Origin of the sequence: Aestuariibius sp. HNIBRBA575, assembly GCF_040932005.1 — a bacterium.
In the GTDB taxonomy this organism is placed as follows: Bacteria; Pseudomonadota; Alphaproteobacteria; order Rhodobacterales; family Rhodobacteraceae; genus CANLNM01.
The window spans coordinates 2102990-2159705 of the sequence record NZ_CP162414.1 but is presented as its reverse complement, the minus strand read 5'-3'; the positions used below and the strand labels follow the sequence as shown (position 1 = coordinate 2159705).

General features: G+C 54.7%; 55 protein-coding genes and 3 tRNA genes (2 of these 58 cut by a window edge). 33 read left to right on the top strand and 25 right to left on the bottom strand.

Going from position 1 to position 56716, the window contains the following annotated elements:
- From AB1F12_RS10910 to AB1F12_RS10900, 3 genes are all read left to right on the top strand, one after another.
- Positions 1-1730: the 3' portion of an ATP-binding cassette domain-containing protein gene (locus AB1F12_RS10910; RefSeq protein ID WP_368184272.1), read on the top strand. Its footprint begins 496 nt before the window's first position; 1730 of the gene's 2226 nt are visible here — the last part of the coding sequence; its start codon lies off the left edge, out of view; the stop codon is at positions 1728-1730.
- A gap of 7 nt (positions 1731-1737) precedes the next feature.
- Complete coding sequence (locus tag AB1F12_RS10905) at positions 1738-2904, top strand: HlyD family efflux transporter periplasmic adaptor subunit (RefSeq protein ID WP_368184270.1); 1167 nt, start codon at positions 1738-1740, stop codon at positions 2902-2904.
- A 266-nt stretch (positions 2905-3170) separates the two neighbouring features.
- Positions 3171-3746: a hypothetical protein gene (locus tag AB1F12_RS10900; RefSeq protein WP_368184268.1), complete on the top strand. Its 576-nt coding sequence runs from the start codon at positions 3171-3173 to the stop codon at positions 3744-3746.
- Positions 3747-3850: 104 nt separating this feature from the next.
- Here AB1F12_RS10900 and AB1F12_RS10895 read toward each other — a convergent pair whose 3' ends face one another.
- Positions 3851-4327 carry an SRPBCC domain-containing protein gene (locus AB1F12_RS10895; RefSeq protein ID WP_368184265.1) on the bottom strand — a complete coding sequence of 159 codons (477 nt, stop codon included), beginning with the start codon at positions 4325-4327 and terminating at the stop codon, positions 3851-3853.
- Complete coding sequence (locus AB1F12_RS10890) at positions 4327-4686, bottom strand: ArsR/SmtB family transcription factor (RefSeq protein WP_368184263.1); 360 nt, start codon at positions 4684-4686, stop codon at positions 4327-4329. The genes AB1F12_RS10895 and AB1F12_RS10890 overlap by 1 nt, the downstream gene beginning before the upstream one ends.
- A gap of 136 nt (positions 4687-4822) precedes the next feature.
- Between AB1F12_RS10890 and AB1F12_RS10885 the strand changes: the two genes are divergently transcribed.
- The 6 genes from AB1F12_RS10885 to AB1F12_RS10860 all read left to right on the top strand — a co-directional run bounded on the left by AB1F12_RS10885 (position 4823) and on the right by AB1F12_RS10860 (position 8551).
- Positions 4823-5452, top strand: coding sequence for an ATP-dependent Clp protease proteolytic subunit (locus AB1F12_RS10885; protein WP_368184261.1), 630 nt, complete (start codon positions 4823-4825; stop codon positions 5450-5452).
- Between the two features lie 110 nt (positions 5453-5562).
- Positions 5563-6825 carry an ATP-dependent Clp protease ATP-binding subunit ClpX gene (gene clpX, locus AB1F12_RS10880; protein ID WP_368184260.1) on the top strand — a complete coding sequence of 421 codons (1263 nt, stop codon included), beginning with the start codon at positions 5563-5565 and terminating at the stop codon, positions 6823-6825.
- A gap of 62 nt (positions 6826-6887) precedes the next feature.
- Positions 6888-7271, top strand: coding sequence for a RidA family protein (locus AB1F12_RS10875; RefSeq protein ID WP_368184258.1), 384 nt, complete (start codon positions 6888-6890; stop codon positions 7269-7271).
- A 75-nt stretch (positions 7272-7346) separates the two neighbouring features.
- Positions 7347-7730 (top strand): NADH:ubiquinone oxidoreductase subunit NDUFA12, encoded by a 384-nt coding sequence (locus AB1F12_RS10870; protein ID WP_368184256.1) that lies wholly within the window; start codon positions 7347-7349, stop codon positions 7728-7730.
- Between the two features lie 12 nt (positions 7731-7742).
- Positions 7743-8195 (top strand): outer membrane lipid asymmetry maintenance protein MlaD, encoded by a 453-nt coding sequence (gene mlaD, locus AB1F12_RS10865; protein ID WP_368184254.1) that lies wholly within the window; start codon positions 7743-7745, stop codon positions 8193-8195.
- Positions 8192-8551, top strand: a complete 360-nt coding sequence (locus AB1F12_RS10860) for a DUF2155 domain-containing protein (protein WP_368184252.1) — start codon at positions 8192-8194, stop codon at positions 8549-8551. The genes mlaD and AB1F12_RS10860 overlap by 4 nt, the downstream gene beginning before the upstream one ends.
- Here the strand turns inward: AB1F12_RS10860 and aat are convergent.
- The 9 genes from aat to AB1F12_RS10815 all read right to left on the bottom strand — a co-directional run bounded on the left by aat (position 8515) and on the right by AB1F12_RS10815 (position 17257).
- Positions 8515-9156: a leucyl/phenylalanyl-tRNA--protein transferase gene (gene aat, locus AB1F12_RS10855; protein WP_368184251.1), complete on the bottom strand. Its 642-nt coding sequence runs from the start codon at positions 9154-9156 to the stop codon at positions 8515-8517. The genes AB1F12_RS10860 and aat overlap by 37 nt on opposite strands.
- Before the next feature lie 16 nt (positions 9157-9172).
- The gene (accC, locus tag AB1F12_RS10850; RefSeq protein WP_368184250.1) at positions 9173-10516 is read right to left on the bottom strand and encodes an acetyl-CoA carboxylase biotin carboxylase subunit; all 1344 of its coding nucleotides are present in this window, start codon (positions 10514-10516) and stop codon (positions 9173-9175) included.
- Positions 10517-10526: 10 nt separating this feature from the next.
- Positions 10527-11018 carry an acetyl-CoA carboxylase biotin carboxyl carrier protein gene (gene accB, locus AB1F12_RS10845; protein ID WP_368184248.1) on the bottom strand — a complete coding sequence of 164 codons (492 nt, stop codon included), beginning with the start codon at positions 11016-11018 and terminating at the stop codon, positions 10527-10529.
- 145 nt (positions 11019-11163) lie between these two features.
- On the bottom strand, positions 11164-11688 hold the full coding sequence (locus AB1F12_RS10840) for a hypothetical protein (protein WP_368184246.1): 525 nt from the start codon (positions 11686-11688) through the stop codon (positions 11164-11166).
- A 193-nt stretch (positions 11689-11881) separates the two neighbouring features.
- The gene (locus AB1F12_RS10835) at positions 11882-12637 is read right to left on the bottom strand and encodes an ABC transporter ATP-binding protein (protein WP_368184245.1); all 756 of its coding nucleotides are present in this window, start codon (positions 12635-12637) and stop codon (positions 11882-11884) included.
- A gap of 11 nt (positions 12638-12648) precedes the next feature.
- Positions 12649-13407, bottom strand: coding sequence for an ABC transporter ATP-binding protein (locus AB1F12_RS10830; RefSeq protein WP_368184243.1), 759 nt, complete (start codon positions 13405-13407; stop codon positions 12649-12651).
- A 12-nt stretch (positions 13408-13419) separates the two neighbouring features.
- Positions 13420-14619, bottom strand: coding sequence for a branched-chain amino acid ABC transporter permease (locus tag AB1F12_RS10825; RefSeq protein ID WP_368184241.1), 1200 nt, complete (start codon positions 14617-14619; stop codon positions 13420-13422).
- Positions 14620-14622: 3 nt separating this feature from the next.
- A complete protein-coding gene (locus AB1F12_RS10820) occupies positions 14623-15744 on the bottom strand; it encodes a branched-chain amino acid ABC transporter permease (protein WP_368184238.1) in 1122 nt (373 codons plus the stop codon).
- A 166-nt stretch (positions 15745-15910) separates the two neighbouring features.
- Entirely contained in the window at positions 15911-17257 is a 1347-nt protein-coding gene (locus AB1F12_RS10815) for a substrate-binding protein (protein WP_368184237.1), read from the bottom strand.
- A 225-nt stretch (positions 17258-17482) separates the two neighbouring features.
- Here AB1F12_RS10815 and AB1F12_RS10810 point away from each other — a divergent pair, with 225 nt between their 5' ends.
- From AB1F12_RS10810 to AB1F12_RS10790, 5 genes are all read left to right on the top strand, one after another.
- Entirely contained in the window at positions 17483-18829 is a 1347-nt protein-coding gene (locus AB1F12_RS10810; protein WP_368184235.1) for a short-chain fatty acyl-CoA regulator family protein, read from the top strand.
- A gap of 142 nt (positions 18830-18971) precedes the next feature.
- A complete protein-coding gene (locus AB1F12_RS10805) occupies positions 18972-19349 on the top strand; it encodes a response regulator transcription factor (RefSeq protein WP_368188354.1) in 378 nt (125 codons plus the stop codon).
- Positions 19346-19657 carry a hypothetical protein gene (locus tag AB1F12_RS10800; protein WP_368184234.1) on the top strand — a complete coding sequence of 104 codons (312 nt, stop codon included), beginning with the start codon at positions 19346-19348 and terminating at the stop codon, positions 19655-19657. Before AB1F12_RS10805 ends, AB1F12_RS10800 begins: the two co-directional genes overlap by 4 nt.
- Positions 19658-22321 carry an ATP-binding protein gene (locus tag AB1F12_RS10795; RefSeq protein ID WP_368184233.1) on the top strand — a complete coding sequence of 888 codons (2664 nt, stop codon included), beginning with the start codon at positions 19658-19660 and terminating at the stop codon, positions 22319-22321.
- Positions 22322-22447: 126 nt separating this feature from the next.
- Positions 22448-23632 (top strand): FliM/FliN family flagellar motor switch protein, encoded by a 1185-nt coding sequence (locus AB1F12_RS10790; RefSeq protein ID WP_368184232.1) that lies wholly within the window; start codon positions 22448-22450, stop codon positions 23630-23632.
- A 22-nt stretch (positions 23633-23654) separates the two neighbouring features.
- On the opposite strand, the gene AB1F12_RS10785 is transcribed toward AB1F12_RS10790, so the two are convergent.
- The 4 genes from AB1F12_RS10785 to AB1F12_RS10770 all read right to left on the bottom strand — a co-directional run bounded on the left by AB1F12_RS10785 (position 23655) and on the right by AB1F12_RS10770 (position 25915).
- Positions 23655-24101 (bottom strand): TIGR01244 family sulfur transferase, encoded by a 447-nt coding sequence (locus AB1F12_RS10785; RefSeq protein WP_368184229.1) that lies wholly within the window; start codon positions 24099-24101, stop codon positions 23655-23657.
- Between the two features lie 14 nt (positions 24102-24115).
- The gene (locus AB1F12_RS10780; protein WP_368184226.1) at positions 24116-24547 is read right to left on the bottom strand and encodes a DUF6691 family protein; all 432 of its coding nucleotides are present in this window, start codon (positions 24545-24547) and stop codon (positions 24116-24118) included.
- Entirely contained in the window at positions 24547-24972 is a 426-nt protein-coding gene (locus AB1F12_RS10775; RefSeq protein ID WP_368184225.1) for a YeeE/YedE family protein, read from the bottom strand. The genes AB1F12_RS10780 and AB1F12_RS10775 overlap by 1 nt, the downstream gene beginning before the upstream one ends.
- Positions 24973-25051: 79 nt before the next feature.
- Complete coding sequence (locus AB1F12_RS10770) at positions 25052-25915, bottom strand: MBL fold metallo-hydrolase (RefSeq protein WP_368184222.1); 864 nt, start codon at positions 25913-25915, stop codon at positions 25052-25054.
- Positions 25916-26013: 98 nt separating this feature from the next.
- Between AB1F12_RS10770 and AB1F12_RS10765 the strand changes: the two genes are divergently transcribed.
- Both AB1F12_RS10765 and AB1F12_RS10760 read left to right on the top strand, forming a co-directional pair.
- Positions 26014-26343 (top strand): ArsR/SmtB family transcription factor, encoded by a 330-nt coding sequence (locus AB1F12_RS10765; protein ID WP_368184221.1) that lies wholly within the window; start codon positions 26014-26016, stop codon positions 26341-26343.
- A gap of 32 nt (positions 26344-26375) precedes the next feature.
- A complete protein-coding gene (locus AB1F12_RS10760) occupies positions 26376-27746 on the top strand; it encodes an enoyl-CoA hydratase/isomerase family protein (RefSeq protein WP_368184220.1) in 1371 nt (456 codons plus the stop codon).
- On the opposite strand, the gene AB1F12_RS10755 is transcribed toward AB1F12_RS10760, so the two are convergent.
- Entirely contained in the window at positions 27739-27954 is a 216-nt protein-coding gene (locus AB1F12_RS10755) for a hypothetical protein (protein WP_368184217.1), read from the bottom strand. The two genes, AB1F12_RS10760 and AB1F12_RS10755, sit on opposite strands and share 8 nt — an antisense overlap.
- A 192-nt stretch (positions 27955-28146) precedes the next feature.
- On the opposite strand from AB1F12_RS10755, the gene AB1F12_RS10750 reads away from it, so the two are divergent.
- Positions 28147-28404: a DUF2312 domain-containing protein gene (locus tag AB1F12_RS10750; RefSeq protein ID WP_368184215.1), complete on the top strand. Its 258-nt coding sequence runs from the start codon at positions 28147-28149 to the stop codon at positions 28402-28404.
- A 1-nt stretch (position 28405) separates the two neighbouring features.
- Here the strand turns inward: AB1F12_RS10750 and AB1F12_RS10745 are convergent, their stop codons facing one another.
- Entirely contained in the window at positions 28406-29596 is a 1191-nt protein-coding gene (locus tag AB1F12_RS10745; RefSeq protein WP_368184213.1) for a class I SAM-dependent methyltransferase, read from the bottom strand.
- Positions 29597-29599: 3 nt separating this feature from the next.
- Complete coding sequence (locus tag AB1F12_RS10740; protein WP_368184212.1) at positions 29600-30475, bottom strand: hypothetical protein; 876 nt, start codon at positions 30473-30475, stop codon at positions 29600-29602.
- A gap of 113 nt (positions 30476-30588) precedes the next feature.
- Between AB1F12_RS10740 and AB1F12_RS10735 the strand changes: the two genes are divergently transcribed.
- From AB1F12_RS10735 to AB1F12_RS10725, 3 genes are all read left to right on the top strand, one after another.
- On the top strand, positions 30589-32223 hold the full coding sequence (locus tag AB1F12_RS10735) for an ABC transporter permease (protein WP_368184210.1): 1635 nt from the start codon (positions 30589-30591) through the stop codon (positions 32221-32223).
- 42 nt (positions 32224-32265) lie between these two features.
- Positions 32266-32341: transfer RNA gene (locus tag AB1F12_RS10730), tRNA-Thr, on the top strand.
- Between the two features lie 382 nt (positions 32342-32723).
- Positions 32724-34973: a methyl-accepting chemotaxis protein gene (locus tag AB1F12_RS10725; protein ID WP_368184208.1), complete on the top strand. Its 2250-nt coding sequence runs from the start codon at positions 32724-32726 to the stop codon at positions 34971-34973.
- A 152-nt stretch (positions 34974-35125) separates the two neighbouring features.
- On the opposite strand, the gene AB1F12_RS10720 is transcribed toward AB1F12_RS10725, so the two are convergent.
- The 4 genes from AB1F12_RS10720 to AB1F12_RS10705 form a co-directional block, all read right to left on the bottom strand.
- A tRNA-Gly gene (locus tag AB1F12_RS10720) sits at positions 35126-35200 on the bottom strand.
- Between the two features lie 20 nt (positions 35201-35220).
- Positions 35221-35295: transfer RNA gene (locus AB1F12_RS10715), tRNA-Gly, on the bottom strand.
- A gap of 143 nt (positions 35296-35438) precedes the next feature.
- Positions 35439-38882: a pyruvate carboxylase gene (locus AB1F12_RS10710; protein ID WP_368184206.1), complete on the bottom strand. Its 3444-nt coding sequence runs from the start codon at positions 38880-38882 to the stop codon at positions 35439-35441.
- A 147-nt stretch (positions 38883-39029) separates the two neighbouring features.
- A complete protein-coding gene (locus tag AB1F12_RS10705) occupies positions 39030-40814 on the bottom strand; it encodes a diguanylate cyclase (RefSeq protein ID WP_368184205.1) in 1785 nt (594 codons plus the stop codon).
- A 137-nt stretch (positions 40815-40951) separates the two neighbouring features.
- On the opposite strand from AB1F12_RS10705, the gene AB1F12_RS10700 reads away from it, so the two are divergent.
- The gene (locus AB1F12_RS10700) at positions 40952-43309 is read left to right on the top strand and encodes an ATP-dependent helicase (protein ID WP_368184204.1); all 2358 of its coding nucleotides are present in this window, start codon (positions 40952-40954) and stop codon (positions 43307-43309) included.
- Here the strand turns inward: AB1F12_RS10700 and AB1F12_RS10695 are convergent.
- Positions 43306-43923 carry a LysE family translocator gene (locus AB1F12_RS10695; protein WP_368184202.1) on the bottom strand — a complete coding sequence of 206 codons (618 nt, stop codon included), beginning with the start codon at positions 43921-43923 and terminating at the stop codon, positions 43306-43308. The two genes, AB1F12_RS10700 and AB1F12_RS10695, sit on opposite strands and share 4 nt — an antisense overlap.
- Before the next feature lie 73 nt (positions 43924-43996).
- Between AB1F12_RS10695 and AB1F12_RS10690 the strand changes: the two genes are divergently transcribed.
- The 3 genes from AB1F12_RS10690 (at position 43997) to AB1F12_RS10680 (ending at position 45311) form a co-directional block, all read left to right on the top strand.
- Positions 43997-44449, top strand: coding sequence for an Lrp/AsnC family transcriptional regulator (locus AB1F12_RS10690; protein WP_368184200.1), 453 nt, complete (start codon positions 43997-43999; stop codon positions 44447-44449).
- An 81-nt stretch (positions 44450-44530) separates the two neighbouring features.
- The gene (locus AB1F12_RS10685) at positions 44531-44911 is read left to right on the top strand and encodes an ArsR/SmtB family transcription factor (RefSeq protein WP_368184198.1); all 381 of its coding nucleotides are present in this window, start codon (positions 44531-44533) and stop codon (positions 44909-44911) included.
- Positions 44904-45311: an SRPBCC domain-containing protein gene (locus AB1F12_RS10680; RefSeq protein WP_368184196.1), complete on the top strand. Its 408-nt coding sequence runs from the start codon at positions 44904-44906 to the stop codon at positions 45309-45311. The genes AB1F12_RS10685 and AB1F12_RS10680 overlap by 8 nt, the downstream gene beginning before the upstream one ends.
- A gap of 249 nt (positions 45312-45560) precedes the next feature.
- On the opposite strand, the gene AB1F12_RS10675 is transcribed toward AB1F12_RS10680, so the two are convergent.
- Positions 45561-45776: a DUF1127 domain-containing protein gene (locus AB1F12_RS10675; RefSeq protein ID WP_368184194.1), complete on the bottom strand. Its 216-nt coding sequence runs from the start codon at positions 45774-45776 to the stop codon at positions 45561-45563.
- 262 nt (positions 45777-46038) lie between these two features.
- Here AB1F12_RS10675 and AB1F12_RS10670 point away from each other — a divergent pair, with 262 nt between their 5' ends.
- The gene (locus AB1F12_RS10670) at positions 46039-47139 is read left to right on the top strand and encodes a P-loop NTPase (RefSeq protein WP_368184191.1); all 1101 of its coding nucleotides are present in this window, start codon (positions 46039-46041) and stop codon (positions 47137-47139) included.
- A gap of 3 nt (positions 47140-47142) precedes the next feature.
- Here the strand turns inward: AB1F12_RS10670 and AB1F12_RS10665 are convergent, their stop codons facing one another.
- Positions 47143-47952 carry a DUF4253 domain-containing protein gene (locus AB1F12_RS10665; RefSeq protein WP_368184189.1) on the bottom strand — a complete coding sequence of 270 codons (810 nt, stop codon included), beginning with the start codon at positions 47950-47952 and terminating at the stop codon, positions 47143-47145.
- Positions 47953-48611: 659 nt separating this feature from the next.
- Between AB1F12_RS10665 and mraZ the strand changes: the two genes are divergently transcribed.
- The 8 genes from mraZ to AB1F12_RS10625 all read left to right on the top strand — a co-directional run.
- Positions 48612-49112, top strand: coding sequence for a division/cell wall cluster transcriptional repressor MraZ (gene mraZ / locus AB1F12_RS10660; protein ID WP_368184187.1), 501 nt, complete (start codon positions 48612-48614; stop codon positions 49110-49112).
- 3 nt (positions 49113-49115) lie between these two features.
- Positions 49116-50108 carry a 16S rRNA (cytosine(1402)-N(4))-methyltransferase RsmH gene (gene rsmH, locus AB1F12_RS10655; protein ID WP_368184185.1) on the top strand — a complete coding sequence of 331 codons (993 nt, stop codon included), beginning with the start codon at positions 49116-49118 and terminating at the stop codon, positions 50106-50108.
- Positions 50108-50461, top strand: a complete 354-nt coding sequence (locus AB1F12_RS10650; protein ID WP_368184182.1) for a cell division protein FtsL — start codon at positions 50108-50110, stop codon at positions 50459-50461. The genes rsmH and AB1F12_RS10650 overlap by 1 nt, the downstream gene beginning before the upstream one ends.
- Positions 50458-52242: a peptidoglycan D,D-transpeptidase FtsI family protein gene (locus tag AB1F12_RS10645; protein ID WP_368184179.1), complete on the top strand. Its 1785-nt coding sequence runs from the start codon at positions 50458-50460 to the stop codon at positions 52240-52242. Before AB1F12_RS10650 ends, AB1F12_RS10645 begins: the two co-directional genes overlap by 4 nt.
- An 11-nt stretch (positions 52243-52253) precedes the next feature.
- Positions 52254-53750, top strand: a complete 1497-nt coding sequence (locus tag AB1F12_RS10640) for a UDP-N-acetylmuramoyl-L-alanyl-D-glutamate--2,6-diaminopimelate ligase (protein ID WP_368184177.1) — start codon at positions 52254-52256, stop codon at positions 53748-53750.
- Positions 53751-53755: 5 nt separating this feature from the next.
- Complete coding sequence (gene murF, locus AB1F12_RS10635; RefSeq protein WP_368188353.1) at positions 53756-55162, top strand: UDP-N-acetylmuramoyl-tripeptide--D-alanyl-D-alanine ligase; 1407 nt, start codon at positions 53756-53758, stop codon at positions 55160-55162.
- A gap of 4 nt (positions 55163-55166) precedes the next feature.
- Positions 55167-56249, top strand: a complete 1083-nt coding sequence (mraY, locus tag AB1F12_RS10630) for a phospho-N-acetylmuramoyl-pentapeptide-transferase (RefSeq protein WP_368184175.1) — start codon at positions 55167-55169, stop codon at positions 56247-56249.
- 82 nt (positions 56250-56331) lie between these two features.
- A protein-coding gene (locus tag AB1F12_RS10625) for a leishmanolysin-related zinc metalloendopeptidase (protein WP_368184173.1) crosses the window boundary here: on the top strand, positions 56332-56716 show its 5' portion. It continues 407 nt past the right edge of the window; the window shows 385 of its 792 coding nt (coding positions 1-385); the start codon lies at positions 56332-56334; its stop codon lies beyond the right edge, outside the window.

The following is a 56716-nucleotide window of genomic DNA, read 5'->3' as shown; positions in this document are numbered from 1 at the left end:
AAGTCGAAGAGCTTAGCCGTCGTCATGCCAAAAAAGGCAAGAAATCCCACTGGTTCTGGGGGGAATTGGCGAAATTCAAACGTCACTTTATCGAAGTGGCGCTGGGGTCGTTTGTGGCCAACCTGTTGGCGGTCGCCGTGGCGCTGTTCAGTTTGCAGGTCTATGACCGTGTGATCCCGCATCAATCCGTGGCCACGTTATGGGTGCTGTCAATCGGCGCAGGCATGGCGATGTTGCTAGAGGCGTTTTTGCGCATCGCGCGGGCCCGTTTGATGGATGGCGCTGGCCGTAAAATGGAAATTCAGGTGCAAAGCCTGTTGATGGATCGCATTCTGGGCATGCGGCGCGGCACACCGGGGCAAACGCCTTCGGGGCTGTTTTCCGCCGTGCGTGAATTTGGATCCGTGCGTGAATTTTTCACCGCATCCACCATCGGGACGTTGACCGATTTGCCGTTTATCGTGCTGTTTCTGGCGTTGGTTGCCTCTATCGGGGGCAATGTGGTCTGGGTGTTGTTTATTGGCGGTATCCTCATGGTTTTGCCCAGCTTTTTCCTGCAGAAAAAGATGATCAAACTGACGCAGGAAACCCAAGGCGCGTCGGCGAAATCCAACCGGTTGCTGCACGAAGTCATCTATGAAGCCGACACAATCAAAGCCCAACGCGGCGAGGATCGGTTCCGCCGGGTTTGGGGTGAATTGAACGCGCTGTCATCCATGGCGACGTCCGAACAGCGCAAATTGGCATCCACCCTGACATTCTGGTCCCAAGGCGTGCAACAGGCGACCTATATCGCCGCCGTTGTGACCGGGACATTCATGGTGTTCACCGGGGATTTCACCGTCGGGACCATCATCGCTGTGGGTATTTTGACATCTCGTACCTTGGGTCCATTGACCCAGCTGGCCGCCACATTGGCGCGCTGGTCAAACGTGCGCGCCGCGCTGGATGCGCTGGATCAGGTGGCTGATGCGCCCCAGGATATGGACGAGGACCGTCAATATCTGCGCCGCGAAGACATCAAAGGCGCGTTTGAGCTGCGCGAGATTGCGTTCTGTTACGACGAAGAAAGCGGCCAGACGTTGGATATTCCGGCGATGAATATCAAACCCGGTCAACATATCGCTGTTCTGGGGGCCAACGGGTCGGGCAAATCAACGCTGCTGAAATTGCTGTCGGGCATTTATGCGCCCACCAAAGGCCGGGTTTTGATTGACGGCGTTGATATGGGGCAGGTGATGCCGCGCGATCTGCGACGCTCGATCGGGTATCTGAGCCAAGAAGTGCGCCTATTTGCCGGTACTTTGCGGGAAAACCTGAACCTGACATTGCTTGAACGCGACGATGAACGGCTTCTTTCGGCGCTAGATTTTGCCGGGCTGGGACCGTTTGTGCGCAACCACCCCAAAGGGCTGGATCTGGAAATCCGCGACGGCGGCGAAGGTCTGTCGATTGGCCAACGTCAATCCATCGGCTGGGCACGACTGTGGCTTCAGGATCCGGCGGTTTGCCTGCTGGACGAACCCACCGCAGCATTGGACCAAACGCTAGAGGCCACCATCGTGTCACGGCTACAGCACTGGCTGAAGGGCCGCACCGCGATCATTGCCACGCACCGTGTGCCGATCCTGTCGCTGACTCAGCGCACGATGATTTTGCAAAATGGCCGCTTGACGGTGGATGGTCCACGCGAAGAAGTGTTGGCACATCTTAAGACACGAAAAGGGTAGACCGGCTGTGTCCGTCAGTGAGCATCTAGAAGAAAAGACCCGCGGCGCCAGCGTCATCATTTATTTGATCGGCGCGACGGTTTTGGTTTTTCTGATCTGGGCCAAATTCGCGCCCATTGATGAAATTGTCCGCGCCGAAGGTGAAATGGTGTCGTCATCGCGCCCGCAGATTATTCAGAACCTCGAAGGCGGGATTCTGGCGGAATTGCTGGTGCATGAAGGGTCCATCGTTGAACCCGGCGATGTGTTGGCACGCCTGCGGGGTACTCAGTTTTCGACCAATGTGGATGATCTAGAAGAACAGATTATCGCCGCTGATATTCGCCGCTTGCGGCTTGAGGCGGAAATCGCCGGTCAGTTCGATTTTGTTGTGCCTGAGGAATACCAAGCCCGCAGCCCGGCCATGGTGGCATCTGAACGGGCGCTGCTGAATGCGCGCCAATCCGACTATGTGGGCCGCACCGAAGGCGCGCGTCGTGTGATGCAGGAAACCCAGCGTGAATTGGACGTGATGGAGGATTTGCTAAACCGCAATATCGTCGCCTTGATCGAGGTGACCGATGCACGCAAATCCCATCAGGACGCGGAAAACCGGTATAATGAATTGATCACCAGTGCGGAACTGGACCGGGCCAATTCGTTTTCCGAAACGCTGTCAGAGCTGGCCACGTTGCGCCAAAATCTGCGTCTGTCTCAGGATCAATTGCAGCGCACCGTGATTACATCGCCAATGCGGGGCATTGTGAATTCGGTTGGGGTCAACACGATCGGCGGCGTGCTGCGCCCCGGAGAAGAGATTTTTACGATTATCCCACTGGACGATGAGCTGTTCGTTGAGGCTCAGGTCAAACCCGAAGACATTGCCAATGTGATCCCCGGCCAACAGGCAACGATCAAGCTAACCGCCTATGATTACACCATTTATGGATCGCTGACGGGCGAAGTGATGATGGTGTCTGCGGATACATTCAAAGACGAACGCCGCCCCGAAAGCGACGCCCATTACCGGGTGACCATTTCCGTGGACCTGACCAATCTGGACGACCGCCAACAGCGCATCGAAACCCGCCCGGGGATGCAGGCGCAGGTCGAATTGCACACTGGGTCCAAAACCGTGCTGCAATACCTGACCAAACCGCTCTACCGGTCCCGCGAGGCCCTGCACGAGCCTTAGATGAGTGTAGTGGGAACGGCGGGCAAGCGTTGTTAGGTTTTGGGCCTTAAATAACGGGCAACTTGGGGAATGTCAGCTCTGAGCCCGAACAACCAATTGCTGTTGGATCGCGAATTTCAGCTTACGCCAGTTTGCCAAAATCTTGCTTCCAAGGGTTTGCGTGTTTTTGATCCATTGCGTTGGAGTCGGTGAGGTTATCTGCGATTTCAATCCAGCTCTTGAGAAAGGTTTCAAACTATCGCAGTGTCCACCTTTTAGGAGAAATCATGGGACTACACGTCACCTCAGTTGCGCAAATTACCTCTAGCGCACCTCACCTCCAAGGTATCGAGTATTTTGTCTACGTTCTTGACTACTATAATATCGGCAATGAGGTCATGGATGCGCTTATTGCGGAACTTCCAAACCTCGAACGCCATTTTGCTAAACTTGGAAACGCTGTTGCAGTTTCCTCGGTACGAAACATAGATTTCGCGGATGACGTGCTTTCTTGGCATAACTGTTTTGGAAAAGATGCTTCCGAGATATGCCCAGCTCTTCTCATTTGTAGCCTGCCGCCGCAATACTTTCTTGAGAACGAAGGAGAAGAAAAAGGTCAAAATCCTTGGTTGCTTCTCCAGCTCGGGGAACTTTGTAGCAGTGCTGACGAACTCAAAAAACTACTGCAGCAAGTCACCCGAGATATCACGCAAGGCAAACCACTAGCCGACTTCGAGGTGGCTGGGGTAATGGATCATCAAAACCGCCCGATTATTAGCGGCAAGCTCAAATATATGGGCGTTGAACTTGATCACAAATCTCTATTCAAAAAGATTGGCGGTACCTTCAAGCGTCAAAAATAGAGCTGCATGGTCTGGATTTCGTTTCTCAACGATGCGCATCCCCAAACCAGACATCGACATGGGAAAAACCATTGTCAGTTTTGACCCGCAAAGTCGTTTTACGGCTACAATATCATGTTATGTAGTAAAGGCCGCGAAGTGGCGCGATCCAAATAACACTGGCCCAGCACAAAATCCCAGCCTGTTTGGTATCCGGCATGGGTTGCGATGGCGTTGGTGGTAAGGTTTTCGAACCCCGAATGGGTCAGTTCGATCCGTGTGCCGGCCTCTACCTGTGAAAACACCACCAACACTTGGGTGGCCTGATCGGCGGGGCGGCCTACGTGCCAGTCCATACCAAAGGCGCGCGCGGGGTCCCAGCGGGTGACGCGGCCCCAGGGGGCTTTGGTGCCGTCGGGTTTGGTTTCGGTGATTTTGCCGCCTGTTTTGGGCTCAATGTCAATTTTCTGCGGCAGATCGCCGTCATTGGCAGATAGGGAATGGCTGTCTTTGGGCCACCACGTGTCGATACCGTGGGTGAACAGGTGAAAGGCGTCCGCTGGGGGCAGGGGGATCGTCAGGGTTTTACGGATCGGGTCCATCAGCTGTCCTTTGATTTGTTTGTCATCGGTGTGGCCGTTGAATTGGCCTGTGCAATCGCCGCTTGTTCAAACGATGCCAGCGCATCATTCCACATCACATCCAGATAACGCCGCAATGGCGCAACCCCGTCCGGGGCCAATTGATACAGGCGTTTGGTGCCACATTGGGTGACCGTCAACAGCCCGGCATCGGTCAGAATGCGCAAATGTTGCGACACAGCGGGGCGGCTGACCGGCAGGCCATCGGCCAATTGCCCAACCGCGGATGCGCCCCGCGACAGGGACGACACAATCGCCCGCCGGGTCGGGTCGGCCAAGGCGTGGATGATCTTTTCTGGGGTTGCGATTGCGTAAGTCATGACTTACCGTAAGTTGTGGCTTACATTCTGTCAAATTATTTGATGCCCTTGAAGCCCCCCTGAAGGGTCACTAAGACTCTTGAAAGGACTTATCCATTAGGACGGTAGTCGTCCAATATAGTGAGGCAGCAGAACGATGCGTGATCCGGTAGAAACATATATGAACTTGGTTCCCATGGTGGTTGAGCAGACCAGCCGTGGTGAACGCGCCTATGATATTTTTTCGCGTCTGCTGAAAGAGCGGATTATTTTCCTGAACGGTCCTGTGCATGATGGCATGTCATCGCTGATCGTGGCCCAGCTTTTGCACCTGGAGGCTGAAAACCCATCCAAAGAAATTTCGATGTATATCAACAGCCCCGGCGGCGTTGTGACATCGGGTTTGTCGATCTACGACACGATGCAATATATCAAACCCAAAGTGTCCACTTTGGTGATCGGTCAGGCCGCATCTATGGGGTCGCTGTTGTTGACGGCTGGCGAAAAAGGCATGCGGTTTTCCCTGCCAAATAGCCGCGTGATGGTGCACCAGCCATCCGGTGGGTATCAGGGGCAGGCCACGGATATCATGATCCACGCCGAGGAAACCCTGAAACTGAAACGCCGGTTGAACGAAATTTACGTAAAACACACCGGTCGCAGCTATGAAGAAGTAGAGCAGGGTCTGGAACGTGATAATTTCATGTCGCCAGAGGATGCCAAAGAATGGGGGTTGATCGATGAGATCGTTGAATCCCGTAGCAAAGGTGACGACGACGACGCGTAACAAATTCGCGACGATTTTGCCGTTGTGGACCGGAACGGGCTGGCCTAGGATTAGGTCAGTTCGACCGTCCAGAACGGACACAAGGGCCTTAGGCCGAAGGGTTAAGTTATATGACGAATTCGTCAGGCAGTGACAGCAAGAACACGCTCTATTGTAGCTTTTGCGGCAAGAGCCAGCATGAAGTGCGCAAGCTGATCGCGGGACCGACCGTATTCATCTGCGATGAATGCGTCGAATTATGCATGGATATTATCCGCGAAGAGACGAAATCTGCCGGATTGAAGTCGAGTGAAGGGGTGCCTTCACCCAAAGAAATCTGTGAAGTTCTAGATGATTACGTGATTGGCCAAGGCCATGCGAAACGTGTGCTGTCTGTGGCGGTGCACAATCATTACAAACGTCTGAACCACGCCGACAAAACCGATATTGAGTTGGCGAAATCGAACATTATGCTGATCGGTCCAACGGGCTGTGGTAAAACGTTGTTGGCGCAAACTTTGGCGCGCATTCTGGATGTGCCGTTTACAATGGCTGATGCGACCACATTGACCGAAGCCGGTTATGTTGGCGAGGACGTTGAAAATATCATCCTGAAATTGCTGCAAGCGTCCGAATATAACGTCGAACGCGCCCAACGCGGCATCGTTTACATCGACGAAGTAGATAAAATTACGCGTAAATCGGACAATCCTTCGATCACGCGGGATGTCTCTGGCGAAGGTGTGCAACAGGCCCTGTTGAAGATCATGGAAGGCACCGTTGCCTCTGTGCCTCCGCAAGGCGGACGCAAACATCCGCAGCAGGAATTTTTGCAAGTGGACACCACGAACATCCTGTTCATCTGTGGTGGTGCATTTGCAGGTCTGGACCGGATTATCGCGCAACGTGGCAAAGGCTCTGCAATGGGCTTTGGTGCGGATGTGCGGGATGAAAGCCAGAAAACAGTTGGCGAATATTTCAAGGATCTGGAACCAGAAGATCTGTTGAAATTTGGTTTGATCCCTGAATTTGTTGGTCGTCTGCCGGTGATCGCCACGTTGGAAGATTTGGACAAAGATGCGCTGGTCACCATTTTGACCGAGCCTAAAAACGCGTTGATCAAGCAATATCAGCGTTTGTTTGAGCTGGAAGATGCCAAATTGACCTTTACCGATGATGCGCTGCAGGCGATTGCCAACCGCGCCATCGAACGCAAAACAGGCGCACGTGGTCTGCGATCCATTATGGAAGATATCCTGCTGGATACCATGTTCGACCTGCCCGGCATGGAGAGCGTGAACGAAGTGGTCGTCAACGAAGAGGCCGTGGGCCCAGACGCCGCGCCGCTAATGATCCATGCGGATGCGGACCAAGAACCGGCAAGCGCAAGTTAATCTTTTCAACGTGATAAAGGGGCGGCCTTCGGGTCGCCTTTTTCTTTTCTACAGAGGGACTTATGAACGTTCGTCACATTTCCACCGGATCCCCGTTCGAAGAGCAAATCGGCTATAGCCGCGCGGTTGTTGCGGATGGCTGGGTCTTTGTTTCTGGCACAACGGGCTATGATTACGCCACGATGACATTGCCAGATAGCGTCGAGGATCAATGCCGCAACACGCTCGACACAATTGGCAAAGCGCTGATCGAAGCGGGGTCCAGTTTGGACCACGTCGTCCGGGTGAATTACATCCTGACAGATGGGGCGGATTTTCCGGCGTGCTGGCCGATCACATCGCAGGTTTTCGCCAAGGCAAAACCAGCCGCGACAATGATTCAGGCCACCTTGATGGAGCCGGCGATGAAAATCGAAATCGAAGTCACGGCTCGCATCCCTGAATGACGGCAAATGTGCGCTCATGTCACTGGACCTTGGCGGTTTTTTACGGCATGAGTGAGCCAAGCAACGGAGCATCCCATGGGCGTACTTAACTTTATCAAGCGCATCTTTACATGGTGGGACGGGCAAACCCTGAACACCCAGATTTTCACATGGCGCAAAGGCGTCCGTGTTGGCGAAGATGGGCAGGGCAATGTCTATTACAAAAACCAAGATGATTCAAAACGTTGGGTTATTTTCAACGGCGAAATCGAAGGCAGCCGGATCAGCCCTGATTGGCATGGTTGGATTCACCGCACCTGGGATCAGCCGCCTACGGATCAACCTTTGGTGCACAAAGATTGGGAAAAACCGCATCAGGATAACCTGACCGGGACGGTTTTGGCCTATGCGCCGGACGGGTCTTTGCGTCAATCCCGCCCTGCGGACCGATCCGATTATGAGGCTTGGTCCCCTGAATAAGGGACAATTGTCATGCGCGAAAATACCACAGAAGTTTTAACCGGCGCGGCCATTTTATGTGTCGCTTTGGCGTTTCTCTTTTATCTGACGCAGGCGGCTGGCCTCAGCCGATCCAGCGAAGGCTATGATTTAACGGCCAGTTTTCGGTCCGCCGAAGGGCTGAGCGTTGGCACGGATATCCGTTTGGCAGGGGTTAAGATCGGGTCTGTGACGGGCTTGGATCTGAATGTGCAAACTTATCGCGCCGATGCGACAATGACGTTTCAGGACGGGATTTTGATCCCCGATGACAGCGTTGTCGCTGTCGCATCCGAAGGATTGCTGGGGGGAACATTCGTTGAAATTTCGCCCGGTGGGTCATTCGAAAACTTTGCAGCTGGCGATGAAATCACCAACACCCAAGGCGCGGTTAGCGTAATCCAATTGCTGGTTAAGTTTGTGAGCGGCGGAGAAGAAGGCGCATGATCCGCGCGATCGCCACCGCCGTATTTTGCCTGTTCACAGCGCCCGTTTTGGCACAAGAGGCCAGCAGTGCAAACGGCGCAATGATCCGCGTCTTGGACAAAACCACAGGGTCCACTGTGGATTTGGAAATGTCCGTCGGGGAAACCAAACACGAAGGTCGGCTGGAAATTTATCTGGGCGATTGCCGATATCCAGCCGGGAACCCATCCGGTGACGCCTTTGCGTTATTGGCGATTTTGCCACGGGGGCAGGATGAGCTGGCCTTTCGTGGTTGGATGGTCGCGTCCAGCCCTGCATTGAATGCAATGGACCATCCGCGCTATGACGTTTGGGTGCTGCGCTGTACCACATCCTGAGCCGAGGGCAGGGGGGATACCCCCTGAAATTGCGCTTCACTTTCAATTGCTTGCGCCAATCTACGGCGATATTCTGCACGAGAAATCTCAATCCCACCGAGGCTTTTCAAGTGGTCGGTTATGAATTGTGTGTCAAACAGCGTGAACCCTGAATTGGTCAGGTGACATGTCAAATAAGCGAGCGCGACCTTTGACATATCGGTTTGGGTGGAAAACATGCTTTCACCAAAAAACACGCTGCCAAGGGCAACGCCGTAAACGCCGCCAACCATGTTTTTGCCCTGCCAGACCTCGATAGAATGGGCAAAGCCAGCAATGTGCAGCGCCGTATAAAGGCTGAAAATCGTGTCGTTAATCCAGGTTTCAGGACGGTTGGCACAGGCTTGGACGCAGCCGGTGAAGTCCTGGTTCAGCGTCACATCAAATCCACCACGCTGAATGCGTTTGGCCAGGGATCTCGAAATGTGAAACCCATCAAGCGGCAGAATTCCACGGCGTTTTGGGTCAACCCAGAACACTTCTGGATCGTCTTTGCCTTCGGACATGGGGAAAATGCCGCTGGCATAGGCATGTAGCAGCAGCTCTGGGGTGAGGGGGGCGTTCATGACGCCCGCCTCTGAATTATAGGTTTTCTTCCAGCCACTTTTCCAGCCAGTGAATGTTGTAAGAGCCTGATAACACCGCTTCTTCTTGCAACAACGCATGGAACAGCGGAACTGTCGTATCGATGCCATCCACAATCAATTCGCCCAATGCGCGGGCCAATCGTGACAGGGCTTCTGGACGGTCCCGGCCATGTACGATCAGTTTCCCAATGAGGGAATCGTAATAGGGCGGGATTGAATAGCCGTCATATAGCGCAGAATCCATCCGAACGCCCAAACCGCCCGGAGCGTGATAGGCTGAAATTTTACCCGGACATGGGGCAAAATTCGGCAGCTTTTCCGCATTAATCCGAACCTCAATGGCGTGGCCGTTGATAGAAAGATCATCCTGCGTGAACGACATTGGCAGGCCTTCGGCCACGCGAATTTGTTCGCGCACCAGATCGACACCAAAAATAGCCTCGGTGACGGGATGTTCCACCTGCAAACGGGTGTTCATTTCGATGAAATAGAATTCGCCATTTTCATAGAGAAATTCGATGGTGCCCGCGCCGATATAGTTGATATTGGCACAAGCATCCGCACAAATTTTACCGATTTTGGCACGTTCTTCGGCAGAAATGCTGGGGCCGGGGGCTTCTTCGAACACTTTTTGATGGCGGCGTTGCAGGGAACAATCGCGTTCCCCCAAATGCACAGCTTTGCCTTTGCCGTCGCCAAAAACCTGAATTTCGATGTGACGGGGGGTGGTCAGATATTTTTCAATATAGACCTCGTCATTGCCGAAATTGGATTTGCCTTCGGACCGTGCGGTGCCAAAGGCCTCTTCCATGTCAGCGGCTGTTTGCGCCACTTTCATGCCGCGACCACCGCCACCAGCTGTGGCTTTGATGATCACAGGATAGCCGATTTCGTCACCGATGCGTTTCGCGGTTTCCAGATCGGGAACGCCGCCGTCAGACCCTGGAACGCAGGGCACGCCCAGCGCTTTCATGGTGTCCTTGGCGGTGATTTTGTCGCCCATCATGCGGATATGTTCCGCTGTGGGGCCAATGAATGTCAGGTCGTGATCTTCGACGACTTGGACAAAATTGGCGTTTTCAGACAGGAAACCATAGCCGGGATGGATCGCTTGGGCTCCGGTCACTTCGCAGGCGGAAATGATCGCTGGAAAGTTCAGGTAGCTTTGTGTCGAAGGGGCGGGGCCGATGCAGATGGCTTCGTCGGCCATGCGCACATGCATCGCATCGCTGTCCGCGGTGGAATGCACCGCAACCGATGCAATTCCCATTTCGCGGGCAGCGCGGATCACGCGCAGGGCGATTTCGCCACGGTTGGCAATCAGGATTTTATCGAACATGGACAGCGCCTTATTCGATAATCACAAGAGGCGCGCCATATTCGACTGGGCTGCCATCTTCGACGAGGATCCGTTTAATTGTACCGGATTTAGGGGCGGGGATCTGGTTCATTGTTTTCATCGCTTCGATGATCAACAATGTGTCGCCTTCGGACACTTGGTTGCCAACGATCGAAAACGCTGGCGCGCCGGGTTCTGCCTGCAGATACACAGTGCCCACCATCGGAGAGGTCACAGCGCCGGGATGGCTGGACGGATCTTCGGGGGCCTCAACCGCGGTAGGCGCGGCTGCAGGGGCCGTAGCAACAGGTGCGGCGGCGGCGGCAACCGGCGCTGCAACTTGGTGTACAACCTGTTTTTGACGGCTCACACGGACGTTTAACCCGTCATTTTCACCGTAATCGCGGCTCACTTCCAACTCTGTCAGGTCATTTTCCTGCAAAAGTTCAGCCAATGCGCGGATAAAACTTACGTCGCCTTCGTGCTTGGAATTTTCACTCATCTGTCGTCCTCGGCCCGTTGCCTGTTTTCATGGGTTTGCGTGATTTATACGCAAACCGGTCGACTGTCCTAGGGGAAAGTCATCTGATTTAGGGCTTATATGCCACAAGCCCGTCAGGGGAAAGCAGGTCGGTGCGGAAAACGGGTTAGTTATTCTCCTCTTGTTTGGGGGAAATCAGGGCTTTTGGCTCGCTTAGGGTCTGTGCGTCACTGATTTGCGCATCTGCCCGTTCAATAGCAGCGGTTTCAATACGCTCTGCATCTGCGGCGCTGTTTTCTTCGGCGCGTTCGGTTTCGTTGGCTTCTACAGCGGCGGTTTCAGCCTTGGCGCTGGCATCTTTGGCATCGGCTTGTTTGGTTTCCGCCTCTTGTGCTGCATCTTCAGCTGCCTGGCGTTTTTCGGCCGTCTGCGCGGAATGCGGCAGCAGTGTAACGCCATATGGTTTTAGGACGCGTTCAATTTCTTTGATTTCAGTGCGGTTATTGTGACCCGTTTCGCTGGCTTCCAACATGCTGGCTGATACCACGGCTTGTTGGGATGTTGATGGCGGGATCGCCAAAGGCACGTTGGGTTGCGGATCGCGAACCGTTGCGGCCACATCGGCCACAGGTCGCTGATCAGCGACAAGCCGCGGCGCCGGAGGCACTTGGGTTGTCGGTTGAATTTCCATCTCAGGCTCCTTTAACAGAGCCCCCACCAAGGATGAGATTAGCAAAGCCAAACGCGGGAAGTGTTAATCGGAGGATGAAAATCGCCCAAATCAGGGGGGAAACTGACCACAGGGTAAAGGAAGTGTTAAAAAAAGCAGGCCAATCCAAGATCAGCCTGCCAGAGTAAGCGTCGATAAACGCTTGGGAGTATCGTCAAATCGCCAGATATTGTTGGCGCAAAGCTTCGTCGTTCAGCACTTCTTTGGCATCGCCATCAAAGACCACCTTGCCGGTGTCCAAAATCACGGCGCGATCCGCCAGTTTCAGCGCAGCCACCGCATTTTGTTCCACAATCACGGTTGTGATGCCTTGATCGCGGATGACGTTAAGGGTTTTGGCAATCTCTTGCACGATCACAGGGGCCAGACCTTCGTAGGGTTCATCCAGCAACAATACCTTAATGTCGCGGGCCAGGGCGCGGGCAATGGCCAGCATTTGCTGTTCCCCACCAGACAGGGTCACGCCCTCTTGTTTGCGGCGTTCGCCCAGACGCGGGAACAAGCCATAGAGCCGTTCCAGCGACCATCCCACAGGTGGGGCGATCTGGGCCAGTTGCAGGTTTTCCTCCACCGTGAGGCCGGGGATGATCCGCCGGTCTTCTGGAACCAGACCGATGCCTACGGATGCCGCTTCGTGCGATTTCATTTTGTGCAGCGGTTGGTGATCCAGCCAGATTTCCCCGTGCCGCAATTCCGGATCGTCCAGACGGGCAATGGTGCGCAGGGTGGATGTTTTACCGGCCCCATTGCGCCCGAGCAGCGCCAGAATTTCGCCTTCGTGGATGTTAAAGCTGATATTTTGAACGATATAGCTTTCGCCGTAATAGGCTTCGATTTCATGCACACTGAGGAAAGCAGGGGCGTGCGACGCGTGTTGGGCATTTGGATCCCAATTTGGATTGGACGTCATAATGTTGCTCCTTAGACCTGCGCTTCGCCCAGATACGCTTCGCGTACCTTGGGATGGCCTTTGATGTTTTCCGGGATGTCTTCGACCAAGGGGGTGCCCTGTGCCAAAACGGTGATCCGATCGGCAAGGCTGAACACAACATTCATATCGTGTTCGATGATCGCCATGGTCAGGCCGCGTTCCGTACGGATGTCTTTGAGCAGCTGAATGGTGTTTTCCGTATCCGCGCGGGCCATCCCGGCGGTGGGTTCATCCAGCAGCAACAGACGCGGTTCCTGCACCAGACACATGGCCATTTCCAACCGCCGTTTATCCCCACGTGACAGGGACGACGCGGTGATGTTGGATTTGTCCAGCATCTTGACGTCCGACAATTGTTTTTCTGCCATTTCCAGAATGTCTTTTTCGTCGCCCACAGATTCAATGGCATGCATCCGGTAGGACCCATCGCGACGCGCAAAACAAGGGATCATCACGTTTTCCAACACCGTCAGATCCGCAAAGATTTCTGGCGTTTGGAACACGCGCGATATGCCCATCTGGTTGATTTCAAACGGTTTACGTCCCAACACTGATTGGCCATCAAAACTAACCGATCCGCTGTCGGGGATCAATTTGCCCACCAAACAGTTCAGCAGGGTGGATTTACCGGCCCCGTTTGGGCCGATAATTGCGTGGCAGGTGTTTTCGGTCACGCTGAGGTTCACATCCCCCAGCGCTTGCAAACCACCGAAGCGTTTGTTCACGCCTTTGACTTCGAGAATACCCATAGGTCGTGCTCCTTATTCGGCGGGGTTTGTGTTGGGGGTGACGGTTTCATCGGGGGCTTTTTTGCGTTTCAGCAGATTGCCGATCCGTTTGCCGCCATCCACCAGACCACCGGGCAAGAAGGTCACAACCAGCATGAACATGATGCCCAATGTCAGGTGCCAGCCTTTGCCGATAAACGGGTGCAGAATGGTGACGATCAGGTTTTCAAGCCCATCTGGCAGGAATTCAAACCAGCCATGCAACACGGTGTCGTTGATCTTCGAAAAGATGTTTTCGAAGTACTTGATAAAGCCCGCGCCCAGCACCGGACCGATCAAAGTGCCAACGCCGCCCAGAACCGTCATCAGAACAACTTCGCCCGATTGGGTCCATTGCATCCGTTCGGCCCCAGCCAAAGGATCCATCGACGCCATCAAACCACCGGCCAGACCGGCATACATGCCAGAAATCACAAACACAGCCAATGTGTAGGGACGGGGGTTCAGACCTGTATACATCATCCGTTGCTGGTTGGATTTCACCGCCCGCAACATCAGTCCAAACGGCGAGCGGAAGATGCGGATCGACAGATAGAAGGCCGCGATCAGGATCAACGCACATAGGTAGTAGCCAACCGAGAAGTCAAACGACCAGCCCGCCACGTCCAGCGTATATGTCGACCGCATTTCCAGCCCAAACAGGTTGGTAACAGGGAGTGAAGTCAGCGTGCCGCCTCCGTCCAGAATGCGGGGGTCATCCAGCGCCAATTGCAGGCCGGTTTCGCCGTTGGTCAGCGGTGTCAGCACCGAATAGGCCAACCGGAATGACATTTCCGCGAATGCCAGCGTCAGGATCGAAAAGTAGATGCCCGAGCGCCGCAGACTGACATATCCAATCAGCAGGCTGAACAATCCGGCCACGATGACCGACAGGATAATGGCGGGCAGGACGTTCATGGATAGCAGTTTGAACATCCAAACGGCTGAGTAGGACCCCACACCCAGAAACGCGGCGTGACCAAAGGACAGATAGCCTGTCAGGCCGAATAACAGATTAAACCCGACGGCAAAGATGCCAAAGATTACAAAGCGTTGCATCAAGTCAGGATAACCTGCGTTGAACTGCGCCAGGGCGGAGCCTTCGGGGAAGGGGTTCAGGATGAACGGTGCGCACATGGACAGGATGGCCACAACGATCAAGAGGGTAGTGTCTTTTTTGGTAAGACCGAGCATGGCTTATTCCTCCATCACGCCCTTGCGGCCCATCAGGCCCCGAGGACGGGTCAGCAGAATGATAATAGCAACGACGTAGATGATGATTTGGTCGATGCCGGGGATGATGTCTTTGAAGATGTTCATGGACGCAAAGCTTTGCAGGATACCCAGCATAAAGCCTGCCAGAACCGCACCGGGCAGCGATCCCATGCCACCAACAACCACCACAACAAAGGACAGAACAAGGAAATCCATGCCCATATGGTAGTTTGGCGAATTGATCGGTGTGTACATCACACCGGCCAGACCAGCGACGGCGGCGGCGATGCCAAACATCATGGTAAAGCGTTTGTCGATGTTGATGCCCAGCAGACCCACGGTTTCACGGTCAGCCATCCCTGCGCGCACAACCATCCCAAAGGTGGTGAACCGCAAAAAGGCAAAGACTGCGCCGATGATGGCCGCTGAGAACAAGAAATAGACGATGCGCCAGTAAGGATAGAGGATTTTGTTGGCGTCAAATCCCATCCAGACCCCAAAGTCGAACGAGCCTTTGAACACTTCTGGGGCAGGGGTTGGGATCGGGTTGGCGCCATAGAGGGCTTTGATGATTTCCTGCAAAACAATCGCCAGACCAAATGTCACAAGGATCTGATCCGCGTGGGGACGTTTGTAGAAATGTTTGATCAGCCCGCGTTCCATGATGAAACCAACGGCGATCATCACCGGAATGGCAAACAGGATCGCCAGCGGCACAGCCCAGTCGATAATGGCCGCGCCCGTGGCTTCGCCGAACCATTTTTCCACATAGGGCACATCCACCTTTAGGGGGTTGCCAAGGAAATCTTTGCGTTCCGGGTCGATCACTTCGTAAGACAAAGACAGGATACGGCTCAGCGTCACCGCACAGAACGACCCGATCATAAACAGCGCCCCATGGGCAAAGTTCACAACACCAAGCGTGCCGAAAATCAGCGTCAGTCCGAGGGCAATCAAGGCATAAGCCGAGCCTTTGTCCAGACCGTTAAGCAGCTGAAGAATGAGTTCATTAAGTGGAATGAAGGCCAGCAATAAGCCGACGATTACCACGAGAATAAGCGGAGTGGTGGCCGCCTTTATCAGTCCATTCCCTGGAGAGGTCATTGTTCTTCCTTTGTCATAGGAGTCAGGCGGGGGGCGCACGTAGACCCGATTTGATCCGGGGGTTTTGCGTGCATGCGGGCCTGCTATGCTGCCAATATGCGCAGTTTTTCAGTGGGTTATGGCAGGTATGGACGCGCGGATTGCGCGCGCCCATTTGATGGATAGATTAAGCGCCTGGGTTACATTCACCCAAAGAGCCACCTGCAAACATCGGGTGATCAGGTTCATATGTAACCTGAGCCGCCGGTGTAACTTCCACAACTTCGAGAAGATCGAACTCGTTTTCAGGGTTTTCTTTACCCTGCACAACCAGCACGTCTTTGAAACACTGGTGATCAGCGCCACGGTACAGAACGTCACCGTTGCCCAAACCAGAGAATTCAAAGTCTTCCAGAGCTTCGGCAATCGCACATGGGTTAAAGGACCCCGCACGCTGTGCCGCATCCGCATAAAGGATGGTCTGGCAATATGTCGTGTGTGCAGCCTGGCTAGGTGGGCGACCGTATTTTTGGCCAAACGACTGAACGAATTCAGCAGTTCCCGGACGATCCAGCGTCCAGTGCCAGTTGGTCGATCCAAGGATCCCGGCCACGTTGGCTCCCGCACCCTGCGCCATCAGACGCGAATAGAGCGGCACAACGATTTCGAAGTTTTTGCCATTGGCAGATGCTTCGCGCAGGCCAAACTGAACCGCGTTGGTCAGCGAGTTCACCATGTTGCCGCCGTAATGGTTCAGAACCAGAACATCCGCACCAGAGTTCAGCACAGGCGCGATATACGCAGAGAAATCTGTTTCGGCGAGCGGCGTGCGCACGTCGTTAACAGTTTCCCAACCCATGGCTTCTGTTGAAGCCGCGATGGATTCTTGCTGTGTCCAGCCCCATGTGTAGTCAGCGGTCAGGTGATAGGCCTTGCGGTCTGTCCCATAGCGATTGGCCAACACCGGTGCCAAAGCCGCACCAGACATGTACCCGTTAAAGAAGTGACGGAAACCGTTGGCTTTCTTATCTTTGCCGGTTGTGTCGTTCGAATGTGTCAGACCGGCCATAAAGATCACGCCAGCTTCTTGGCACAGACCCTGAACCGCAATCGCCACACCCGAGGATGACCCGCCGGTGATCATGATGGCGCCGTCTTTTTCGATCATCGACTTGGCCGATGCACGGGCCGCGTCTGATTTGGTCTGTGTGTCACCTGTGACAAAGTTCACTTCTTTGCCAAGAATACCTGTGCCTTCCAGCGCATTAGAGCTGAATGTGCTCAGCATGCCGCCATCGCCACCGCCATTCAGGTGCTCAACCGCAAGTTCATATGCGCGCAATTCGTCCGCGCCTTCGTCCGCATATGGACCGGTCTGTGGCACGTTAAAGCCAAAGGTCACGGTGGACCCGGTTGGTTCATTGGTGAACGCAGCAACCGAAGACGCCGTAAAGATCGTCGGTGTGGCCAAAGCAGCGCCAGCAACGGCACCAGATTTCAGCACGCGACGACGTGTAAAGTTGGTTTTGGACATTAGAATCCTCCCTGTTTGTGGTGCAGCTGGGCCTCCTCTGCCCTGCTGCGTACAGTTTACACTGTGTTTTAAGTATCGTTACGAATTCGTAAATTTTTCAACAAGGCCCATTGACGCAACAATATTTTTGTAAAGAATTGCACACTGCAGGTGCGAAGTGTGTAAATTCATTTTCTTGCGACTGCAGAATGGACATGAAAAGCCTCAGGAAATTGGAAACCAGCAATGTCTCAGAAGCAGCTGACAGGAACCCGCATCCGTGAACGGCGCATGGATCGGGGCATGCGCCAATCAGATCTGGCGCGTCAGGCCGGGATTTCCGCATCCTATTTGAACTTGATTGAACATAATCGGCGCAGAATCGGCGGCAAATTGTTGCAAGACATCGCGCAGGCTTTGGGGGTTGAACGAACAACCTTAACGGATGGGGCCGAGGCGGGGGTGCTCGAGGCGCTGGGGCAGGCCGCGGCACGGGTTTCTGACAGGGGCGTCGAACTGACCCGATCCGAAGAATTTGCCGGCCGGTTTCCGGGCTGGGCCGGGTTGATCGCCGCACAGAACCGTCGCATCGGCCAGCTTGAGGAACAGATCAAGGTTCTGGCAGACCGTTTGGCCCATGACCCCCAATTGGCCGAGGCCCTGCATGAAGTGATTTCAGCTGTGACCTCTATCCGGTCCACGGCGTCGATTTTGGTCGAAGATGACACATTGGATCAGGATTGGCTGAACCGGTTTCATGGCAATATTCACAAAGACAGCCAGCGTTTGGCAGAAAGTTCGCAATCTTTGGTGGCGTATCTGGACACCGCCGAAGACGAAGGCGGGACTGCTTTGTTGCCCCAAGAAGAGGTTGAATCGTTCTTGGCGCGGCGTGGATATTGGTTGCCGGATTTGGATCAGGCTGCATTGGCTGGTGATAGCACAGCAGTGATCAGCGATGTGTTGGGGGCCGCAGATACGCCGCCATCACGGGTGTCGCAGCGTATTTTGCGCGCGCATCTAAGGGAATATTCGGCGGATGCGCGGGCGTTGCCATTTGAGCCGTTTTTTCAGGCCGTGAATGATGTGGGGCCCAACCCGGATACATTGGCGGACATGTTTGATGTGCCTATGGATCAAATTCTGCGCCGTCTGGCCCATTTGCCGGATCAACCGGGCAAACCCCAGCGTGGCTTGGCGATTTGTGACATGTCGGGGGCGTTGATTTATCAAAAACCACTGGGCGGGTTTCAATTGCCGCGGGCCAGCGGGTCCTGTCCGCTTTGGCCGATTTATCAATCCTTGGCGCGACCGGGTTTTCCCATTCGGGGGCATGTGGCATTGCCGGGCGAACCCTCTGAGCGGTTTTTATGTTATGCGGTTGCGCGTCCCAGAGTCACAGCGGGATTTGATCGCGAACCTGTTATGGAGGCGACGATGCTTGTTTTGCCGGCCTCGGATTTACCACAATCAGAGGCGCGGCCAGTGGGTATCGGGTGTCGCGTTTGTCCCAGAACGGACTGCGTGGCGCGGCGTGAACCGTCCATTCTGTCGGAACTTGGGGAGAAACCGATAGAAAATGCTGAATCGTAGACCACCAATTTGGTTAATCTGCGACACATCAAGGTTTGCTGTTCTTTACAAGTGCATAACTTTGACGCGATAGTTCGAAGACGGGGAGGACACATCCATGACCAGCACGGGCATGACCAGCACTGGCCGGGAAGGGCAGGCAATGGGGCGGCGCGTTCTTTTGATCGAGGACGAGCCAAACATCATCGAGGCAATCAGCTTTATTCTATCAAGGGATGGCTGGACGGTGCACACCCATTCGGATGGCACAACTGCGATGGACAAAGTGCGCGCATCACCACCTGATATGGTGATTTTGGACGTTATGCTACCGGGGCGGTCGGGCTATGACATCCTGCGCGATTTGCGCGGGGATGCGGATATGCATGACCTGCCGGTAATGATGTTGACGGCGCGCGGTCAAACCAAAGATCGTGAATTGGCCGAAGCATTGGGGGTCACCCGGTTCATGACCAAGCCATTTTCGAATTCTGAGATTTTGGAACATGTGCGGGCCTTGGCTGGGCAAGATTCAGCATGAACACGCCGCGCCAAGCTCCGATATTTCTGGAGCGATCCGGATATCGACAGCGGCGCATTCGGGATTTTGCCCGATTGTTGCCCATTATCGGGGTGATTTTGGTGTTGATGCCCCTGCTTTGGCCGGGGGGCGCGCAATCTGATCATGGGACCGCAGATGCGTTGCTGTATCTGTTTTTTGTGTGGTTGGTGCTGGTGGCCGTCGCTGTGGCTGTGTCGCGCAAGCTTCGGGATGGGATGACACCCACTGAAGGCGCGTCTGATTTTTCGACCCAAACCGCACCAAAATCCCACCAAGAGAGGCCATAAATGGTGTCGTTTAACCTATTGGTTGCCGTCGCCATTGCCTATGTGGCGTTCCTGTTTATCGTCGCGTTTGCCGCAGAACGTCAGGTTGAAAAAGGGCGCGGGGCCTTTTTGCGATCCTCGACGATTTATACGTTGTCCTTGTCGATCTATTGCACCGCCTGGACATTTTATGGCGCCGTTGGATATGCGGCGCGATCCGGTCTGGAATATATTACGATCTATCTGGGACCCAGTTTGGTCCTGATTGGATGGTGGTGGATCCTGCGCAAATTGGTGCGCATTGGGCGTAGCCAACGCATCACATCCATCGCTGATTTGATATCGTCGCGGTTCGGCAAATCCACCATGCTGGGGGTGATTGTCACCTTAATGGCTGTGATTGGCACGACGCCCTATATCGCGCTGCAATTGCAATCGGTTACCCTGTCATTTGCAGTCTTTGCAGAGGCCGCAGGCCGGCATTGGGGCACCGAAGAATTGTCGACCGCTGGGCTCTGGGTTGCGGGGGGGCTGGCGGTGTTTACGATCCTGTTTGGCACCCGCAATCTGGATGCAAATGAACGTCATAACGGCATCGTCATGGCCATCGCCGTCGAAGCTGTGGTCAAACTAGGTGCGCTGATGGCGGTTGGAGCCTTTGTGGTTTGGGGCATCGCCGACGGGGTCCAAGACACCTTAACGCGCATTGATGCCTCCCCGATCGGGGAATGGGAACAGCCGGGCGGGCGCTGGGTTGCGCTGATATTCCTGTCGGCTGCCGCGATCATATGTCTGCCCCGCATGTTTCAGGTCTTGGTGGTGGAAAATGTCGATGAACGGCATTTGGCCACGGCAAGTTGGGCCTTTCCGCTATACCTTGCAGCGATTTCGCTATTTGTTGTGCCAATTGCGGTGATTGGGCTGGACCTGCTGCCCGAGGGATCGAACCCGGACCTGTTTGTGCTGACCCTTCCCCTGAGCCAAGAACGCGAAGGATTGGCGATCCTGTCCTTTTTGGGGGGCTTTTCATCGGCCACATCTATGGTGATCGTTGCGACCATTGCGTTGGCAACCATGGTGTCCAACCACATTGTTGTGCCGATATGGCTGTCGTCTTCGGGGACGGGGGCGATGCTGTCTGGTGATGTGCGTTCGGTGGTTGTGGGCGCGCGACGCATGTCCATCGCGGGCGTGTTGGCACTGGGGTATGTTTACTACCGATTGTCTGGCGGATCAGAAGCATTGGCCGCAATCGGGTTGATTTCCTTTGCCGGGGTCGCGCAAATTTTGCCCGCTGTTTTTGCCGCCCTGTTTTGGCGCGGCGCCAACCGTTTGGGCGCGGCATCTGGTTTGCTGATCGGGTTTGCCATCTGGGCCTGGACCTTGTTTTTGCCGTCATTTGGCACCGATGCGGTGATTTCTCAGGCGGTGCTGGATCATGGTCCATGGGGGTTTGACTGGTTGCGTCCGCAGGCCCTATTTGGCATCGAAGGTCTGGACCCGGTTGTGCATGCATTATTCTGGTCAATGATGCTGAACACGCTGGCGATGATGATCATTTCGATCATGACCTTTCCCACACCATTGGAACGGTTGCAGGGCGCGCAATTTGTCAATGTATTTGAACATTCCGCTGCCGCCCCCACATGGACACGTAGTGCTGCGGCCGCCGAAGATCTGCTGATCATGGTGCAGCGCATTCTGGGACCCGCCGAGGCGCAGACTTTCTTTGAAAACGAAGCGGCACGCCAAGGCAAAGAGGGTTATCTGCCCGATGTGACGTCCGATTTTATTGAACGATTAGAAAAGGTTCTGTCAGGGTCCGTTGGGGCAGCGACGGCGCATGCCATGATTGGCCAGCTGACCGAAGGCGCCAGCGTTTCAGTCGAAGATTTGATCGCGGTGGCTGATGAAACGGCGCAGATTATGGAATATTCCAGCCGGCTCGAAGCGAAGTCAGCCGAACAGGATCGCACCGCGCGTGCCCTGCGAGAAGCGAATGAAAAGCTGACGCAATTGTCGATCCAAAAGGATGCTTTCCTCAGTCAGATCAGCCATGAATTGCGCACGCCGATGACATCGATCCGGTCCTTTTCCGAAATCCTGCGCGAAGGTGATCTGGATCAGGCTTCTTTGGATCGATATGCAGGAATCATTCACGCCGAAGCCATTCGTTTGACGCGATTGCTGGATGATTTGCTGGACCTGAGTGTGCTGGAAAATGGTCAGGTGACGTTGCAACAGCAAACCGGGTCGCTGCGAGATTTGATCGACCGTGCCGTTGCCGCAACTGAGGGCCGCAGTTCTGAGATGGTGATTCATCGGGATTTCGATCAGGAAATCGGCGTGATGCTGGATACGGATTTGGACCGCCTTGGGCAGGTATTCATCAACTTGATTTCAAACGCGCAAAAATATTGTTTGGCGCAACGGCCCGCGTTAGAAATCCGAACCAGCCGGGTATCTGGTCGGTATGTCGTTGATTTCGTTGACAACGGCGATGGAATCCCTGTGGAAAGCCAAAAACTGATATTTGAAAAATTCTCTCGGCTTGCAGATCATCGTACTGCGGGTGGGGCCGGGCTTGGATTGGCGATTTGCCGTGAAATCATGCACCGTTTGTGCGGCAAAGTCTCTTATTTGCCCGGGCAGGGCGGTGCAGCGTTTCGGGTGACATTGCCTTAGGTGATTTGATCTGCAGGAAACCGGATTGTGTTAGGTTACTGGTAACCTTGGCGAATTAATCTGCGAAAGAACAGATCAAGTGAGTATCGGGCAACGATGGACGGTGGACAATCGATTCTCGGGCAGATGGCGTCGACTCAGGACAGAGTAAACGAGGAATCTGCCAATTCCCCAACGCGACTATTGCGGTTGGGATGGGAACGTGCGGCTGAACGTGCGGCGGGTCTGTTGGTGACGGTGACCAATGTTCAGGTCGAAATCTTATCTCTGGCTGAGGTCATATCGCGCCTGAATGCGGATGATTTGCTGATTTGCCTTGCGATCCGGGGACGCCCGAGCGGCGTCAGCGCAATGGATTTGCAACTGCGCACTGCAATTGTCGAAATGCAAACCATGGGGCGATTGGGCAATGGTCCCGCCAGCGAACGCGCCGTTTCTGCTGTGGATGCAGCGCTGTGTGGACCTGTGGTGGACACATTTGTGCGTGACGTCAGCAGCAATGCAGATGAGTCAGAACTGATCGGCTGGCTTGATCTGGTCCGTTCCAAGGCGCGAATTCAAGATCCACGCGCCGCCAGCTTGATGCTTGAATCCGTAAAATATCGGTTTGTGCGCATTGCCTTGGACGTTGGGGCAGGGGATCGGCACGGGGAACTGACACTTGCGCAGGCATTGCCCCCTGAGGTCGAATATGTGGGCGAAAACAATGCGCCAACCGGTTGGCAGCAGGAATTGACCGGCGTCGTTTCAACCGCGCCGACGCAATTGCACGCGGTGTTGCACAAAATGCGGCTCACGCTGAAAGATGCGGAATCATTCGAAGTGGGGCAGGTCCTGCCGCTCCATGGATGTAAGGTTACAGATCTGAAGTTGACGGATTCGGATGGCCGTACAATTGCACGTGGTCGGTTGGGGCAGGTCAATGGTATGTGCGCCATTCGGATCGAGGATCCTGAAACACCGGAAATGCATGACGTTTCCCCCGGAGGTGGCGCCGGATTGCTAGAAGCTGGTGGGATGATGGCCGCTGATGCAGGGCCAGAAATGGCAATGGAAATGGGGGCGTTTGACCCAGACATCGATACCGGTATCGATCTGCCTGACCCAGATATGCCCGCCGCGATGCCGCTGGATATCGGTGACATGGATGACGCGCAGTCGGAATCCGATGAATTACCGGATATTGGTGGCGGTGGGATCGCGCTTGATCTTGACTTTGATCCTGATGCGGGCGCTGAAGACTCTGACACTGGTCTAGAGCTTGGGGATGGTTTCCCGATGGAGCTGCCTCCGCTTGACGACGATGACTAACCCCAATCGGGACGAGGCCAAGTTACGCTTGGTTTGGTTTTGACGGCGCCAGCGTTTGCAGCTGAGGTTTCATGCCTCGCAGATCATATCCCGCCTGCGCAGCGGCATCGATAATCTGATCTGCATCCAGTTCACCGGCTTGTGCCTGCCCAAACGCCCACAAAACTGAACACCGGTTTCCAGACGCACAATAGGCAAACACCTTGCCTTGATCCTGCGTTATCGCAGCGGCTTGGGTTGTGACCAAATCCATCGAAAAATCCTGATGAGAAAAGGGGTTATCGACAAATTTCAACCCGGCCTGTTCGACCACGGAACGCATATTTTGCGCGCAGATCGATGCAGGGATTTCCGCATCTGGTCGGTTGCAAATAACCGTGGTGAAGCCTTCTTTGACCAGGGCAGGCACATCATCCGGCGCTATTTGGGGGCTGACGGCATAGTTCGGCGAAAGGTAGTTGATGTTCATAAAAAGCGTCCTGATTAGTGAGTGGCCTGCATCTGGTCGAGTTTTGCCCGAAGGGGCGGCGCGGCGATCATACCAGCAACCATGGCAACCACAAACACGATCCCGCTAAGCCCACCAAAAGACAGGGATGCAATGGCGGGCCCGGGGCACAGACCGGCCAATCCCCAGCCCATGCCAAACAGAATAGACCCCACAACCAGATTGCGGCCCAGTTCTGCCTTTGGTTTGGGGGGAAACAAACCACCCAGCGCCGGATTGCGCCCTGCAGTGAACCGCCAAGCGATTGCCATAGGGATGATCGCCCCGCCCATAACAAAGGCCAATGTCGGGTCCCAGTCGCCAAAAACATCCAGCCAGCCCTGCACTTTGAGAGTGTCGGTCATCCCTGAAATCAAAAGCCCGGTGCCAAATAAACCACCGGCGATAAAAGCAAAAATTTTGCGCATTAGATTAGCCCCAAAACATGGCGGAACAGGATCATGATCAACCCACCCGCACCGATGTAAAACACGGTTGCAACCATGCCACGCAGCGAAAAACGAGAGATACCGCAGACGCCATGCCCACTGGTGCAGCCATTTGCGATCCGTGTGCCGATACCAACCAACAGGCCCGCGGCAATGATGATCGCTAGATTTTGCGTGGCATGCGTTTCAGCCCCGCCCATCAACAACGCAATCACCGTTGGGATGCCAACCAGCCCGGCGATAAATGCGATCCGTTCAGACGTTTGATCTTTTGCAGAGCCATCCACAACGCCGCCGATAATCCCTGACGCGCCCATGATCCGGCCATTGACCAGCAAATAGATGGCCGCCGCCACACCGATCAAGCCGCCTCCGATGAGGCCGTAAATCCAGTCCGTTTGCATGTTCTCTCCTTTATGCGACGGGTATTTGGGGCGTTTTGTTGCGCTGGCCATTCTATGACGGCCTTGCGATAGGCCCTTGTTATATCTTGTTAACCGGCACCTTTAGAAACACGTCACCTTGTTCGTCTTCGGGGGGCATTTGGCCTGCGCGCATATTAACCTGAAGCGATGGGATGATCAGTTTTGGCATCGCCAAAGTCGCATCCCGCGCGTCGCGCATTTCCACAAATGCGGCTTTGTTTTTGCCTTCGCCGACGTGGATATTGGCCGCCTTTTGTTCCGCCACGGTGGTTTCCCACGCAAAATCATCCCGCCCGGGCGCTTTGTAGTCGTGCCCGACAAAAATTCTGGTGGCGTCCGGCAGAGCAAGGATTTTTTGGATCGATGCAAACAGCATTTCCGAGGATCCGCCGGGGAAATCACACCGCGCAGTGCCAAAATCGGGCATAAACATCGTGTCGCCGACAAACGCAGTATCTGCGATCACATAGGTCAGGCAGGCCGGCGTGTGGCCGGGCGTGTGTAAAACCCGCCCTGTGAGCGATCCGATTTCAAATGTATCGCCTTGGACAAAGAGCTGATCGAACTGGCTGCCATCACGTTGAAATTCGGTGCCTTCGTTGAACACTTTTCCGAATGTGTCCTGGATCACGGTGATCTGATCCCCGATGCCAATTTTACCACCGACGCGTTGTTGAATATAGGGCGCTGCAGAAAGGTGGTCGGCATGCACATGTGTTTCCAATATCCATGTGACATCCAGATCCTGATCGCGCACCCAATCGATCACCTGATCTGCCGATGCCGTGTCGGTGCGTCCAGAGGCATAGTCGAAATCCAGCACGGAATCGATGATGGCGCATTGGTTGCCCTGTGGATCGCGCACCACATAAGACACAGTGTTGGTTGCGTTGTCGAAGAAAGCTTTTACGATAGGGGACATGATGATTTCTCCTTTGATGACAAAAATAGGCTGGCCGCAGAAACATTTCAATATTAAAATGTTTTTATTTTGCGGCAATTCCAGTGAGCAGGAGGCCCATGCCTGAAGATTTTATTATTCCCGATGCGGTCATTGCCGCCGCAGCAGACGAAGCCGCCACATTGCTAAAGGCGCTGTCGAACCCGTCGCGATTGCGATTGATGTGTGCCTTGGTGCCGGGTGAACGCAGTGTGGGGGAATTGGAAATTGTGCTGGGGGCCAGCCAATCCTATGTGTCCGGGCAATTGGCGCGGTTGCGCAGCGAAGGGTTGGTTCAGGCCAACCGGGATGGGCGCATCATTCGATATGCATTGGCCGATCCGCGTGTCATTCCTATTTTGGAACGCGTTTACGAAGTATTTTGCCCAGAGGGCGTATCCTCTCATTAATGGGCTAAGGGTCTGTGAAAAGGTAATTAATTGTGGCTAAACTGGTAAAATTCAGAATTCGGGGCGGTATCGCTATTGTGACGCTGGCCAATCCGCCGGTGAATGCGCTGGAACCAGATGTGTTGTCCGGGTTGTTTGAGGTTTTCAAGAAAATCGAAACCCATCCAGACGTCAAAGCCGTGACCCTGATCGCTGAGGGAAAGTTGTTTTCGGCGGGGGATGACATCCGCACGATGGGCCGATCACAGGGCAAATCGTCTGAAAACCAACCCAGCCTTAGTGATGTGTGTAATCTGATTGAGGCATGCCCCCATCCGGTTGTTGCGGGATTGCATGGGCCAACATTGGGTAGCGGCATGTCGCTGGCTTTGGCGGCGCATCACCGGGTTGCATCGCCTTTGGCCACGCTTGGTTTGCCTGAGGTGACATTGGGGATTGTTCCAGAAGGGGGCGCAACCCAACGTTTGGCGCGATTATGTGGCGCTGAGGCTGCATTGGATTTGATGTTAGGGGGGCAACATGTCACCGGGCAACAGGCCCAAACCCTTGGATTGATTGATTCAATGGTGCAGGGGCATCTGCATACGGGGGCGTTTGCATATGCAATGGGGCTGATGGATAACGGAGCCGCGCCGCGCCCCGTGCGTAATATTCGCACCCATCTTAGCCAAGGTGAGGTGTTTCTGAAAACAACGCTGCGACGGCGAAAGGCGCTTGAAACCTCGCCTTTGCTTGCCCCGGCCAAAATTATCGATTGCGTTGAGGCGGCCTTGCTTTTGCCGTTTGATGCTGGGCTGAGTTTTGAAAAAGCGGCGGCCGATGAATGCATGAATGGGCCGCAATCCACCGCTTTGCGCCATGTCTTTCTGGCAGAACGCGAAATTGGCGCAGAGCTGATGAAGGCCGAGGGGCCCAATCGTCGGATTGTGGATCCAGATGGGCGGGGCGTCGTGTCGCGTCTGCAGCATGTGTTTGGCGCGGTTGCAAATTATCTGGTCGATCACGGATATTCTGAACGCGACATTGATGGTGCATTGGTGGATTACGGTTTTGAACGTCCGCTTTTTGGGGCAGTTGATGCGCGCATTGGCCCCAATGGTCACGAAATTCAGCGACGCATCATTTCGGCATTGATGGTCGAAGGCGCCAAGTTGATTGAGGATCGCAAAGCCGCCAAAGGCGCTGATATCGATGCATTATCCATCCACGGGCTTGGGTTTCCGCGCTGGCGCGGCGGGCCGATGATGGCAGCACAGATCATGGGATTGACCCGTTTGCAGCGTGACATGGCCGATTGGTCCAAAGACGCACCGTTTTGGGCGGTGCCGGAATTGGTCACGGATGCGACGAAATACGCCGATGGCTTTGACGCGCTGGGTCGGCGGGCACTGATGCTCAGCTAAACGAAATGCCCAGAATGACCATCATCAGCCCGATCACGGACAAAAACAGCGATCCCAGGTTCAGCGGCAGGATTTTTTGAATGCGTGCGCGCAGATCTTCGTCTGATAAACCCTGTTTGCGGGCGCTGTTCACCTTGTAAATTGATGTGAAAATCCCAGCAAGTCCAAGGGCAGAGATCGCGGCGCCAATCCAGATCAGATATTGCATTTTAGGTCCTTTGAACGGTGCAATTGGGTCTGTGGCAGGCGTTATCGGATGTGGCGCAGATGTTCAAGTTTTCAACGGTTCTGATGCACAATCCGCGCGGGTTTGGAATGTTTGTTTGCCCATCTTGCGGCAAATGCGATGGGATTGTAGGAAACACACAGAAGAAAACAAACAAACAGCCTTGAGGTTCCTATGTCAGATTCCGTCACCGACGCCCAATACCGTGTCACCGCAGATGAATTGCGCCAGTTTATTGAGCGTTACGAACGGCTGGAAGCCGAGAAGAAAGACATCGCCGAGCAGCAAAAAGAGGTGATGGCCGAAGCCAAAGGGCGCGGGTATGACACAAAGGTTTTGCGCAAGGTTGTCGCCCTACGTAAGCGCGAACCAGATGACATCGCAGAAGAAGAGGCAGTGATGGATATGTACAAATCCGCACTGGGTATGTGAGCTAAAACGACGCGATAATGTTCGAATAGTGCAAGAGCCCCCACGGCGTGAGGGCCTTGTCGACCTGTGTCCAGAGCATGGTAAACTGGATTGGATCCAGCCCGGATTTGGCCCGGATCTGATCCAGGGTAAACTGACCATTTGCACGCGCCAATAGCGGTGCTGCTGCGCGCGGAATATTCAGGGTGATCCGCGGATCTTGGCCCTGAAGGGCCAGCATGCCAGTTTTGGCCACCACTTGGGCAATTTTAGTAATCGGTCCCCGGATATGCGGGCGTTTTGATCCGTTGGGTCGTGCTGGATTTCGGGCTTCGCTGATGGGCACGGCATAGGCCACATGGGTCTTGATCGTGCCGTTTAGCTTTTCTGCGATGGCCATTGCGGTGATGTCATCCATACCCGCAGGCCGGGGGGCAAAACGTTGAAGTTGATACAATCCGGGCGTGGCAAAGGACACCAATGACAGGTCAGCGCGGGTTAAGGCATCCGTCAGTTGCACAACATCATAGGATCGGTCCTGCGAATGCAACAACAGGTCATAAAACCCCGCATCACTGGCTTTGTGATCCCCGAGATTGGGATTGTTGGCAAAGGGATGTCCGGCCGGCAATTTTTCCTGAACCGATTTGGCTGCCGCTAGTTTTTCTTCTGGAGATAGCTGAGAAAACAATGCGTTATAGGCGTCCTGCAAAGGGTAAACACCAGAGCGGCCATAAGGCGCATAGACCATGAAACCGATGCCGCCACCGGGGGCAAGCGCAGATCTGAGTGCGTGAAACCCGGCATCAGGGTCAGGCAAGTGATGCAAGACACCGCAGCAATCGATATAGTCAAATTGGCCAAGTTTCGCCGCGTCCAGCAGGCTGCCGGTCAGAAATGTGATGTCTGTCAACTGGCGGATCTGCGCGCGCTCTTCGGCGATTTTACGCGATGACGTGGACAAATCCACATAGACAATTTGATAAGGGCGATTGGCCTTGGTCAGCAGGGTCGCAAGCTGAATAAGCCCATCGCCCGTGCCACCGCCCGCAACCAAAACCCGCAACGGGCGTGTCCAATCGCGGCTGCCATCAAACAGAAAATGGTCGATTTCGGTGGGCAGCGATGGCGACCCTTGCACCAGACGTTTTTTTTCATCCGCTGGATCACGGGCCGGGTAGGGATAGGCTTCGTATTGATCCCGCACGCTCATGATCTAGGGCGCAATAAAGTTAACGCCCGACATACGGGCAATGAGATCAATATCCTGCTCATATTGATCCGACAAAAGCGCCACTGTGTGGTCGGTCCAGCCGGGCACATCCAGTTCCTCTTCTATCTGATCATCCAGCGCAAATTTGTCCAAAAACGCCGCAACGATGCGCCGCTTTTGCACCTCTGTTTGGGGGGGATGCGATTTCAGATAGGTCAGCAGTCGTTTCATGCCGTCTTCGCTCATGATGGCGGACAGCAAATCAAACCCCCCAACGATTTTTGTCAGCGGGTCTACCCCAGACATTTCCCGGATCAATTGCGCCCAGATCATCGGCGTATCTTCGTTGCTCCAAACGGTCAAAGGCACGTCGGGCAAACAGGTTTTTATCCGGGTGATCAAATTCGACCAGCGCAATGACATTGGATCAACTCCGCGCATGAAGTCGTTGATGTCATTGCTTTTTGCATCTTTCATGATGGCGGGCAAAAACGTCGCCGGGTTGCGGATCGCAAAATGTAGTTCGAGTTCATCGTCGGGAAATAGGGCGCGCAATCCAGTGAGTTTGCGTTCTGCCAATCCATAGAATTCGCCACCGTCAAAAATCCACTGCGCAACCCCAAAGAAAGAGACATGGCTCATCACCAAACGGTTGGCCTGTTCATCGTCCAAAATCGCATCAATCAGTATGTCGCGCGTGTCCTCTGAGGGGGTTGCCCCCTGGAGGTTCTTGATGGTTTCACGCAAAAGGCGACGGTATTTGCCGGGGCCGGGCACTTTGATCCCTTGTTGTGAAAACACATCGCCGTTTTTCAACAGCGATTTCAACAACCTCTCTTCGTCGGTTTGGTTCGCCCCGATATGAAAGACGATTTGCATAATTTTTGCCTTTTGCCTGTTGGGCCTACCCTAGTCGCTCCTTTCTGGACAGGCAAACCAGTTTCGGATAGTCGCAACTGATGACTGAGCAAACTACTCGGATAAGTGCGCAGATGAAGCCGTCCATAGGCCTGAAATTACCCAACCGCTGGACCGTTGGGGCGGTCGTTATCGCCCTGATCGTGGTTTTGCCGATATTGTCGGTCTTTTGGTTGGCGGCCCATCCCACAGAAAACATCTGGCCCCATCTTTTGGCGACCACATTGCCGAGATATCTGGCAAATACGGGTATCTTGATGGCGGGTGTCGGTGTGTTGACCGCTGCGATTGGCACTGGATCAGCATGGCTGGTGGTGATGTATGATTTTCCGGGCAAACGCTGGTTGCAATGGGCTTTGTTGATGCCATTGGCCGTACCTGCCTATGTGGGGGCTTATGCATTGGTGGATTTTCTGGAATATGCCGGTCCAGTTCAAACCACGATGCGGGGTCTTTTTGGTTGGGAAAATGCTCGGTCCTATTGGTTCCCTGAAATCAGATCCCGAACCGCCGCCATTCTGGTCCTAAGCGCCGCGCTGTACCCTTATGTCTACATCCTGGCCCGCGCTGCATTTCGCGAACAAAGCTCTGCTGGATATGACGTGGCCCGGGCGCTGGGGGTTGGTCCATGGGGCCGATTTGTCCGGGTTGGTTTGCCCTTGGCGCGTCCGGCGATTGCTGCCGGGGCGATCGTTGCGATTATGGAAACCGTGAATGATTTTGGCACGGTGGATTATTTTGCGGTTCAAACCCTGACCACGGGGATTTTTTCAACTTGGTTCCAAACCCGGAACGTCGGAGGCGCGGCGCAAATCGCCACGCTTGCATTGGTTTTGATCGTCATTTGCGTGTTGTTAGAACGCTATAGCCGTCGCCGCAGCCGGTTTTTCCAGACTGCGCGCAACACGCGACCCGTCGTTGCGCACAAATTGACGGGCGTTTGGGGGGCAGGGGTCGCATTGGCGTGTTTCCTGCCGTTTGGGTTTGGGTTTGTGCTGCCTGTGGCCGTGTTGCTGACCCATGCGTCTGATTCCCATGTTTGGGCCGAACCTGGCCTGCTGGACGCCATGTGGCACACCATCTTTGTTGGCGGGGCGGCGGCGATCCTGACGGTGCTTGGCGCGTTGTTTATGGTCTATGGCGTGCGATTGTCGCAATCGCGGGTGCCACGATTGTTGATGCCGGTGACGTCGATTGGCTATGCTGCGCCGGGGGCTGTGTTGGGGTTAGGGATCCTCATTCCCATGGCGACGCTGGACAACGCAGTGGCCGATACTGTTTTGGCGTGGACGGGCTATGATCCGGGCCTGTTGATCACTGGCACGGCCGGGGCATTGGTGCTGACCTATTTTGTGCGTTTCTTTGCGATTGCGCAGGGCGCGTCCGATGCCGCATTGGGGCGCGTTGCCCCCAGTTTGTCGATGGCTTCGCGGTCGTTGGGCCGCGGTGCAGGGGACACATTACGCGAAGTGCACCTACCGTTGATTCGTGGCACCATTGGTTCGGCGCTTTTGTTGGTGTTTGTGGACTGCGTAAAGGAACTTCCGGCGACAATTTTGCTGCGTGGACCATTTAATTACGACACGCTCGCAACCCGCGTACATGAGAAGGCATCCCTTGAAAACTTGACCGATGCGGCCCCCGCAGCCTTGATCATTTGCCTCGTTGGACTGGTTGCTGTCGCTTTATTGGCGCGTGCTAATCGTTAGGGGTTGCAACCGTCATAAAACCATATTAATTCCCCGCCCAGTGCCCCTATAGCTCAGCTGGTAGAGCAACTGATTTGTAATCAGTAGGTCCGCGGTTCGAGTCCGTGTGGGGGCACCATTTCAAGTTCTCTGGGGATATTCCTAAGTTGCGATTTGCTCGCGACCTGCAACTCCTGTCGTTAAACACGTGCCAGGTACAAATTGCGTTCAGAACAGATTTCCTACTTTCCACCAACAAGAACCTTCATTTTCTCATGTGTAGTCGACTGCGATAACGACGCTGTTTAAAGAACAGGACTTGCCACTATCTGGATGCGTTCACTGGTTCCCATTAATAGCTTGAAGAATGGGACAACGAGAAAAATGCCCATATTTCTTTAATGTTGCGCGCTTTTACCAATGCTTGACACTCGTGGCATACACATACGGTCAGATTGAAACTGCTCTATTAGAAGGCGTTCAGAATGACTTTTAGGTCGCAAATTTTGACATTACTTGCCGTGCCGTTTGTTGCTTTGGTTGGAATCGGTAGCATAAAAGGCATTTCTGACTGGCAGCGTTTGCAGGCCGCACGTACAACGATCGAAACCGCAACTCTCAGTGAGGGGTTCATTAACCTTGTGCATTATTTGCAGGTCGAAAGGGGGCAGTCAGCGGTATTTGTCACATCACAAGGGCAGTTTTTATCTGAGGAATTGACGCAAACACGCCTGATCGTGGATGAGGCGCTGGCGGGAATTTCCTCAGATCATCATCCTCAAGCACTCGCAGAGTTGGGGGATATGCGTCAGGCGATCAGCGATCAACGTGTTCGGTTGGCCCAGTCGGGCGATTTTTACACAGGAATCATCAATGACCTTTTATACTTAACGGATCAAAGATTGGTGCATCAATCCAATCCAGATATGGCGCAAATTGGATCTGGGCTTGTTGCTCTTTCTTCGGCCAAAGAAGCGGCTGGACTGCTCCGTGCCACGGGCGCAACCGGGCTCGCCCTAGGGGACTTTCCGCTAGAAAGTTATCGAAAATTCTCGGATTCCGCAGCATTTGAAGCAAAACTTCTTGAAGTGGCGACTTTAACTTTGCTCGATTTTTTCCCCGAGTTAGATTTTCAGGCCTATTTATCGCAAAGTGAGTTTGAACGCTTACGTACCGCAATTCTGGAGGCTGGCCCGGAAGGGGCATTACCCAACCAAACGGCGGAACGATGGTTTGAACTGGCGACTGATTGGTTGACCTATCTTCATGCGGTCGAAGTGCAGGCCACAACTGAAATGGCCAACCTGGCCCGAATCGAAGCCCAAGCCGCGACAATCGCGCTGATGATTACTGTGATTGGCATTGCGATTTCATTGTTGGTCAGCGCGGTGATTGGGGCCCGACTGATGATGATGTTCACGTCTCAGTTTGGCGCATTACAAAGTGATCTGAATAAACTGGCGTGTAAAGAATTTGATTTTATTCCTCAAAACCAAGAGAGCAAAACTGAAATTGGCAACCTCAGCAAAGCAATGGAAATCACTCGCGAGGCTTTGGAAGAAGCGGAGCTGAAGTTGCAGCAGGTCGAAGACGCCAGAATTGCAAATCGTGGGGCCGTCGTTGGAACATTGGCAATGCATTTGGATCGACTGGCACAGCGGGATTTGAAATGTGAGATTGAAGAGGCGTTCCCCGAGGAATATGAATCATTGCGCAATAGTTTTAACGAAACCGTTGCGACGTTGAAGTCGACGATAACGGATGTGATCATCGCCGCTGCGAGCATCAGTAATGGCGCGAGCGAGATTAGTCAGGCAGCTGACGATTTATCAAAACGAACAGAAGGCCAAGCCGCAACTCTAGAGGAATCCACAACCGCATTAGAAGAGATGACCAATTCGGTTAATTCCGCAGCGGAAGGCGCCAAAAGTGTCGGCACAACAATGGCCGATGCCAGAAGCCATGCAGATCGCAGCAGTGAAATTGTTCAAGATGCCGTGTCAGCCATGACGGGTATTGCAAAATCTTCGACTGAAATTTCTCAGATCGTGAGTGTGATCGAAGATATTGCGTTCCAAACCAATCTATTGGCGCTTAACGCAGGCGTCGAAGCGGCACGCGCAGGCGAGGCAGGTCGAGGGTTTGCCGTTGTGGCCTTTGAGGTGCGCGGGCTGGCACAGCGTTCTGCTGATGCCGCAACCGAAATCAAAGACCTGATTGTTGACAGTTCTAAGCAAGTCGACGACGGCGTTGATCTGGTAGCGAAGGCGGGCGAAGCGCTCAACAGTATTATTGGGCGGGTCAACGACATTTCAGAACTGATTTCCGGCATTGCGACAGGGACGGTAGAGCAGGCAAATGGCCTTGGGGAAATCAACTCTGGTATGATGCAGTTGGAACAGGTCACTCAACAAAATGTCGCCATGGTCGAAGAGGCGACTGCAGCAGGTCATATGTTGAATGCGGATTCTCGTCGATTGTCTGAGTTGATGGCAATGTTTGACGTTGAGGTGGAGCTGGATGTTCCTGTTGCAGAACCCAAGCCCGTTCCCGCATCTGACACTGAGGAAGTAGCAGCACAGGAATCACATGAGGTGCGCGCAAAACCGAAGGACGACACTGCCAAAACCTCCAAACCGGAAAAAACGCCGGTAGTAAAAGCGCCCCCTCAGGATTCAAAGCCCGCTTATGACCCTTCTGAATGGGACGAGGTCGATGAGCCGCTACAACCTGCTCAAATGGCGCAAGGCGGCGTTTGGCACGATTTCTAAACCAGGTTTGCTTGGGATCGCTTTTGCGGTCCCATTTCCTATCCGGCAAGTTGGGGCAGGGTAGGGGCTTGCAACAGGTTACAACGAACATCGAATACCTAACCCGCAATGGGCTAGGTCGTGTTGTTGTTCAATTCAATCTAAAGGATGTCTGGAGCGGGCGAGGCGATTCGAACGCCCGACCCTAACCTTGGCAAGGTTATGCTCTACCCCTGAGCTACGCCCGCGCTTCAGACATTTTGACCATTGGAGCGGGCGAGGCGATTCGAACGCCCGACCCTAACCTTGGCAAGGTTATGCTCTACCCCTGAGCTACGCCCGCTTCCGTTGGTGAGCCGTGAGATATGAAATCACAGCGTTGGCCGCAAGAGGAAAATCACCTGTTCTGGCATTTTTCGCAAATCGGTAAATAAAAAGGGCGCTCAGATTAATCCAAGCGCCCCAATCCGTTCAAAGTGAGGTGGTTTATTCCAGTTCGATCAGCAAATCCTTTGCGTCGATCTGGCCACCGGGCTGCACATGGATGGCCGTGATGACCGCATCACGTTCCGCGTGGATGCCCGTTTCCATCTTCATCGCTTCAATTGTCAGCAGCAGGTCGCCTTGTTTGACGTTTTGACCCGCTGTCACCGCCACGGATGCCACAACACCCGGCATTGGCGCGCCAAGGTGGTTGGCATTGCCCAGTTCCGCCTGAGGGCGTTTGGCCGTGGTTGCCGCCGCTTTGCGATTTGGCACGCGAATGGTGCGGGGTTGACCGTTCAACTCAAAAAACACCTTCACTTCGCCTTCTTCGTTGGTTTCCCCAACGGCTTGCAGGCGAATTTCCAGGGTTTTGCCGGGATCAATTTCAGCGCTGATTTCGTTGCCCGGTTCCATCCCATAAAAGAACGTCTGCGTGGGCAATGTACGCACTGGGCCATAGGTCCGGTGACGGCCCATATAATCCAGGAACACCTTTGGATACATCAGATAGCCGTTCAGATCTTCGTTATCGATCTGCATCCCGTCCAATTGGGCGGACAATTCTGCACGCACGTCTTCTAGATTGACGGGCGGCAGGCTTTGGCCCGGACGATCGGTGTTTGGTTTCTCACCTTTCAGCGCCTTGGCGACGATCGCGTCAGGGAACCCACCCGGAGGCTGGCCCAGATTGCCGCGCATCATATCAATGACCGAATCCGGAAAGGCCACATCGGTCTGGGGGTCCTCAACGTCGTCGCGGGTCAGGTTTTGGCTGACCATCATCAGCGCCATGTCACCCACCACCTTCGAAGACGGCGTCACTTTGACGATATCCCCAAACATCTGGTTCACATCAGCATAGGTCTGGGCGACCTCATGCCAGCGATCCTCAAGCCCAAGGCTGCGTGCCTGTGCCTTGAGGTTTGTGAACTGGCCACCCGGCATTTCGTGCAAGTACACTTCGGATGCGGGGGCCTGAAGGCCGGATTCAAACGCCGTGTAATGGGCGCGCACCTGTTCAAAGTAGTTCGACATGTCGCGGATCGCGCCAATGTCCAACCCGGTGTCACGATCCGTGTGACGCAGGGCTTCGACGATAGAGCCAAGTGTGGGCTGCGACGTGTTGCCAGAAAAGCTGTCCATGGCGGCGTCCACAACGTCAACACCCGCATCGGCCGCAGCCAGTACCGTCGCCACAGAGGCGCCGGATGTGTCATGGGTGTGGAAATGGATCGGCAGGCCGACCTCTTCCTTCAGGGCTTTGAACAGGGCGGTTGCGGCGGGGGCTTTTAGCAGGCCTGCCATATCTTTGACGCCCAGAACATGGGCGCCGGCGGCTTCCAGCTCTTTGGCCATGCCGACATAGTATTTCAGGTCGTATTTGGACCGGTTGGCGTCAAACAAATCGCCGGTATAGCAAATTGTGCCTTCGCAGATTTTGCCACTGTCAACGACCGCATCCATGGCCACGCGCATATTTTCAACCCAGTTCAGGCTGTCAAAGACGCGGAACACATCAACGCCGGTTTCGGCGGCCTGACGGACAAATTCCTGCACCACATTGTCAGGGTAATTGGTGTACCCAACCCCGTTTGACGCGCGCAGCAACATTTGTGTCAGCAGGTTTGGCATCGCTTTGCGGATGTCGCGCAGCCGTTGCCACGGGCATTCCTGCAGGAACCGGTAGGCCACATCAAATGTCGCACCGCCCCAGCATTCAACGCTGAACAATTGCGGCAGGTTGGCCGCATAAGCTGGCGCCGCTTGGATCATGTCAATCGACCGCATGCGCGTCGCCAAAAGCGATTGATGCCCGTCCCGCATGGTCGTGTCGGTGATCAGCAATTGTTTCTGGGCTTTCATCCAGTCAGCGACCGCTTGCGGGCCTTTGGTTTCCAGCAAATTGCGGGTGCCCGGTGTGACCACATCAGATTTCAGCGCAGGCGTCCGCGCCGGTTTCACATCCGCATGAGGGCGCGGGCGGTTTTCGGTTTCGGGATGCCCATTGACGGTGATGTCGGCAATATAGGTCAGGATTTTGGTCGCGCGATCCCGACGTGCCTTAAAATCAAACAGGTCAGGGGTCTGATCGATAAACGTTGTGGAATATTCGTTTGACAAGAATGTCGGGTGTTTTAGCAGATTTTCGACAAACGCAATATTGGTGCTGACGCCGCGAATACGGAATTCCCGCAGGGCGCGGTCCATCCGGGCAATCGCCGCTTCGGGGGTTGGGGCCCATGCGGTCACTTTGGTCAGCAGGCTGTCATAATAGCGGGTGATGACCGCGCCAGAATAGGCCGTCCCACCGTCCAGACGAATGCCCATCCCGGTGGCCGAACGATATGTTTGGATCCGTCCGTAATCGGGAATAAAGTTGTTTGTCGGGTCTTCTGTTGTCACACGGCATTGCAGCGCATGCCCCTTAAGAACAACGTCATATTGGCTGGCGCAACCGGTGGCCTCGACCAGGGATTTCCCTTCGGCGATCAGGATCTGCGCGCGCACAATATCAATGCCCGTGACCTCTTCGGTGACGGTGTGTTCCACCTGAACGCGGGGGTTCACCTCGATGAAATAGAATTCACCTGAATTCATATCCATCAGGAATTCGACCGTCCCGGCACATTCATAATTCACATGCTGGCAGATTTTTTTGCCAAGATTACAGATCGCTTCGCGCTGGGTGCCGGACAAATAAGGGGCAGGGGCGCGTTCAACGACTTTTTGGTTGCGGCGTTGAACCGAACAATCCCGTTCCCAAAGATGGTAAATCTCACCGTTGCTATCGCCCAGGATCTGAACCTCGACGTGGCGTGCGCGGGTGATCATCTTTTCCAGATAACCTTCCCCATTGCCAAAGGCGGCTTCCGCTTCGCGACGGCCTTCCAGTACCTTTTCTTCCAGCTCGTCTTCGCCATAAATCGGGCGCATACCGCGACCGCCACCACCCCAAGACGCCTTGAGCATCAGGGGATAGCCAATTTCGGCGGCTTGTTTTTTGATCAGCTCCATGTCATCGCCCAGCACATCTGTCGCTGGAACCACGGGAACGTCTGCTTGAATGGCAACCTGACGTGCGCTGGCTTTGTCGCCCAAAGCGCGCATGGTTTCGGCTTTGGGGCCAATGAACGTGATGCCGTTTTCTGCACAGGCGTCAACAAAGTCAGGGTTCTCAGACAACAGCCCATAACCTGGGTGGATTGCATCGGCGCCACATTCCTTGGCGACCCGGATGATTTCTTCGATAGAAAGATAAGCCGCGACAGGGCCTAGATTTTCGCCAATTCGATAAGCTTCATCAGCTTTGAACCGGTGCAATCCCAGTTTATCCTCTTCGGCATAAACGGCGACGGTTTTTTTACCCATCTCATTGGCGGCCCGCATGATGCGGATGGCAATTTCGCCGCGATTGGCGATCAGAATCTTCTTGAAATCTGGCACGATATCTTCCCCTAGTTCAGGCGCAGCGCGACTATGAACATTCTTTATCCGGTGTAAACCGGGTATTTTTGGGTAGTAAAACCTTGCCAATGCAACGATTTAGCACAAAGCCTTTGAATTTGTGGACTTGTCTGAAATGCAGGGCTTTTACGCCGCGTCACCTTTGGTTGTCGGAATAGGAAATATTCCATCTTCTTTTGCCAAAACAACCTGATTTCGCCCTTGTGTTTTGGCTTGGTACAGGGCGCGATCTGCAGAATTCATCAGATCCTGCGGTAGATCCCCGTGGTCGGGGAACATAGCGACACCTACAGATATTGTAATATGTGGCAGCTCCCGCTCTCCGTATCTAACGGCGATGGCACTGACGGCCTCTCTGACTTCGTCGGCCCGTTTCATCATCTGTTTTTGGTCGAGCTTTGGAATAAGAAGCATGAACTCTTCTCCGCCGAACCGACAGGCCACCTCATCCCCGTTGCAGCCTTGTTCCAAAACGCCACCGACGGCGCGTAGCACCATATCACCGGCATCATGGCCGTGATTGTCGTTGAACTTTTTGAAGTCATCCACGTCAATTGAGACGATCGACAGAGGTTCGTCATTGCGTTCTGATCGGCGGATCAGACGGCGCAACGATTCCGTTAGATGACGGCGGTTGAACAAACCCGTCAATGGATCGCGGATCGACTGATCCTGCAATTGATCCCGCATTCTAACATTAGCAATGGCCATTGAAATCTGTTCGGCAGTCAACCGCGCCAGTTTTCGGCTGGTTTCAAATTGTTCGATTGAAACGCCTTCGATGGCGCGCAGATGCAACAATCCAATCGTTTCACCATGCGCCAGAATTGGGATGCAATAATAGGGTCTCTTGTCGTTATGAGAGACATGCCCACAGGAAAAATTTACCTCGCTTTGGCCGTAATAATAAGGTCTACCACGTCGCAACCCCCAGCATTCATCGGGGTGGATGTGGTCACGGTGATCCCCGTTGTTCCAGCTGACAGAGCCATCCAAAACATCCCGTGAATTGGAATAAACGTAAAGCGAACCCTCACAATCGGGCAGCAGATTGGTCATAAAACTGGCCACCATGTCAAATAATTCCGACAAGGATTTTGAGCTTTGCAACCACTCGTTAAGTTCGCTGATCAGCTTCACTTCGCGGGCCAGACTGATTTGGTTATCAACCCATTTCCGTTCGCGATCCGCCTGTTTTTGAAACACACGTTCCTGATGACGCGCAGAGCGATAAATGAACGTCAGGCTGATCAGCAACGTTATGACGATAAAAGCTTGAACCGCGATTAAGCCTGTTCTGATACGGCCAATAAATGTGTCGTGCAGCGACGTAAAATCTGACGCAAAATGCACCATTCCGATTAATTGGCCACGTTCAATCAACGGGTAATACACGTGAAATACGGCATGACCGCTTTCTTCGTTATGCGTACTTGGATCCTCAAAACCTTGATGGTCAAGTCCACCATGGGGAACATGGACCAGATCATAGCAGGGTTCACCTGTCGTTAAGACTTCATGATACCCCATATTGTCGATCACTGATCCTTTGGCCGTGTCGTGGTTATTGGACCACATCACGGTGCCATCAATCCGGATCAATGTGATGCTAAACACATCCGAGGTCTGCGCTGCGGCTTGCAAAAACACGTCTTCTTCAAACGTAACCTCACCCGTTTCGACAATTTCGGGCAGGCGGGTTAGATTAGCCTGCATGCGACCAATCCACATTTCAGCCTGCGCAGGCACGCCGGTATGCAGCATCCAATGCACAATCGGCTGGGGCAACGTGCGGGTGATGAAAAACGAAGCAACTCCTAATAGAGCAAGCAAGCTACCGATCAAAATGGGACGCATTTTGACCCGATGTCGTTCAACATCGATCGGAGAATTTTGATCAATCTGTTTCATGGATTACGCCCTGTTCGTCTTTAGTATTCGACATCGCGCATTAACATTTCGCTAATTTGTGCGAATTCTGACCGAAAAGTTGCGAACATTCGGGGAACACCTCTTTTATCGCGGGGCTCCAACGGGTAGGTTGCAGCATGAGCAGCTATTCCGAAGAAGAGGCCTTTGAGGCCGCGATTCCCTTGTCACGTCAGGCCATGTCTGCGCGTCCCACGCCCTATTTAGATGGGCTAAACCCCGCGCAGCGCGATGCCGTTGAGGCGTTGGATGGGCCGGTTTTGATGCTGGCTGGGGCAGGCACGGGTAAAACCAAGGCGTTAACCACCCGGATTGCGCATCTGTTTGTGACCGGGCGCGCACGTCCAAACGAAGTGCTGGCTGTGACCTTTACCAACAAAGCGGCGCGCGAAATGAAGGTGCGTGTTGGGGATCTGATGGGGCAAACCGTCGAAGGCATGCCTTGGATGGGGACGTTTCATTCGGTTTGTGTCAAATTGCTGCGGCGTCATGCGGAATTGGTCGGGTTGAAATCAAACTTTACGATCCTTGATACAGACGATCAAAACCGGCTGCTAAAACAGTTGATTATTGCCGCGAAGATTGACGAAAAACGCTGGCCTGCCAGAATGTTATCGGGCGTTATTGATGCATGGAAAAACCGGGCTTGGATGCCCGATGCGGTTCCGTCTGCCGAAAGCGGGGCGTTTGATGGCCGCGGCGTCGAGCTTTATGCGCAATACCAGCAACGCCTGCGCGAACTGAACGCGACGGATTTTGGTGATTTGCTGATGCATATGGTGGTGATTTTTCAACGCCACGAAGATATTTTGCAGCAATATCAACGCTGGTTTCGCTACATTTTGGTGGATGAATACCAAGATACAAACGTGGCGCAATATTTGTGGCTGCGGCTGTTGGCGCAAGGGCATAAAAACATCTGTTGCGTTGGGGATGATGACCAGTCGATTTATGGCTGGCGCGGTGCGGAAGTGGGCAATATCCTACGGTTTGAAAAGGATTTTCCGGGGGCCAAGGTGGTGCGGTTGGAGCAAAATTATCGCTCAACCCCGCATATTCTGGCTGCGGCATCTGGTGTGATTTCGGGCAATACCGGGCGTCTGGGCAAAGAGCTTTGGACGGAGGCCGAAGAGGGCGAAAAGGTGCGTCTGATCGGCCATTGGGACGGCGAAGTCGAAGCGCGCTGGATTGGAGAAGAGATCGAGGCTATGCAACGCGGCACTCGAAGTATGTCGCCTATGTCATTGGATCATATGGCGATTTTGGTTCGTGCATCACACCAAATGCGCGCCTTTGAGGATCGGTTTTTAACGATCGGGTTGCCCTATCGCGTTATCGGTGGGCCGCGTTTCTATGAGCGCATGGAAATCCGCGATGCGATGGCTTATTTCCGGCTGGCCGTGTCGCTAGAGGATGATTTGGCGTTTGAGCGGATCGTTAATACGCCAAAACGCGGATTGGGCGATAAGGCGGTGCAAACCATTCAATCCGCAGCGCGCAGCAATGGTGTTTCTTTGGTCGAGGGTGCCAGATTGGCCGTGCAGGGCGGTTTGATAAAAGGCAAAGGGGCCAAAGCGTTAGCCGGGCTTGTTCAAGCGCTGGATCGCTGGCATGGACAGGTTGTCAATGAGGCCGACACCCATGTGGAACTGGCTGAAATGGTGCTGGATGAAAGCGGCTACACGACGATGTGGCTGAATGACAAAACCCCTGAGGCGCCCGGACGGCTAGAGAACCTTAAGGAATTGGTTAAAGCCCTTGAAAACTTTGAGAATTTACAAGGTTTTCTAGAACATGTCAGCCTGATCATGGACAACGAAACCGAGGAATCCGGGGAAAAGGTCACGATCATGACGTTGCACGGGGCCAAGGGGCTGGAATTTCCGGCGGTGTTTCTACCGGGTTGGGAAGATGGGCTATTTCCATCGCAACGCAGCATGGATGAATCCGGTCTAAAAGGATTAGAAGAAGAGCGTCGGCTGGCCTATGTGGGGATCACGCGGGCGGAACAAATCTGTACGATTTCGTTTGCTGCGAACCGGCGGGTTTATGGCCAATGGCAGAGCCAGATGCCGTCGCGTTTCGTTGATGAATTGCCGGCGGAACATGTGGATGTGTTGACGCCTCCGGGGCTGTTTGGCGGGGGATATGGTGGAGAAACCACTGCCACTTCGGATCTGCATGACCGCGCAGCAGAGGCGAATGTTTACAATTCGCCGGGCTGGAAACGATTGCAAGCGCGATCCAACATGCGCCCGTTGACCCAGCCGCAAACCAGCCGCAGCAATGTGATTGATATGGATGCGGTTGCATCCTTTACGGTTGGGGACCGGGTGTTTCACCAGAAATTTGGCTATGGCGAAATCATGGGGATCGAAGGCGACAAGCTGGAAATCGAATTTGACAAAGCGGGCAGCAAAAAGGTTGTTGCCAAGTTTATCGTCGCAGCGGACCGCGCCGATGATGTGCCGTTTTAGCCGGATTCCCCTGTAATCAAGGGCTTAAGGATCGGCCATAGGGTCAAGACCAGCAGTGCCGCCATGGTGACATTAAAGGCGCGCAATCGTCCTGATGTGCCCAACCAGGCACGTATTTTGGTGCCCATCCATGCCCAGACCGCAACGGATGGCCAATTGATCGAAACGAACACCAGCGCCACAAACACCGCGCCGATCCAGCCTGCATTGTCCGGGCTGTAATTGGTTTGGGCGGTGATCGCCATATAGATGGCTTTGGGATTGACCCATTGGAACGCGGCCGCCTGAAAAAAGGTAAAGGGTTTCCCCGTCGGTTCCACGTCTGACGGCGGCGCGGCGCAGGCGATTTTCCATGCGAGATAGAGCAGATAGAGCGAACAAACCAAGCTGAGCGCGGTTTTTAGCCATGGCAATGTGTCAAACAATTGCAGCAGACCCAGCCCTAAAACCAGCACCATGAACCCATGGCCCAGCGAAATCCCAAACATATGGGGCAGGGAGCGCCGCAAGCCATAATTGGCACCAGACGCCATCAGCATCAGGTTATTTGGCCCAGGTGTGATCGAGGACGTAAAGGCAAACAGCATCAAAGCCGGAAGAAGTTCATATGTCATGGTTGCAATAATGCGGTAAGTAACGGCAAATGAAATTGCAAAGATGCCGGTAAATTAAGAAAGGATGCAATAAATGTCGGACAAAGACCGCATTATTGACGAGATATTGCGCTGCCTTTCAGCGGATGGCCGGATGAGCAACCTTGAGTTGGCAGAGCGGGTTGGATTGTCGCCATCTGCATGTTTGCGCCGGGTGCAGGAATTGGAACGCAAAGGTGTGATAAAGGGCTATCGCGCGCGGCTCGACCCGGACCAAACCGGGCGGGGCTATTTGGTTTACGTGACTGTTGGATTGGCCGAACACACAAAAGAAGCCCAATTGGGGTTTGAACGCGCCATGCAAAATGCGCCAGAGGTCAGTGAATGCCACAATGTAGCGGGCGTTTTCGAATATCTGCTGCGCGTCGAAACGGCGGATATGCAGGCTTATAAACGGTTTCATACGGATTGTTTGGGAACGGTGCCGCATGTGCGATCGATCACATCCTATATGGTGATGGGGTCCCCCAAAGACGCGCGATCCTAAGGGGAGGGGGCAAAACCCTTGACGTGATACCATTTGGTTTCGTATTGATGTGGTACCAAATGGAATCATATCGGAGGGCCTATGCCACATTCCCCCAGATCCGAAACCCATCCGCCGGACGTGTTCAAAGCGCTCGCTGATCCGACGCGGCGATCGATCCTGAAAATCCTGTCAGGCAATGAAATGACCATCGCGCAGGTGGCCGGAAATTTCGACATGACCCGCGCGGCCGTGAAAAAACACCTGAATATTCTGAACGATGGCGGGCTGATTACAACCCGCGCAGCAGGGCGCGAGGTTTTTAATGCGCTGTCGCCGCATGGGTTGCAGCCTGTACGCGATTGGTTGGGGTATTTCGACCAATTCTGGGACGACGCCCTGAGTGATCTAAAATCTGCCATCGAAACAGACCTACCTCAATCCAATCCAAAAACCACATCCGGAGAGACCCAAAATGACTGATCAAATCATTCGCAAATCCATCCATCTACGGGCCAGCCAACAACAGGTTTGGGCCTTTTTGACCGATCCCGATAAGCTGTCGCAATGGTTCCACAAACCCCAAGCGCCGCTCAAGGCGGGCGAACCTTATCAGGTGATCAAGAAAGACAGCGAGGAACGATTGATGTGGGGCAATGTGTTGCGCGCGGATCCGTTCACCCGGCTCACATATGAATTTTCCATCCATATCATGGCGGAAACCGTCAGCATTGTGGATTGGACCCTGACCCCGGTCGACGGGGGCGTGATGCTGTCGCTGGAACATACCGGCCTGCCAGCGGGGGCCGAAGGATACGGTTTGGTGCTGGCGCTGGACGAAGGGTGGGACAAACATCTTGGAACATTGCGGGGGCTGACCTGACCGCGAAAACAGGTCCAGACATAAAAAAACGACGACGCCAGGGAGGAGGAGAGGCGTCGCCGTTCATTCGACGACCAGATCAGGGAGGAGGAGAGACCCAGTCGTATTCTGTTTTGGTTGAATGCGGCGACACCAGGGAGGAGGAGAGGTGTCGCCGCTTCAGGTTTTGCGGCCCGCTCAGGGAGGAGGAGAGAGCGAACCGCTTGTCAGAACTCTCAGGGAGGAGGAGAGAGAGTTCCGAGCTCTTGATTACGTGTTATAAGCCGCTTCCATTGCGATCGCCTTAATACCTGACCGTGAAATGCCCAAATCGTTCAGTTCACGTGTGGACAGGCTTTCCAGCTCGTTAACGGTTGAGCGGTATACTTGGTAGGCTGCGTAGCGGGCCTTCAATGCATTTAGGGTTAACGCCGCGCGGTCGCGGATTGGGGTGCTGATTGCAGCTGTGTTTGTTGCGTATGCCATCTTGGTCGTCTCGTTTTATGCGTTTCAAAGCGCTTGCGCTGTGCTGTTAGCGATTAACATAAGCATATGCTGCGCATGCACAATGAAAGTATTAACAATGCCGCTATGCAGAAAATGCATATGAAGAACGCGCTTATAAAATGTGCAAAATCATATAATTAACCCTGATCTTGGTTAATTTGCGGGCCGAATCGTGATCGGGCACGTGCATCCCCCTAAAACCTGTGCGACGTATAGGTCAAATCAAGGGGAAAGGCTGAACATGAGCATCACCAAAGAACAGATTCTGGACGTTCTGGCGCGGATCGAACTGCCCGAAGGTGGCAATCTAGTGAGTCGCGATCTGGTGCGCGCGGTCAATATTCAGGGAAATTCAGTGCGATTCGTGATCGAAGCTGAGGATGCGACCAAAGCCCGGCAGATGGAATCGGCTCGATTGGCAGCGCAAGAGGCTGTTCAGGCCATGGATGGTGTGGATGCGGTTTCGGTTGCTCTTACGGCCCATATGCCTGCAGGTGCTGCCAAACCCGCCGCCCCTAAAACGCCGGCCGGGGATCCGCCTAGCCTTAAGGTTGGTCGTCACCCCACACCGCAGGCCGGCCCTCAGGGGGTGCCGGGTGTGGATCGCATCATCGCCGTTGGATCCGGCAAAGGCGGCGTTGGCAAATCCACCGTGTCGTCGAACCTCGCGGTGGCTTTGGCCCGTGAAGGGCGCAAAGTGGGGCTGCTGGACGCCGATATTTATGGCCCGTCCCAGCCGCGCATGATGGGCGTGTCCAAACGGCCGTCGTCACCGGATGGCAAAACCATCATCCCATTGCAGGCCCATGGCGTCACCATCATGTCAATCGGTCTGATGGTTGAGCCCGAAAAGGCCGTTGTCTGGCGTGGGCCCATGCTGATGGGCGCGTTGCAGCAGATGCTGGGGCAGGTGCAATGGGGTGAATTGGACGTTCTGATCGTCGATCTGCCGCCGGGCACTGGCGATGTGCAGCTGACTTTGTGTCAGAAAACCCAACTGACTGGCGCTGTGGTGGTGAGCACCCCGCAGGATGTGGCGCTGTTGGATGCCCGCAAGGCGTTGGACATGTTTAAAACCCTGAACACACCGGTTCTGGGCATGGTCGAAAACATGAGCACTTATATATGTCCCAAATGCGGACACGAAGCGCATCTGTTTGGCAATGGTGGTGTTGCCGCCGAAGCCGAAGCGCTGGACCTGCCATTCCTGGGCGCGTTGCCGCTGGATCTGGATACACGGCTGGCGGGTGATAGCGGAGCGCCGATTGCCACGGGTGACGGCCCGATGGCGGATGCCTATCGCGCCTTGGCGCGGCGCTTTATCGAAGGCGGCATGGGCTAGGGCCTAGTCCCACCAGAAAAACCAATAGGTGCTGCGCATACGATCCGCCGCCAAGGCACCTATTGACCCCACCCCCTGATACACAATGTCATTATCATAGTGAAAATGCTCAATCGCCAGATTGATGCCGTCCTCATTGGTGTTGGGCTGACGCGGGGCCCATAATTCCATCACGTCTGTCGATATGACAATTGGCTCTGCCCCATAGCGATCATGCCAATCCCGCAGGGCGGCCACATGATATTCTGGGCTCGGGTTTTCGTTCCAACCGCCAAAACGCAAATAGGCCGGGGCTTCCCAAGAGTTTTCCGTCGGTAAAATGGCAATCACCACCTGATCATAGGGGCGGTTGGTTTGCCAATCCTCATAACCAATCGGGGTAATCGTGGCTGGATAGAATAACGGGATGCGCCCGATCAATTCATCATCCAGAGCCAGCGGATCATAGGCTTCTAGCTCTGCGATATCGGCGGCGTCGCCATTTTCGCGCAGCCATTCCAGATAGCGATCCCATTCTGCCTGTCGCGACGCATAAAGATCACTGGGATGGTTCAAATCCGCGGATAGGGCGATGTATTCAGCGGGGGTATGCGGGTGAAACTCGGCGTAGTCCGGAGAAAACGCGTCAGCGACGTTACTAAAGTCATCAATGGACCCCAAAATGACCGGTGTTCCCGGCGCATCGCGCAGGCGGCGCCATTCTTGTTCGGCCTCGGCCCCCGAAACAATCAATGTGGGGTAGGGGAAATGGGATTGCTCTGCCCAAATGGGGCTGGCGCAGGTCAAAGCCAGAAAAACGGCGCTCGATTGCATCAAATCTCTTTTGTGTCAGGGCCTTTATGGTCTGGGGCAGGTTAGAAAATGGGATTGGGGTCTTCAAGTTGGGAAATTCTGGAACCTCAGGCGTGGTTTCGAATCAACAGCTCGTGAAATTACGTGAAATATGGGTGAATCGCATGGGAATGCCCCCTATATGAGGGTGGGATTGGATGGGAAATGGGGTGTTTTCCGTGGTTCGCCCCATTTTTTCGGGATTTTATGGAACTTTTTGGCCCACTATATGTTGCGTTTGGTATCGGCGAATTCTGCATTTTTTCGCCAAATTTGTTTCGAAATGACACTATATGTTGTTTTTGCTGCCCCGCAGAAACAGGATGTGGTGCCATGAATTCCCAAGAAATCCATTGCTTCCCATGATTTCCCAAGGCATAAACATCACAAGGAAGACGGGCAGACAAACAAACCGGGGCAAAAGAACCCCAACGGCGAAAAGTCAGGTTTCATACAGGCGCCCCCATTCCTTGAACAAAGAGATCCGGCGCGCGAGCGAGCAGACATCCCCCCAGGTGGCGCGCGCAGCTGGACATCCCGCAAGGGACGAGGTCGGCGGATTGATCAGTGGCAGCAGATCAATCCGCCGTTTTCCTTTCCGGGACATGAATTGAATTGACGGCAAAAGGGACGTTGGGACCGTGGCACTGAGCTTTAGAGGCGAATTCAACCAAAAGGTTGACAGCAAGGGACGCATGTCGATCCCGGCTGATTTTCGTCGTGTGCTCGAAGATGGTGATGAGCGTTGCCCCGAAAACCCCCTGCCACGCATGGTTGTGTTGTACGGCCCCCATCTTCAGGGATGCCTCCACGCCTATACTATCGAAGCCATGGCCGAGATCGAAGCAGACATCAAAAAATTGCCCCGAGGATCCGCTGCGCGCAAACAGGCCAGTCGGATGATCCTTGGGAAATCTTGGGAAACCGAGGTTGACAAAGATGGTCGCATCGTATTGCCCAAAGATCGCCGTGAACAAATCGGTCTGATCGGCGAAACCAAGATGGTGGCCATGGGCGACTATTTCGAAATCTGGAGCGCCGAGACCTATGCAGAGGTTGAGGCGGCAGAAGAAGAAGCGTTCTTGTCGGACATGCCAGATGGGTTTGATCCGCTATCCCTATTAGATGGCGCGGAGGTCTGAGCCATGTCTGACGCTGCTGCCACAGCTGATAAGAAACCCCATATTCCGGTCCTGATCCGCCCCTTGATTGCCGCCGTATCGCCGGTTTCTGGCACGTGGTTGGACGGGACATTTGGGGCAGGGGGCTATTCCCGCGAACTGATCAAGGCAGGCGCTGACAAAGTGATCGGCGTGGATCGCGATCCGCTGGCCTTTGAAATGGCCGCACCGTGGATCGGTGATTTTCCAAATATCGAAATGGTCGAAGGCACGTTTTCGCGGCTGGATGAATATGGGGCCGATTTGGACGGGGTTGTTCTGGATCTGGGCGTGTCATCGATGCAGTTGGATTTGGCGGAACGTGGGTTTTCGTTCATGCGCGACGGACCGCTGGATATGCGCATGTCCCAAGACGGGCCATCAGCGGCGGATTTGGTGAACAATGCCGATGAATCCGTGATCGCCAGCGTGTTGTTTCAATATGGCGAAGAGCGCGCCAGCCGCCGGATCGCCAAAGCGATTGTCGCGGCGCGCCCGTTCCACACCACGTTGCAACTGGCCGACGTGATTGAAAAATGTCTGCCGCGCAAAAAGCCCGGTCAAAGCCATCCAGCTACGCGCAGTTTTCAGGCGCTGCGCATTGCGGTAAACAATGAATATGGCGAATTGGCCCAAGGGCTGATGGCCGCCGAACGGGCGCTGAAACCCGGCGGTTTGTTGGCTGTGGTGACGTTCCATTCGGTCGAGGATCGCATGGTTAAACGGTTTTTCCAGCATCGCGCTGGCAAATCCCAAAGCGTCAGCCGCTATGCGCCCGAAATTGAACAGGCCGCACCGGCCTTTGATATTCTGACCCGCAAAGCGGTGGGTCCAGGCGACGAAGAACTGGCTGAAAATCCGCGGTCGCGGTCAGCCAAGCTGCGGGTTGCGCGGCGAACCAAAGCCCCCGCAGAGGGGATAAGTGAACAAGGCATGGCCAAGACGTTGGGCATGCCGGTGGTAAAGGGGATGGTGTGATGCGGAGCGTTTTTTACGTTTTCTCAGCGCTGGCAGTGATTGGGCTGGCCTATTGGGCCTATAACGAAAACTATCGAACACAAGCGTCGTTGAAAGACGTCCGTGGTCTGCATCGTGACATCGGGGCGGCCCATGAACGGCTGGCGATATTGCGCGCAGAATGGGCCTATTTGAACCGCCCCGACCGTCTGCGTGATCTGGCTGAACTGAATTTTGAACGTCTGGAACTGATGGAACTGATGCCGGATGCCTTTGGTCAATTGGATCAGGTGTCGTTTCCGCTGGCGCCGATTGTGCCGATTGAGGGCGGCGTGATGGTGTCCAGCGACAATGCAGAGGTGGACCCGCTATGATCCGCAAACCGCTTCGCCCGCTGGCGTCTATTCTGCGCGCCCGCGCAGAAGGCGAAAACCCCGATGACATCGCGGCGGAAAATCTGCGCCGCCGCCACGAAGACATGCGTGACAAATCCCGCAAACGCGCCGAAGGCCGCCTGCTGATGCTGGGCGTGGCCTTTATGGGGCTGTTTTTGGTTGTGGGGGCCAAAATGGGTGCCCTTTCTGCGTCTGACCCACGTGAACCACAGGCTGCGGCCCATGGCAGTCAGATTTTGGCGCAACGTTCTGATATTGTGGATCGCAATGGCCGCATTTTGGCCACCAATATCGAAACCTACAGCCTATATGCGCATCCGCGCGACATGATTGACCCCACCGCTGCCGCCATGGGGCTGGCCGAAATTTTCCCAGAGCTGAAAACCGAAGAACTGGTCGAAGATTTCAACGGCGAACGGGCGTTTTTGTGGATCAGGCGTCAGATCAGCCCCGAACAGATGCAGGCTGTGCATGATCTGGGCGAACCGGGTCTGTTGTTTGGGCCACGTGAAATGCGGCTTTATCCCAATGGCAACCTGGCGGCGCATATTCTGGGCGGCGCGTCTTATGGTCGCGAAGCCGTTGCCAGCGCCGAAGTGATCGGTGTGGCGGGCGTTGAAAAACGGTTTGATGATTTTCTGCGCGATCCCTCTAACGAAGGCGCGCCGTTGCAATTGTCGATCGACTTGACCGTGCAGGACGCATCAGAACGGGTGCTGCAGGGCGGCATGATGCTGATGAATGCCAAAGGCGCGTCATCGGTTTTGATGGATGTGCATACCGGCGAAATCATTTCCATGGTGTCACTGCCTGACTTTGATCCCAATGATCGCCCGCAGGTTTTGACGACCGGTGACCAATCCGACAGCCCGCTGTTTAACCGCGCGGTGCAAGGTGTGTATGAACTGGGATCGGTGTTTAAAATCTTTGCCGTGGCGCAGGCCAACGAACTGGGATTGCTGAACGCGAATACGATGATCAACACCCAAGGTCCGCTGCAATGGGGCCGGTTCCGCATTCGGGATTTCCACGATTACGGCCGCGAATTGACCGCGACGGATGTGATCGTGAAATCGTCCAATATCGGCACCGCCCGGATTGCCATGCAGATCGGCGGCGAACGCCAGCGCGATTTTCTGGGCGAATTGGGCCTGCTCGAAGCAACGCCTGTTGAAATGGCCGAAGCGTCCTCTGGGCGGCCTTTGTTGCCCCCAAACTGGTCGGAAATTTCCACCATGACCATTTCATATGGCCACGGTATATCCACATCGCCTGTGCATCTGGCGGCGGCTTATGCGTCGGTTCTGAATGGCGGCACGCGGGTAGAACCCACATTGCTGCGCCGCGATGCTGTGCAAAATGGTCCGCGCGTTGTGTCTGAACAAACATCCGCCATGGCCCGCATGATGCTACGCGAAGTGGTGGTGCGCGGCACCGCATCCTTTGGCGAAGTGCCCGGCTATGAGGTGGGGGGTAAAACCGGCACCGCCGACAAACCCCGCGAAGGCGGTGGCGGCTATTACGACGACAAAGTCATCGCCACCTTTGCCAGCGTGTTTCCGGCCAATAATCCACGTTATGTTTTGATCGTAACATTGGATGAACCGGTGGAATCATCGGGCGATCAACCGCGCCGCACCGCGGGCTGGACCGCCGTGCCGATTGCAGCGGAAATGATCCGCCGTGTGGCACCATTATTAGGTCTCAGACCAGAAGTTGAATCCCTTGCGCCGACCAGTGTATCACTCACCTCAAATTGAGGTGGGCGAACATGACACAAAATACATCCTTTGACCGTACGGCAACCCTGTCAGATCTGGGATTGACCGCAATGGGCGGGCGCGACGTGACAATTACGGGCATCACCGTGGACAGCCGCGAAGTGGCGCCGGGGTATTTGTTTGTGGCCCTGCCGGGCACCAATGTACATGGCGGCGAATTTATCCAATATGCGCTGCGCCAACAGGCCGGCGCGATCCTGACGGATGCAACAGGCGCACAAATCGCCGCGGATGAGCTGGCCGAATCCGATGCCGCGTTGATCATCGCAGAAGACCCCCGTCAGACCTTGGCCCAAACGGCCAGCCTGTGGTTCGGGCCCCATCCCAGCAATGTGGTGGCGGTCACTGGCACCAATGGCAAAACATCTGTCAGCACATTTTGCCGTCAAATCTGGCTTGCGCTAGAAGAAAACGCCGTCAATCTGGGCACAACTGGCGTCGAAGGGTTCTGGTCCCATCCGTTAAAACACACCACGCCCGAACCTATTACGCTGCACCGGGTTCTGGCGCAGGCCCTGGCCCATGATGTGACCCATGTCGCCATGGAGGCATCTTCGCACGGGTTGGATCAGCGGCGGCTGGACGGGATCATGCTCAGCGCGGCGGGGTTCACCAATTTCACGCAGGACCATCTGGATTACCACGAAACCTTTGAGGCGTATTTTGACGCCAAAATGGGGCTGTTTTCGCGGGTCCTGCCCGAAGACGGCGTGGCGGTGATCAATATGGACGATCCCAAAGGCCCCGATGTGGTCAAAATCGCCGAAGCCCGCGGCCAAGAGGTGATCGGCGTGGGCCGCAACCCGGCTGCGCGTCTGCAATTGCTAACCCAGCGTTTTGATGGCACCGGACAAGAGCTGCGATTTGACTGGCAAGGGCAGAAATACGTCACACGGCTGAACTTGGTCGGTGGGTTTCAGGCCGACAATGTGTTGCTGGCCGCTGGGCTGGTGATCGCATCGGGCGCTGACCCCGAAGAGGTGTTTGACGTGCTGCCGGATCTGACCACCGTGCGGGGCCGGATGCAGCGCGCAGGCATGCGCGACAATGGCGCGGCGGTGTTTGTTGATTACGCCCACACACCCGATGCGGTGGCCACGGCACTTCAGGCGCTGCGCCCGCATGTGATGGGGCGGATCGTTGCCATCATTGGGGCGGGTGGGGATCGCGACACAACCAAACGGCCATTGATGGGGCAGGCGGCGGCGGAATGGGCCGATATCGTGATTGTCACCGACGACAATCCCCGCTCAGAGGATCCGGCCACCATTCGTGCGGCGGTTCTGTCTGGCGCGGCGGATGCGATCGAAGTCGGGGATCGTGCCGAAGCGATCCTGCGCGGCGTGGATATGCTGGAACCCGGCGATGCGCTGTTGATTGCGGGCAAAGGCCATGAAACCGGGCAGATCGTCGGGGACGACGTGCTGCCCTTTGATGATGTGGAACAAGCAAGCGTGGCCGTGGCTGCGCTGGATGGCCGGATATGAATGACATGACGTTGTGGACCAGCGCCGAAGCGGCAGAGGCAACGGGCGGAACTGTGACCTGCGACTGGGTGGCCAATGGCGTGTCCATCGACACCCGCACGATCCAACCGGGTGATTTGTTTGTCGCCCTCAAAGCGGCGCGTGACGGGCATGATTTCGTCGCCAATGCGCTGGCCGCTGGGGCCGGGGCGGCCTTGGTTACGCATATCCCGGAGGGGGTGGATGAAAACGCGCCGCTGTTGATCGTCGCAGATGTTCTGGAAGCGCTAGAGGCCATGGGCCGCCACGCCCGGGCACGCACAAGTGCACGTGTGGCCGCGATCACCGGATCGGTTGGCAAAACATCGACCAAAGAAATGTTGCGCGCCGCGCTGGCCGGGCAGGGCAATATTCACGTCGCCGAAGCCAGTTACAACAACCATTGGGGCGTGCCGCTGACGCTGGCGCGGATGCCGGCAAACACCGATTACGCCGTGCTGGAAATGGGCATGTCCAATCCCGGCGAAATTGCACCGCTGTCCAATATGGGCAAACCGCATGTGGCCATGGTCACCACCGTCGCCGCCGCTCATCTAGAGGCGTTTGAGGGTCTGGACGGGATTGCCCGCGAAAAGGGATCCATCTGTCAGGGGTTAGAACCCGGCGGCGTGGCGGTCCTGAACGGGGATCTGCCCACCAGTGACATTCTGCGCGATGCCGCAAACGGGTTTGACATACAGACCTTTGGCCAAAACGCAGCCAATGATTGGCGGCTGGACAACATCGCGATCACACCGGGTCAAACCACCGCCCAAGGGCAGGGGCCCAACGGGGCATTTGACCTGTTGATCAGCACCGAAGGCGCGCATTTTGCCGTCAATGCCATCGGCGCGTTGGCCGTGGCACAGGCGCTGGGGGCTGATTTTGACGCCGCCTTGGCGGGGATTGCCAATTGGTTGCCCCCAACCGGGCGTGGCACCCGTGAAGTTCTGAGCCTACCGACGGGTGACATTGACCTGATCGATGACGCGTTTAACGCCAATCCCACATCGCTGACTGCGTCACTGGGCATTTTGGCCGCGCTTGCCCCCAAACCGGGCGGGCGTCGGGTGGCGGTTCTGGGCGATATGCTGGAACTGGGACCACATGAGGCGGCGATGCACCGCGACATTGCCAATGATCCGTCTATGGCCGCCATTGACGTGGTGCATTGTGCCGGATTGCGGATGAAACACCTGTTTGACGCGCTGCCTGCCGACAAACGTGGCCAATGGGGCGAAACCGCAGATGTGCTGGCGCAAAGTGCGGCAAATCTGGTGCAGCCGCGGGATATTGTCCTGATCAAAGGATCAAAGGGCTCTTATGTGTCGCGCGTCGTTGACGCCCTGCGCAAATCGGGGCATGCGACCCCCAAGAAAAACGAAGAGGGTTGAATATATGTTGTATTGGTTGACGGCACTGTCGGATGGCGGGGATTTCTTTAACTTGTTCCGCTATATTTCGTTCCGCGCAGGCGGGGCGTTTATGACGGCGCTGATCTTTGGGTTTGTGTTTGGCAAACCGCTGATCAACGTGTTGCGCCGCAAACAAGGCAAAGGCCAACCCATTCGTGATGACGGCCCCGAAGGCCATTTCGTCAAAGCCGGCACCCCCACCATGGGTGGGCTGCTGATTGTGGGGGCGTTGTTGACGTCCACGCTGTTATGGGCGCGGCTGGACAACCCGTTTATCTGGATCGTGCTGTTTGTAACCATGTCCTTTGCGTTGATCGGGTTTGCCGATGATTATGCCAAGGTCAGCAAACAAAACACCGCCGGTGTTTCTGGCAAAATCCGCATCCTGTTGGGGCTGGTTATTTCCGCCATTGCCGGGTTCTGGGCCTCGCAATACCACCCCGAAGGGCTGCAAAACGCGGTGGCGCTGCCGGTATTCAAGGATACGTTGATCAATCTGGGCTTTTTCTTTGTGCCATTTGCGGTGATCGTCATTGTCGGCGCGGCAAATGCGGTGAACCTGACCGATGGTCTGGACGGGTTGGCGATTATGCCCGTGATGATTGCGGCAGGGACGTTTGGGATCATCGCCTACGCCGTGGGTCGGGTCGATTTTTCGGAATATCTGGATGTGCATTACGTGCCGGGCGCCGGTGAAATTCTGGTGTTTACCATGGGGTTGATCGGTGGCGGTTTGGGCTTTCTTTGGTATAATGCCCCACCTGCGGCCGTGTTCATGGGCGATACCGGATCGCTGGCACTGGGCGGTGGGTTAGGCGCGATTGCCGTGGCCACCAAACATGAAATTGTGCTGGCCATTGTGGGCGGTTTGTTTGTCGTCGAAGCCCTGTCCGTCATCATTCAGGTGTTCTATTTCAAACGCACCGGTAAACGCGTGTTTTTGATGGCGCCGATCCACCACCATTATGAAAAAAAGGGGTGGTCGGAACCAACCATCGTAATCCGGTTCTGGATCATTTCGGTTGTGCTGGCACTGATCGGGCTCGCGACGCTGAAATTGCGTTAATAGCGGGTTAACATGTGACTTGGACTTCGCTAGAGTAGGCGCACGAAATTGTCTCAAGTAATTGTGAGTGAGAGAACGTCAAATGTCTTTTAAGTCCAAATTAAAAACGACCGCGGCTGCGGGTTTGCTCGCCATGGTGTCAATGCCTGCATCTGCGTTCAGCATTGATGTCAACTTTGGCAGCGGGCTGACCTCTAGCCAACAAAGCGTGTTCACGGCGGCCGAAAATTTCTGGGAAAGCGTGATTCTGGGATACCGTTTTGATGCGGGGATCGTTGATCCGGTTCAGATCAGTGCATCTGGCGTGGCCATTGATGGTGTCAGTGGCACGCTGGGCCGGGCTGGGCCATTATCAGGACGTGGGATCGCGGGGTCATATGCCTATGCGACGACCGGTATCATGGAATTTGACACCGCAGATTTGCTGGCACTGGAAAGCAGCGGTCGTTTGCTTGATGTGATTGTGC

What these genes read in the sequence shown, in the direction of transcription:
- AB1F12_RS10780 (WP_368184226.1), bottom strand. Translation starts at nt 24,547, where the DNA reads ATGCGCAAAATTTTTGCTTTTATCGCCGGTGGTTTATTTGGCACCGGG.
- AB1F12_RS10770 (WP_368184222.1), bottom strand. Translation starts at nt 25,915, where the DNA reads ATGTCCCCTATCGTAAAAGCTTTCTTCGACAACGCAACCAACACTGTG.
- AB1F12_RS10860 (WP_368184252.1), top strand. Translation starts at nt 8,192, where the DNA reads ATGATCCGCGCGATCGCCACCGCCGTATTTTGCCTGTTCACAGCGCCC.
- AB1F12_RS10750 (WP_368184215.1), top strand. Translation starts at nt 28,147, where the DNA reads ATGTCAGATTCCGTCACCGACGCCCAATACCGTGTCACCGCAGATGAA.
- AB1F12_RS10785 (WP_368184229.1), bottom strand. Translation starts at nt 24,101, where the DNA reads ATGAACATCAACTACCTTTCGCCGAACTATGCCGTCAGCCCCCAAATA.
- AB1F12_RS10800 (WP_368184234.1), top strand. Translation starts at nt 19,346, where the DNA reads ATGAACACGCCGCGCCAAGCTCCGATATTTCTGGAGCGATCCGGATAT.
- AB1F12_RS10815 (WP_368184237.1), bottom strand. Translation starts at nt 17,257, where the DNA reads ATGTCCAAAACCAACTTTACACGTCGTCGCGTGCTGAAATCTGGTGCC.
- accC (WP_368184250.1), bottom strand. Translation starts at nt 10,516, where the DNA reads ATGTTCGATAAAATCCTGATTGCCAACCGTGGCGAAATCGCCCTGCGC.
- AB1F12_RS10875 (WP_368184258.1), top strand. Translation starts at nt 6,888, where the DNA reads ATGAACGTTCGTCACATTTCCACCGGATCCCCGTTCGAAGAGCAAATC.
- AB1F12_RS10825 (WP_368184241.1), bottom strand. Translation starts at nt 14,619, where the DNA reads ATGCTCGGTCTTACCAAAAAAGACACTACCCTCTTGATCGTTGTGGCC.
- AB1F12_RS10640 (WP_368184177.1), top strand. Translation starts at nt 52,254, where the DNA reads ATGACACAAAATACATCCTTTGACCGTACGGCAACCCTGTCAGATCTG.
- aat (WP_368184251.1), bottom strand. Translation starts at nt 9,156, where the DNA reads ATGAACGCCCCCCTCACCCCAGAGCTGCTGCTACATGCCTATGCCAGC.
- mraY (WP_368184175.1), top strand. Translation starts at nt 55,167, where the DNA reads ATGTTGTATTGGTTGACGGCACTGTCGGATGGCGGGGATTTCTTTAAC.
- AB1F12_RS10645 (WP_368184179.1), top strand. Translation starts at nt 50,458, where the DNA reads ATGATCCGCAAACCGCTTCGCCCGCTGGCGTCTATTCTGCGCGCCCGC.
- AB1F12_RS10810 (WP_368184235.1), top strand. Translation starts at nt 17,483, where the DNA reads ATGTCTCAGAAGCAGCTGACAGGAACCCGCATCCGTGAACGGCGCATG.
- AB1F12_RS10670 (WP_368184191.1), top strand. Translation starts at nt 46,039, where the DNA reads ATGAGCATCACCAAAGAACAGATTCTGGACGTTCTGGCGCGGATCGAA.
- rsmH (WP_368184185.1), top strand. Translation starts at nt 49,116, where the DNA reads ATGTCTGACGCTGCTGCCACAGCTGATAAGAAACCCCATATTCCGGTC.
- AB1F12_RS10745 (WP_368184213.1), bottom strand. Translation starts at nt 29,596, where the DNA reads ATGAGCGTGCGGGATCAATACGAAGCCTATCCCTACCCGGCCCGTGAT.
- AB1F12_RS10685 (WP_368184198.1), top strand. Translation starts at nt 44,531, where the DNA reads ATGCCACATTCCCCCAGATCCGAAACCCATCCGCCGGACGTGTTCAAA.
- AB1F12_RS10830 (WP_368184243.1), bottom strand. Translation starts at nt 13,407, where the DNA reads ATGGGTATTCTCGAAGTCAAAGGCGTGAACAAACGCTTCGGTGGTTTG.
- AB1F12_RS10740 (WP_368184212.1), bottom strand. Translation starts at nt 30,475, where the DNA reads ATGCAAATCGTCTTTCATATCGGGGCGAACCAAACCGACGAAGAGAGG.
- AB1F12_RS10795 (WP_368184233.1), top strand. Translation starts at nt 19,658, where the DNA reads ATGGTGTCGTTTAACCTATTGGTTGCCGTCGCCATTGCCTATGTGGCG.
- AB1F12_RS10705 (WP_368184205.1), bottom strand. Translation starts at nt 40,814, where the DNA reads ATGAAACAGATTGATCAAAATTCTCCGATCGATGTTGAACGACATCGG.
- AB1F12_RS10680 (WP_368184196.1), top strand. Translation starts at nt 44,904, where the DNA reads ATGACTGATCAAATCATTCGCAAATCCATCCATCTACGGGCCAGCCAA.
- AB1F12_RS10675 (WP_368184194.1), bottom strand. Translation starts at nt 45,776, where the DNA reads ATGGCATACGCAACAAACACAGCTGCAATCAGCACCCCAATCCGCGAC.
- AB1F12_RS10895 (WP_368184265.1), bottom strand. Translation starts at nt 4,327, where the DNA reads ATGGACCCGATCCGTAAAACCCTGACGATCCCCCTGCCCCCAGCGGAC.
- AB1F12_RS10820 (WP_368184238.1), bottom strand. Translation starts at nt 15,744, where the DNA reads ATGACCTCTCCAGGGAATGGACTGATAAAGGCGGCCACCACTCCGCTT.
- AB1F12_RS10835 (WP_368184245.1), bottom strand. Translation starts at nt 12,637, where the DNA reads ATGACGTCCAATCCAAATTGGGATCCAAATGCCCAACACGCGTCGCAC.
- murF (WP_368188353.1), top strand. Translation starts at nt 53,756, where the DNA reads ATGACGTTGTGGACCAGCGCCGAAGCGGCAGAGGCAACGGGCGGAACT.
- AB1F12_RS10885 (WP_368184261.1), top strand. Translation starts at nt 4,823, where the DNA reads ATGCGTGATCCGGTAGAAACATATATGAACTTGGTTCCCATGGTGGTT.
- accB (WP_368184248.1), bottom strand. Translation starts at nt 11,018, where the DNA reads ATGAGTGAAAATTCCAAGCACGAAGGCGACGTAAGTTTTATCCGCGCA.
- AB1F12_RS10790 (WP_368184232.1), top strand. Translation starts at nt 22,448, where the DNA reads ATGGCGTCGACTCAGGACAGAGTAAACGAGGAATCTGCCAATTCCCCA.
- AB1F12_RS10695 (WP_368184202.1), bottom strand. Translation starts at nt 43,923, where the DNA reads ATGACATATGAACTTCTTCCGGCTTTGATGCTGTTTGCCTTTACGTCC.
- AB1F12_RS10650 (WP_368184182.1), top strand. Translation starts at nt 50,108, where the DNA reads ATGCGGAGCGTTTTTTACGTTTTCTCAGCGCTGGCAGTGATTGGGCTG.
- mlaD (WP_368184254.1), top strand. Translation starts at nt 7,743, where the DNA reads ATGCGCGAAAATACCACAGAAGTTTTAACCGGCGCGGCCATTTTATGT.
- clpX (WP_368184260.1), top strand. Translation starts at nt 5,563, where the DNA reads ATGACGAATTCGTCAGGCAGTGACAGCAAGAACACGCTCTATTGTAGC.
- AB1F12_RS10665 (WP_368184189.1), bottom strand. Translation starts at nt 47,952, where the DNA reads ATGCAATCGAGCGCCGTTTTTCTGGCTTTGACCTGCGCCAGCCCCATT.
- AB1F12_RS10700 (WP_368184204.1), top strand. Translation starts at nt 40,952, where the DNA reads ATGAGCAGCTATTCCGAAGAAGAGGCCTTTGAGGCCGCGATTCCCTTG.
- AB1F12_RS10900 (WP_368184268.1), top strand. Translation starts at nt 3,171, where the DNA reads ATGGGACTACACGTCACCTCAGTTGCGCAAATTACCTCTAGCGCACCT.
- AB1F12_RS10690 (WP_368184200.1), top strand. Translation starts at nt 43,997, where the DNA reads ATGTCGGACAAAGACCGCATTATTGACGAGATATTGCGCTGCCTTTCA.
- AB1F12_RS10755 (WP_368184217.1), bottom strand. Translation starts at nt 27,954, where the DNA reads ATGCAATATCTGATCTGGATTGGCGCCGCGATCTCTGCCCTTGGACTT.
- AB1F12_RS10775 (WP_368184225.1), bottom strand. Translation starts at nt 24,972, where the DNA reads ATGCAAACGGACTGGATTTACGGCCTCATCGGAGGCGGCTTGATCGGT.
- AB1F12_RS10735 (WP_368184210.1), top strand. Translation starts at nt 30,589, where the DNA reads ATGAAGCCGTCCATAGGCCTGAAATTACCCAACCGCTGGACCGTTGGG.
- AB1F12_RS10890 (WP_368184263.1), bottom strand. Translation starts at nt 4,686, where the DNA reads ATGACTTACGCAATCGCAACCCCAGAAAAGATCATCCACGCCTTGGCC.
- AB1F12_RS10840 (WP_368184246.1), bottom strand. Translation starts at nt 11,688, where the DNA reads ATGGAAATTCAACCGACAACCCAAGTGCCTCCGGCGCCGCGGCTTGTC.
- AB1F12_RS10870 (WP_368184256.1), top strand. Translation starts at nt 7,347, where the DNA reads ATGGGCGTACTTAACTTTATCAAGCGCATCTTTACATGGTGGGACGGG.
- AB1F12_RS10805 (WP_368188354.1), top strand. Translation starts at nt 18,972, where the DNA reads ATGGGGCGGCGCGTTCTTTTGATCGAGGACGAGCCAAACATCATCGAG.
- AB1F12_RS10765 (WP_368184221.1), top strand. Translation starts at nt 26,014, where the DNA reads ATGCCTGAAGATTTTATTATTCCCGATGCGGTCATTGCCGCCGCAGCA.